The 57,353-nt window shown below is 72.1% G+C and carries 53 protein-coding genes and 1 pseudogene (2 of these 54 running past the window's edge); 43 read left to right on the top strand and 11 right to left on the bottom strand.

All coding sequences use genetic code 11. From position 1 onward, the window contains the following. From ACFWTC_RS03695 to ACFWTC_RS03630, 14 genes are all read left to right on the top strand, one after another. Positions 1-1,802: the 3' portion of a peptidoglycan D,D-transpeptidase FtsI family protein gene (locus ACFWTC_RS03695; protein ID WP_384025712.1), read on the top strand. It extends 214 nt beyond the left edge of the window; only the last 1,802 of its 2,016 coding nucleotides appear in the window; the start codon falls outside the window, past its left edge; its stop codon occupies positions 1,800-1,802. Positions 1,803-1,846: 44 nt separating this feature from the next. Next, complete coding sequence (locus ACFWTC_RS03690) at positions 1,847-3,556, top strand: UDP-N-acetylmuramoyl-L-alanyl-D-glutamate--2,6-diaminopimelate ligase (protein WP_383924082.1); 1,710 nt, start codon at positions 1,847-1,849, stop codon at positions 3,554-3,556. Continuing rightward, on the top strand, positions 3,553-4,977 hold the full coding sequence (gene murF / locus ACFWTC_RS03685) for a UDP-N-acetylmuramoyl-tripeptide--D-alanyl-D-alanine ligase (RefSeq protein WP_384025709.1): 1,425 nt from the start codon (positions 3,553-3,555) through the stop codon (positions 4,975-4,977). The genes ACFWTC_RS03690 and murF overlap by 4 nt, the downstream gene beginning before the upstream one ends. Next, complete coding sequence (mraY, locus tag ACFWTC_RS03680) at positions 4,974-6,044, top strand: phospho-N-acetylmuramoyl-pentapeptide-transferase (RefSeq protein WP_383924076.1); 1,071 nt, start codon at positions 4,974-4,976, stop codon at positions 6,042-6,044. The genes murF and mraY overlap by 4 nt, the downstream gene beginning before the upstream one ends. Continuing rightward, positions 6,026-7,453, top strand: a complete 1,428-nt coding sequence (gene murD / locus ACFWTC_RS03675; RefSeq protein WP_383924073.1) for a UDP-N-acetylmuramoyl-L-alanine--D-glutamate ligase — start codon at positions 6,026-6,028, stop codon at positions 7,451-7,453. Before mraY ends, murD begins: the two co-directional genes overlap by 19 nt. Before the next feature lie 71 nt (positions 7,454-7,524). Then, entirely contained in the window at positions 7,525-8,886 is a 1,362-nt protein-coding gene (gene ftsW / locus ACFWTC_RS03670) for a putative lipid II flippase FtsW (protein ID WP_384025706.1), read from the top strand. Between the two features lie 6 nt (positions 8,887-8,892). After that, a complete protein-coding gene (gene murG / locus ACFWTC_RS03665) occupies positions 8,893-9,987 on the top strand; it encodes an undecaprenyldiphospho-muramoylpentapeptide beta-N-acetylglucosaminyltransferase (RefSeq protein WP_383924068.1) in 1,095 nt (364 codons plus the stop codon). Positions 9,988-10,019: 32 nt separating this feature from the next. Beyond that, the gene (locus ACFWTC_RS03660; RefSeq protein WP_384025703.1) at positions 10,020-10,865 is read left to right on the top strand and encodes a cell division protein FtsQ/DivIB; all 846 of its coding nucleotides are present in this window, start codon (positions 10,020-10,022) and stop codon (positions 10,863-10,865) included. 279 nt (positions 10,866-11,144) lie between these two features. Next, positions 11,145-12,350, top strand: a complete 1,206-nt coding sequence (gene ftsZ, locus ACFWTC_RS03655; RefSeq protein ID WP_383924062.1) for a cell division protein FtsZ — start codon at positions 11,145-11,147, stop codon at positions 12,348-12,350. 17 nt (positions 12,351-12,367) lie between these two features. Continuing rightward, the gene (pgeF, locus tag ACFWTC_RS03650) at positions 12,368-13,081 is read left to right on the top strand and encodes a peptidoglycan editing factor PgeF (RefSeq protein WP_383924060.1); all 714 of its coding nucleotides are present in this window, start codon (positions 12,368-12,370) and stop codon (positions 13,079-13,081) included. Then, positions 13,082-13,801, top strand: a complete 720-nt coding sequence (locus ACFWTC_RS03645; protein WP_383924057.1) for a YggS family pyridoxal phosphate-dependent enzyme — start codon at positions 13,082-13,084, stop codon at positions 13,799-13,801. A 149-nt stretch (positions 13,802-13,950) separates the two neighbouring features. Further along, positions 13,951-14,568, top strand: a complete 618-nt coding sequence (locus ACFWTC_RS03640) for a cell division protein SepF (RefSeq protein ID WP_351275889.1) — start codon at positions 13,951-13,953, stop codon at positions 14,566-14,568. Positions 14,569-14,628: 60 nt separating this feature from the next. Beyond that, positions 14,629-14,925 carry a YggT family protein gene (locus ACFWTC_RS03635; protein WP_030155988.1) on the top strand — a complete coding sequence of 99 codons (297 nt, stop codon included), beginning with the start codon at positions 14,629-14,631 and terminating at the stop codon, positions 14,923-14,925. A gap of 82 nt (positions 14,926-15,007) precedes the next feature. After that, on the top strand, positions 15,008-16,225 hold the full coding sequence (locus tag ACFWTC_RS03630; RefSeq protein ID WP_384025700.1) for a DivIVA domain-containing protein: 1,218 nt from the start codon (positions 15,008-15,010) through the stop codon (positions 16,223-16,225). 274 nt (positions 16,226-16,499) lie between these two features. Here the strand turns inward: ACFWTC_RS03630 and ileS are convergent, their stop codons facing one another. Beyond that, complete coding sequence (gene ileS, locus ACFWTC_RS03625; RefSeq protein WP_384025697.1) at positions 16,500-19,679, bottom strand: isoleucine--tRNA ligase; 3,180 nt, start codon at positions 19,677-19,679, stop codon at positions 16,500-16,502. Between the two features lie 595 nt (positions 19,680-20,274). On the opposite strand from ileS, the gene ACFWTC_RS03620 reads away from it, so the two are divergent. From ACFWTC_RS03620 to ACFWTC_RS03600, 5 genes are all read left to right on the top strand, one after another. Continuing rightward, a complete protein-coding gene (locus ACFWTC_RS03620; protein WP_383924049.1) occupies positions 20,275-21,087 on the top strand; it encodes a TraR/DksA family transcriptional regulator in 813 nt (270 codons plus the stop codon). 170 nt (positions 21,088-21,257) lie between these two features. Next, complete coding sequence (lspA, locus tag ACFWTC_RS03615) at positions 21,258-21,818, top strand: signal peptidase II (protein ID WP_383924046.1); 561 nt, start codon at positions 21,258-21,260, stop codon at positions 21,816-21,818. Positions 21,819-21,871: 53 nt separating this feature from the next. After that, complete coding sequence (locus ACFWTC_RS03610) at positions 21,872-22,813, top strand: RluA family pseudouridine synthase (RefSeq protein ID WP_267720927.1); 942 nt, start codon at positions 21,872-21,874, stop codon at positions 22,811-22,813. Positions 22,814-22,869: 56 nt separating this feature from the next. Beyond that, positions 22,870-23,298 (top strand): GNAT family N-acetyltransferase, encoded by a 429-nt coding sequence (locus ACFWTC_RS03605; protein ID WP_383924094.1) that lies wholly within the window; start codon positions 22,870-22,872, stop codon positions 23,296-23,298. Positions 23,299-23,477: 179 nt separating this feature from the next. After that, entirely contained in the window at positions 23,478-25,070 is a 1,593-nt protein-coding gene (locus ACFWTC_RS03600; RefSeq protein ID WP_383924044.1) for a Na+/H+ antiporter, read from the top strand. Between the two features lie 72 nt (positions 25,071-25,142). On the opposite strand, the gene ACFWTC_RS03595 is transcribed toward ACFWTC_RS03600, so the two are convergent. Further along, positions 25,143-26,225, bottom strand: coding sequence for a mechanosensitive ion channel family protein (locus ACFWTC_RS03595; RefSeq protein ID WP_383924091.1), 1,083 nt, complete (start codon positions 26,223-26,225; stop codon positions 25,143-25,145). 55 nt (positions 26,226-26,280) lie between these two features. Here ACFWTC_RS03595 and ACFWTC_RS03590 point away from each other — a divergent pair, with 55 nt between their 5' ends. Continuing rightward, a complete protein-coding gene (locus tag ACFWTC_RS03590) occupies positions 26,281-26,850 on the top strand; it encodes a dienelactone hydrolase family protein (RefSeq protein WP_383924041.1) in 570 nt (189 codons plus the stop codon). A gap of 91 nt (positions 26,851-26,941) precedes the next feature. Here the strand turns inward: ACFWTC_RS03590 and ACFWTC_RS03585 are convergent, their stop codons facing one another. From ACFWTC_RS03585 to ACFWTC_RS03570, 4 genes are all read right to left on the bottom strand, one after another. Then, positions 26,942-28,615 carry an alkaline phosphatase D family protein gene (locus ACFWTC_RS03585; protein WP_384025694.1) on the bottom strand — a complete coding sequence of 558 codons (1,674 nt, stop codon included), beginning with the start codon at positions 28,613-28,615 and terminating at the stop codon, positions 26,942-26,944. A gap of 96 nt (positions 28,616-28,711) precedes the next feature. Continuing rightward, the gene (locus ACFWTC_RS03580) at positions 28,712-29,506 is read right to left on the bottom strand and encodes a DsbA family protein (protein WP_384025691.1); all 795 of its coding nucleotides are present in this window, start codon (positions 29,504-29,506) and stop codon (positions 28,712-28,714) included. A gap of 45 nt (positions 29,507-29,551) precedes the next feature. After that, the gene (locus ACFWTC_RS03575; protein ID WP_384025688.1) at positions 29,552-30,241 is read right to left on the bottom strand and encodes a hypothetical protein; all 690 of its coding nucleotides are present in this window, start codon (positions 30,239-30,241) and stop codon (positions 29,552-29,554) included. Positions 30,242-30,300: 59 nt separating this feature from the next. Beyond that, on the bottom strand, positions 30,301-31,626 hold the full coding sequence (locus tag ACFWTC_RS03570) for a DUF2252 domain-containing protein (protein WP_383924088.1): 1,326 nt from the start codon (positions 31,624-31,626) through the stop codon (positions 30,301-30,303). A 182-nt stretch (positions 31,627-31,808) separates the two neighbouring features. Here ACFWTC_RS03570 and dnaE point away from each other — a divergent pair, with 182 nt between their 5' ends. Continuing rightward, a complete protein-coding gene (dnaE, locus tag ACFWTC_RS03565) occupies positions 31,809-35,351 on the top strand; it encodes a DNA polymerase III subunit alpha (protein WP_384025685.1) in 3,543 nt (1,180 codons plus the stop codon). An 85-nt stretch (positions 35,352-35,436) separates the two neighbouring features. Here the strand turns inward: dnaE and ACFWTC_RS03560 are convergent, their stop codons facing one another. Next, complete coding sequence (locus ACFWTC_RS03560; protein ID WP_383924027.1) at positions 35,437-35,601, bottom strand: hypothetical protein; 165 nt, start codon at positions 35,599-35,601, stop codon at positions 35,437-35,439. 222 nt (positions 35,602-35,823) lie between these two features. On the opposite strand from ACFWTC_RS03560, the gene ACFWTC_RS03555 reads away from it, so the two are divergent. The 4 genes from ACFWTC_RS03555 to ACFWTC_RS03540 are packed head-to-tail and all read left to right on the top strand — an operon-like array spanning position 35,824 to position 39,715. Further along, positions 35,824-37,143 (top strand): NYN domain-containing protein, encoded by a 1,320-nt coding sequence (locus tag ACFWTC_RS03555; protein WP_384025682.1) that lies wholly within the window; start codon positions 35,824-35,826, stop codon positions 37,141-37,143. Positions 37,144-37,171: 28 nt separating this feature from the next. Continuing rightward, a complete protein-coding gene (locus ACFWTC_RS03550) occupies positions 37,172-38,221 on the top strand; it encodes an ABC transporter ATP-binding protein (RefSeq protein ID WP_383924023.1) in 1,050 nt (349 codons plus the stop codon). Further along, positions 38,218-39,027 carry an ABC transporter permease gene (locus ACFWTC_RS03545; protein ID WP_383924020.1) on the top strand — a complete coding sequence of 270 codons (810 nt, stop codon included), beginning with the start codon at positions 38,218-38,220 and terminating at the stop codon, positions 39,025-39,027. Before ACFWTC_RS03550 ends, ACFWTC_RS03545 begins: the two co-directional genes overlap by 4 nt. Positions 39,028-39,061: 34 nt before the next feature. Beyond that, the gene (locus ACFWTC_RS03540; protein WP_383924017.1) at positions 39,062-39,715 is read left to right on the top strand and encodes a hypothetical protein; all 654 of its coding nucleotides are present in this window, start codon (positions 39,062-39,064) and stop codon (positions 39,713-39,715) included. Between the two features lie 81 nt (positions 39,716-39,796). Here ACFWTC_RS03540 and ybaK read toward each other — a convergent pair whose 3' ends face one another. The 3 genes from ybaK to ACFWTC_RS03525 are packed head-to-tail and all read right to left on the bottom strand — an operon-like array spanning position 39,797 to position 42,658. After that, positions 39,797-40,291, bottom strand: a complete 495-nt coding sequence (gene ybaK, locus ACFWTC_RS03535; RefSeq protein ID WP_383924014.1) for a Cys-tRNA(Pro) deacylase — start codon at positions 40,289-40,291, stop codon at positions 39,797-39,799. Further along, entirely contained in the window at positions 40,291-41,028 is a 738-nt protein-coding gene (locus tag ACFWTC_RS03530) for an LON peptidase substrate-binding domain-containing protein (RefSeq protein ID WP_383924011.1), read from the bottom strand. The genes ybaK and ACFWTC_RS03530 overlap by 1 nt, the downstream gene beginning before the upstream one ends. Before the next feature lie 34 nt (positions 41,029-41,062). Then, positions 41,063-42,658, bottom strand: a complete 1,596-nt coding sequence (locus tag ACFWTC_RS03525) for an oxidoreductase (protein WP_384025679.1) — start codon at positions 42,656-42,658, stop codon at positions 41,063-41,065. Between the two features lie 123 nt (positions 42,659-42,781). Here ACFWTC_RS03525 and hisD point away from each other — a divergent pair, with 123 nt between their 5' ends. The 8 genes from hisD to hisF are packed head-to-tail and all read left to right on the top strand — an operon-like array spanning position 42,782 to position 48,576. After that, entirely contained in the window at positions 42,782-44,149 is a 1,368-nt protein-coding gene (hisD, locus tag ACFWTC_RS03520) for a histidinol dehydrogenase (protein WP_383924006.1), read from the top strand. Beyond that, positions 44,146-45,261, top strand: coding sequence for a histidinol-phosphate transaminase (locus tag ACFWTC_RS03515; RefSeq protein WP_383924003.1), 1,116 nt, complete (start codon positions 44,146-44,148; stop codon positions 45,259-45,261). The genes hisD and ACFWTC_RS03515 overlap by 4 nt, the downstream gene beginning before the upstream one ends. After that, positions 45,258-45,851, top strand: coding sequence for an imidazoleglycerol-phosphate dehydratase HisB (gene hisB / locus ACFWTC_RS03510; RefSeq protein WP_053682211.1), 594 nt, complete (start codon positions 45,258-45,260; stop codon positions 45,849-45,851). The genes ACFWTC_RS03515 and hisB overlap by 4 nt, the downstream gene beginning before the upstream one ends. 2 nt (positions 45,852-45,853) lie before the next feature. Continuing rightward, positions 45,854-46,021, top strand: a complete 168-nt coding sequence (locus ACFWTC_RS03505; protein WP_383923999.1) for a hypothetical protein — start codon at positions 45,854-45,856, stop codon at positions 46,019-46,021. Then, positions 46,018-46,668 carry an imidazole glycerol phosphate synthase subunit HisH gene (gene hisH / locus ACFWTC_RS03500; RefSeq protein ID WP_383923996.1) on the top strand — a complete coding sequence of 217 codons (651 nt, stop codon included), beginning with the start codon at positions 46,018-46,020 and terminating at the stop codon, positions 46,666-46,668. Before ACFWTC_RS03505 ends, hisH begins: the two co-directional genes overlap by 4 nt. Continuing rightward, entirely contained in the window at positions 46,668-47,405 is a 738-nt protein-coding gene (gene priA / locus ACFWTC_RS03495; RefSeq protein ID WP_383923993.1) for a bifunctional 1-(5-phosphoribosyl)-5-((5-phosphoribosylamino)methylideneamino)imidazole-4-carboxamide isomerase/phosphoribosylanthranilate isomerase PriA, read from the top strand. The genes hisH and priA overlap by 1 nt, the downstream gene beginning before the upstream one ends. Continuing rightward, entirely contained in the window at positions 47,402-47,824 is a 423-nt protein-coding gene (locus ACFWTC_RS03490; RefSeq protein WP_383923990.1) for a RidA family protein, read from the top strand. Before priA ends, ACFWTC_RS03490 begins: the two co-directional genes overlap by 4 nt. Continuing rightward, positions 47,821-48,576, top strand: coding sequence for an imidazole glycerol phosphate synthase subunit HisF (gene hisF / locus ACFWTC_RS03485; RefSeq protein WP_383923988.1), 756 nt, complete (start codon positions 47,821-47,823; stop codon positions 48,574-48,576). Before ACFWTC_RS03490 ends, hisF begins: the two co-directional genes overlap by 4 nt. A 58-nt stretch (positions 48,577-48,634) precedes the next feature. On the opposite strand, the gene ACFWTC_RS03480 is transcribed toward hisF, so the two are convergent. After that, on the bottom strand, positions 48,635-49,267 hold the full coding sequence (locus ACFWTC_RS03480; protein ID WP_383923985.1) for a TIGR03085 family metal-binding protein: 633 nt from the start codon (positions 49,265-49,267) through the stop codon (positions 48,635-48,637). A 92-nt stretch (positions 49,268-49,359) separates the two neighbouring features. Here ACFWTC_RS03480 and hisI point away from each other — a divergent pair, with 92 nt between their 5' ends. From hisI to ACFWTC_RS03430, 10 genes and pseudogenes are all read left to right on the top strand, one after another. Then, a complete protein-coding gene (gene hisI, locus ACFWTC_RS03475; RefSeq protein ID WP_383923983.1) occupies positions 49,360-49,737 on the top strand; it encodes a phosphoribosyl-AMP cyclohydrolase in 378 nt (125 codons plus the stop codon). A 12-nt stretch (positions 49,738-49,749) separates the two neighbouring features. Beyond that, on the top strand, positions 49,750-51,240 hold the full coding sequence (locus ACFWTC_RS03470; protein WP_267720957.1) for an anthranilate synthase component I: 1,491 nt from the start codon (positions 49,750-49,752) through the stop codon (positions 51,238-51,240). A 23-nt stretch (positions 51,241-51,263) separates the two neighbouring features. After that, positions 51,264-51,980 carry a TIGR02234 family membrane protein gene (locus tag ACFWTC_RS03465; protein ID WP_384025676.1) on the top strand — a complete coding sequence of 239 codons (717 nt, stop codon included), beginning with the start codon at positions 51,264-51,266 and terminating at the stop codon, positions 51,978-51,980. A gap of 79 nt (positions 51,981-52,059) precedes the next feature. Continuing rightward, positions 52,060-52,311 carry an HGxxPAAW family protein gene (locus tag ACFWTC_RS03460; RefSeq protein ID WP_383923975.1) on the top strand — a complete coding sequence of 84 codons (252 nt, stop codon included), beginning with the start codon at positions 52,060-52,062 and terminating at the stop codon, positions 52,309-52,311. A gap of 238 nt (positions 52,312-52,549) precedes the next feature. Continuing rightward, positions 52,550-52,966: a DUF2752 domain-containing protein gene (locus ACFWTC_RS03455; RefSeq protein WP_383923972.1), complete on the top strand. Its 417-nt coding sequence runs from the start codon at positions 52,550-52,552 to the stop codon at positions 52,964-52,966. A gap of 172 nt (positions 52,967-53,138) precedes the next feature. Next, the gene (gene trpC, locus ACFWTC_RS03450) at positions 53,139-53,948 is read left to right on the top strand and encodes an indole-3-glycerol phosphate synthase TrpC (RefSeq protein WP_267720961.1); all 810 of its coding nucleotides are present in this window, start codon (positions 53,139-53,141) and stop codon (positions 53,946-53,948) included. An 8-nt stretch (positions 53,949-53,956) separates the two neighbouring features. Further along, positions 53,957-54,169, top strand: coding sequence for a tryptophan biosynthesis modulator TrpM (trpM, locus tag ACFWTC_RS03445; RefSeq protein WP_383923969.1), 213 nt, complete (start codon positions 53,957-53,959; stop codon positions 54,167-54,169). Between the two features lie 193 nt (positions 54,170-54,362). Beyond that, positions 54,363-55,634: a tryptophan synthase subunit beta gene (gene trpB / locus ACFWTC_RS03440; protein WP_383923967.1), complete on the top strand. Its 1,272-nt coding sequence runs from the start codon at positions 54,363-54,365 to the stop codon at positions 55,632-55,634. Then, positions 55,631-56,470 carry a tryptophan synthase subunit alpha gene (gene trpA / locus ACFWTC_RS03435; RefSeq protein WP_383923965.1) on the top strand — a complete coding sequence of 280 codons (840 nt, stop codon included), beginning with the start codon at positions 55,631-55,633 and terminating at the stop codon, positions 56,468-56,470. Before trpB ends, trpA begins: the two co-directional genes overlap by 4 nt. A gap of 94 nt (positions 56,471-56,564) precedes the next feature. Next, a pseudogene (locus ACFWTC_RS03430) lies at positions 56,565-57,353 on the top strand (DsbA family protein); its annotated part runs 3 nt beyond the window's last position; the annotation flags it as partial.

The following is a 57,353-nucleotide window of genomic DNA, read 5'->3' as shown; positions in this document are numbered from 1 at the left end:
CCTTCGTGGTCCGGCTGCTCCAGGTCCAGGCCGTGGACGCCTCGGCCTTCTCCGCCGAGGCGTCCAAGAACCGCTACACCAGCGTCAGACTGGCCGCCGAGCGCGGTGAGATCACCGACCGCAAGGGCGTGGCCCTGGCCACCAGCGTCGACGCGTATGACATCACCGCCGACCCGAAGATGTTCACCCCGCAGGACAGCAAGGCCCCGGACGCCCCCGAGCAGGCCGCGGCCCTCCTCGCGCCCATCCTCGGCAAGGACGCCAAGGAGCTCGCCGCGCGGCTGAAGACCCCGAACACCCGCTACGTCGTGATCGCCTACCGCCAGACCCCCCAGGTCTGGAACCAGATCAAGGACCTCAAGCGGGTCTTCGCGGACAAGGCGGCCGCCGACAAGCGCAACAACGGTCCCGGCGCCAACGTCCTGGCCGGCGTGTTCAACGAGAACAGCAGCAAGCGCGTGTACCCGGGCGGCGACCTCGCCGCCGGGATACTGGGCTACGTCAACGCCGACGGCAAGGGCGGCGGCGGCCTGGAGTCCTCCCTCGACGAGAAGCTGTCCGGCAAGGACGGCGAGGTCACCTACGCCCAGTCCGGCGGCCGCCGGGTGCCCACCGCCGGATCCAGCGAGAAGCCCGCCGTACCCGGCGAGGACATCGAGCTGACCATCGACCGCGACATCCAGTGGGCGGCCCAGAGCGCCATCGCCGAGCAGGTCCAGAAGTCCGGGGCCGACCGCGGCTACGTCATCGTCCAGGACACCGGCACCGGCGAGATCCTCGCCATGGCCAACGCCCCCGGCTTCGACCCCAACGACCTGACCCGCGCCCGCTCCGCCGCCATGGGCAACGCGGCGCTCCAGGACGTGTACGAGCCCGGCTCCACCGCCAAGGTGATGTCGATGGCCGCCGTACTGGAGGAGAAGAAGGCCACCCCCGCCACCCACGTGGAGGTCCCCAACCGGCTCCACCGCGGGGACCGGCTCTTCAAGGACGACATCGACCACCCGACCTGGTACCTGACCCTCAACGGCGTCCTGGCCAAGTCCTCCAACATCGGAACCATCCTGGCCACCGGGCAGCTCGGCCCCACCCAGCCCCAGGCCAACAAGGTGCTGCACTCCTACCTCACCAAGTTCGGCATGGGACAGCCCACCGGCCTGAACTACCCCGGCGAGTCCCGCGGCATCCTCGCCGCTCCGGAGGCATGGTCCACTTCGCAGCAGTACACGATCCCCTTCGGCCAGGGCATGTCCCTCAACGCCATGCAGGCGGCCTCCGTGTACTCGACCATCGCCAACGGCGGGGTCCGGATCGAGCCGACCCTCGTGCGCGGCACCAAGGGCCCCGACGGCCGCTTCACCCCGGCCCCGGCCCCCGAGCGGAGCCAGGTGGTCAGCAAGGAGACCGCCAGGACCCTCGCCGAGATGCTCGAATCCGTGGTCGACGACCAGGACGGCACCGGAACCAAGGCCCGCATCCCCGGCTACCGGGTCGGCGGCAAGACCGGCACCTCCAACCGGGTGGATCCGGCCACCGGCCGCTACAAGGGCTACACCGCCTCCTTCGCCGGGTTCGCACCCGCCGACAACCCCCGCGTCACCGTCTACTGCGCCATCCAGAACCCCACCAAGGGCAGCTACTTCGGCGGCCAGATCTGCGGCCCCATCTACAAGAAGGTCATGGAGTTCGCCCTCAAGACCCTCCAGGTCGCCCCCACCGGAACCGCCCCCGCCGGACTCCCGGTCACCTTCGAACCCGGCCCGCAGCCCGGCCCGCAGCCCAGTCCGCAGCCCGGTCGGTGACCCCCAGCCCGGCCGGCCCGCCAGAAATGCGTGAGGCACCACCAGTGACAACGATCACCCCGAAACCCGGGAACCAGCCGACCGCCGGCACCGGGGCCGGGCCCTCGCTTCGCGAGCGGCCCGCCGCGCCCGGTACGCTCACCGCCGTGTCCCACGCTGATCAGCCCAGAACCACCCAGAAGGACGCCCCGGCAGTGCCGCCGGGAGCGCCCCGGCCCGAGTCCGCCAGCCCGACGCCACTGGGCGCACTGGCAGCGCTGCTGGGTCTGCCGGAACCGGCCGCCACACAGATCACCGGCATCACCCACGACTCCCGTGCGGTGCGCCCCGGAGACCTGTACGCGGCCCTGGCGGGCGCCCGCACCCACGGCGCCGACTTCGCCGCCCAGGCGGCCGGCCTCGGCGCCGCCGCCGTGCTGACCGACCCCGCGGGGGCGGAGCGCGCCGCCGCGACCGGACTGCCCGTCCTGACCGCACCGGACCCGCGCGGCCGGATGGGCGAGCTGGCCGCGGCGATCTACGGGCGGCCCGGCGAGGGCCTGCTCCAGATCGGCATCACCGGCACCTCCGGCAAGACCACCACGGCGTACCTCGTCGAGGGCGGCCTCCGGGCCGCCGGCCGCAGCACCGGGCTCGTCGGCACCGTCGAGATGCGCATCGGCGACGAGCGCATCAAGTCGGAGCGGACCACCCCCGAGGCCACCGACCTCCAGGCCCTGTTCGCCGTCATGCGCGAACGCGGGGTCGAGGCCGTCGCCATGGAGGTCTCCAGCCACGCCCTGGTGCTCGGGCGCGTGGACGGCTGCGTCTTCGACGTCGCCGTCTTCAACAACCTGAGCCCGGAGCACATGGAGTTCCACTCCGACATGGAGGACTACTTCCAGGCGAAGGCGGGGCTGTTCACCGCGCGCCGCGCCCGCCTCGGCGTGGTCAACCTCGACGACGAGTACGGCCGCCGCCTCGCCAAGGAGGCCGCGATCCCGGTCACCACCTTCTCCGCCACCGGGGACCCGGCCGCCGACTGGCGTGCCGAGGACGTGGTGTTCGGCCCGGCGAGCTCCACCCTGACCCTGACCGGCCCCGACGGACAGCGCGTCCGGGCCACCGCGCCGCTGCCCGGCCCGTTCAACGTCGCCAACACCGTCGCCGCGATCGTCACCCTCGCCGCCGCCGGCCTCGACCCGCAGACCGCCGCCGACGGCGTCGCCGCGGTCCCCGGGGTCCCCGGCCGGCTGGAGCGGGTGGACGCGGGGCAGCCGTACCTCGCCGTCGTCGACTACGCGCACAAGACGGACGCAGTCGAATCCGTCCTGCGCGCCCTGCGCGAGGTCACCGAGGGCCGGCTGCACATCGTGCTCGGCTGCGGAGGCGACCGCGACACCACCAAGCGCGGCCCCATGGGCGCCGCGGCCGCCCGGTACGCCGACACCGCCGTCCTCACCTCCGACAACCCGCGCTCCGAGGACCCCCTCGTGATCCTCGCCGCGATGCTCGAAGGCGCCGTCTCCGTACCGCCCGCCGAGCGCGGCACCGTCCTGGTCGACGCCGACCGGGCCGCGGCCATCGCCGCCGCCGTGGCGCGCGCCGAGCCCGGGGACACCGTCCTGGTGGCGGGCAAGGGCCACGAGCAGGGCCAGGACACCGCGGGCACCGTCCGCCCCTTCGACGACCGCACGGTGCTCCGCGCCGCGATCGAACGCCAGGCTGCGCAGAGCAGAGCAACGAACGCCCCACAGGCCGAGGTGAACCAGTGATCGCCCTCTCCCTCGCCGAGATCGCCGACATCACCGGCGGACGGCCCCACGACATACCGGATCCTTCGGTGCGGATCAGCGGGCCCGTCGTCATCGACTCCCGCCAGGTGGAGGCCGGCAGCCTCTTCGCCGCCTTCGACGGCGAGCACGTCGACGGCCACGACTACGCGGAGCGCGCGGTCGCCGCGGGCGCGGCGGCCGTCCTGGCGGCCCGGCCCGTCGGCGTGCCCGCCGTCGTCGTGCCCGACGTGGAGAAGGCGCTCGGCGCCCTCGCCCGGGCCGTCGTCGAACGCCTCGGCACCGACGTGGTGGCCCTGACGGGCTCCGCCGGCAAGACGTCCACCAAGGACCTCATCGCCCAGGTGCTCCAGACCCACGCCCCCACCGTGTGGACGCCCGGCTCCCTCAACAACGAGATCGGCCTGCCGCTCACCGCGCTGAAGGCCACCGCGCAGACCCGCCACCTGGTGCTGGAGATGGGGGCCCGGGGGATCGGCCACATCGCGTACCTCACCGGCCTGACCCCGCCGCGCATCGGGCTCGTGCTGAACGTCGGCACCGCCCACATCGGCGAGTTCGGCGGCCGCGAGCAGATCGCGCTGGCCAAGGGCGAGCTGGTCGAGGCGCTGCCGTCCGAGGCCGAGGGCGGCGTCGCCGTCCTCAACGCCGACGACCCGCTCGTACGCCCCATGTCCGCCCGCACCAAGGCCCGTACGGTGCTCTTCGGCGAGGCCGAGGACGCCGACGTACGGGCCACCGACGTCCGCATGACGGACGCGGGACAGCCCTCCTTCACACTCCACACACCCACCGGGTGCAGCGAAGTGACCTTGCGGCTGTACGGTGAGCACCACGTGTCGAACGCGCTCGCCGCGGCCGCCGTCGCCCATGTACTGGGCATGTCCGTCGAGGAGATCGCCACCGCGCTCTCCGGGGCGGGCACCTTGTCCCGGTGGCGGATGGAGGTCACCGAGCGGGCGGACGGCGTGACGATCGTCAACGACGCCTACAACGCGAACCCGGAGTCCATGCGGGCCGCTCTGCGCGCACTTGCCGCGATGGGGGGCTCCGCGCGGGCCAACGGGGGACGCACGTGGGCGGTGCTCGGCCCCATGGCCGAGCTCGGTGACGCATCGCTCGCCGAACACGACGCGGTGGGACGGCTTGCCGTCCGGCTCAACGTGAGCAAGCTCGTCGCAGTCGGGGGCAGGGAAGCGTCCTGGTTGCAACTGGGCGCATATAACGAGGGTTCGTGGGGTGAGGAGTCGGTGGTCGTGTCCGACGCGCAGGCGGCGGTCGACCTGTTGCGCAGTGAGCTGCGCCCGGGTGACGTCGTGCTGGTGAAGGCTTCGAGGTCGATCGGTCTGGAGCGGGTCGCGCTGGCATTGCTGGAGCGCGAGGGCGGGGTCGCCGACCGATGAGGCAGATCCTGTTCGCCGGAGTCATCGGCCTGTTCCTGACGCTCATCGGCACCCCGCTGCTGATCAAGCTGCTGGCCCGCAAGGGCTACGGCCAGTTCATCCGCGACGACGGCCCCCGCGGCCACGCCGGGAAGAAGGGCACGCCCACCATGGGCGGCATCTCCTTCATCCTGGCGACGCTCATCGCGTACGCCCTGACGAAGGTCATCACCGGGGAGCCGGTGAGCCTCTCGGGCCTGCTCGTGCTGTTCCTCATGGCGGGCATGGGCGTCGTCGGCTACCTCGACGACTACATCAAGATCGTCAAGCGCCGGTCGCTCGGCCTGCGGGCCAAGGCGAAGATGTCCGGACAGCTGATCGTCGGCATCGCGTTCGCGGTGCTCGCGCTCCAGTTCAAGGACTCGCGCGGGCTCACCCCGGCCTCCACCAGGCTGTCGTTCGTCACGGACTTCGGCTGGTCGATCGGCCCGGTGCTGTTCGTGGTCTGGGCCCTGTTCATGATCCTGGCGATGTCCAACGGCGTGAACCTGACCGACGGTCTGGACGGCCTGGCCACCGGCGCCGCCGTGATGGTCTTCGGCGCCTACACCTTCATCGGCGTCTGGCAGTACCAGGAGTCCTGCGCCAACGCGCAGACCCTGCCGTACCCGAACGCCTGCTTCGAGGTACGAGATCCACTCGACCTGGCCGTCGTCGCCTCCGCCCTGATGGGCGCCTGCTTCGGCTTCCTGTGGTGGAACACCTCGCCCGCGAAGATCTTCATGGGCGACACCGGCTCGCTGGCCCTCGGCGGCGCGCTCGCCGGCCTCGCGATCTGCTCCCGCACCGAGTTCCTGATGGCGCTCCTCGGCGGCCTCTTCGTCCTCATCACCATGTCGGTCGTCATCCAGGTCGGCTCCTTCAAGCTGACCGGCAAGCGCGTCTTCCGGATGGCACCGCTGCAGCACCACTTCGAACTCAAGGGGTGGTCCGAAGTCCTTGTGGTGGTCCGCTTCTGGATCATCCAGGGCATGTGCGTGATCGTGGGTCTCGGTCTCTTCTACGCGGGATGGGCAGCGGACAAGTGACGTCCTGGCAGGGCAAGAACATCACCGTCGCCGGTCTCGGCGTGAGCGGCATCAGTGCCGCCCGCGCCCTGGCCGGCTTCGGCGCATCCGTGACCGTCGTCGACGGCGGCGACAGCGAGGGCCACCGCGCCCGCGCCGCGGAGCTTCAGGCGGCCGGGATCGCGGTGCGCCTCGCGGACGCGGAGACCCTGCCCGAGGGGACCGACCTCATCGTCACCTCGCCCGGCTGGAAGCCCGACAGCCCGCTCTTCGCGGCGGCCGCGAAGGCCGGCGTCGACGTGGTCGGCGACGTGGAGATCGCCTGGCAGCTGCGCGGCGAGAACGCCGCCCCCTGGCTCGCCATCACCGGGACCAACGGCAAGACCACCACCACCCAGATGCTGGCGTCGATCCTCAAGGCCGCCGGCCTGCGGACCGCGGCCGTCGGCAACATCGGGACCCCGATCATCGACGTGGTGCTCGAAGAGGGCGCGTACGACGTGCTCGCCGTCGAGCTCTCCAGCTACCAGCTGCACTGGGCGCCGTCCCTGCGCGCCCACTCCGCGGCCGTGCTCAACCTGGCCCCCGACCACCTCGACTGGCACGGCTCGATGGAGGCCTACGCCGCCGACAAGGGCCGCATCTACGAGGGCAACACCGTCGCCTGCGTCTACAACGCCGCCGACCGGGCCACCGAGGACCTCGTGGTGGAGGCCGACGTCGAAGAGGGCTGCCGGGCGATCGGCTTCACCCTGGGAGCCCCCGGCCCCTCCATGCTCGGCGTGGTCGACGGCATCCTCATCGACCGCGCCTTCGTCGCCGACCGGCACAAGAACGCCCAGGAGCTGGCGCAGGTCGAGGACGTCAACCCGCCCGCCCCGCACAACATCGCCAACGCCCTCGCTGCGGCCGCCCTGGCCCGCGCCTTCGGCGTGGAACCGCGCGCGGTCCGCGACGGGCTGCGCAACTTCCGCCCGGACGCCCACCGCGTCGCGTACGTGGACGAGGTCGCCTCCGTCACGTACATCGACGACTCCAAGGCCACCAACACGCACGCCGCGGAGGCCTCCCTCGCGGCCTTCGAGCCGGTCGTGTGGATCGCCGGGGGCCTCGCCAAGGGCGCGACCTTCGACGAGCTCGTACGGAAGTCCGCGAAGCGGCTGCGCGCCGTCGTGCTGATCGGCGCCGACCGGGCGCTGATCGCCGAGGCGCTGGCGCGACACGCGCCCGAGGTCCCGGTCACCGACCTCGACCGGACCGACACTGGGGCGATGCTCGCGGCGGTGCGGGAGGCGGCCCGGCTCGCCGAGCCCGGCGACACGGTCCTGCTGGCGCCCGCCTGCGCATCCATGGACATGTTCGCGAACTACAACAAGCGCGGGGACGCGTTCGCCGACGCGGTGCGCGAACTGGCCGCCGAGAGCGCCTAGGCCGAAGGCTCCGGCAGCGGGTTCCCTCCGGCCGGCTGCTCGCCTCGTACGAGTGGAGGGGAAGATCACAGATGCCGGCCAAGCAGATGCTTCCGGGGCGGCGGCCGTCCGCCGCGAGGGCGCAGGGCCGCAAGCGCCCGGCGGCGGGTGTCCAGCGCCCCGCCGGGCGCGGGCCGCTGGCCCGGTTCCGGCGCACGCAGGAGCAGGTGCGCAAGGCGTGGGACCGTCCCCTCACCGCGTATTACCTGATTTTCGGCAGCTCGCTGCTCATCACCGTGCTCGGCCTTGTGATGGTCTACTCCGCCTCCATGATCAAGGCGCTACAGCTCGGGCTCGGTGACGCGTACTTCTTCAAGAAGCAGTTCCTGGCCGCCCTGATCGGCGGCTGCCTGCTGTTCGCCGCCTCCCGGATGCCGGTCAAACTCCACCGGGCGCTGTCCTATCCGGTGCTCGCCGGCACGCTCTTCCTGATGGCGCTGGTACAGGTTCCCGGGATAGGGGTGTCGATCAACGGCAACCAGAACTGGATCTCCCTTGGCGGTCCGTTCATGTTGCAGCCCAGTGAGTTCGGCAAGCTGGCACTGATCCTGTGGGGCGCCGACCTGCTCGCGCGCAAGGGCGACAAGGGCCTGCTGAGCCAGTGGAAGCACCTGCTGGTGCCGCTGGTCCCGGTGGCGTTCCTGCTGCTCGGACTGATCATGCTCGGCGGCGACATGGGCACCGCGATGATCCTCGGCGCCATCCTGTTCGGCCTGCTGTGGCTCGCGGGCGCCCCGACGCGGCTGTTCGTGGGGGTGCTGGCGTTCGCGGGTGTGATCGTCGCACTCCTGATCAAGACGAGCCCGCACCGGATGGACCGGCTGTCGTGCCTCGGCGCGACAGAACCGGGCAAGAACGACCTTTGCTGGCAGGCCGTGCACGGGATCTACGCCCTCGCCTCGGGCGGCTGGTTCGGTTCCGGCCTCGGGGCCAGTGTGGAAAAATGGGGACAACTACCCGAAGCCCACACCGACTTCATCTTCGCCATCACCGGGGAGGAACTGGGTCTGGCGGGGACGCTGTCGGTACTCGCCCTGTTCGCGGCCCTAGGCTATGCGGGTATCCGCGTGGCCGGACGCACGGAGGACTCCTTCGTACGGTTTGCCGCGGGAGGCGTGACCACCTGGATCACGGCGCAAGCCGTGATCAACATCGGTGCGGTGCTCGGCCTGCTGCCGATCGCCGGAGTCCCGCTCCCGCTGTTCTCCTACGGGGGGTCGGCCCTGCTGCCGACGATGTTCGCGGTCGGACTGCTCATCGCGTTCGCGCGGGAGGAGCCGGCGGCGCGCGCGGCCCTCGCGATGCGACAGCCGAAGACCGGCTGGCGGCGGACCGGGGTGAGATGGAAATCGATGAGACGGCGCGTCAAGAAGCGTCCGTCCGGAGAGCGGTGAATTTCGGTGCATGTCGTACTCGCCGGTGGGGGGACCGCCGGCCACATCGAGCCGGCGCTCGCCCTCGCGGACGCCCTGCGCAGGCAGGACCCTTCAGTGGGCATCACCGCCCTCGGCACGGAGCGCGGACTGGAAACCCGCCTGGTGCCGGAACGCGGCTACGAGCTGGGCCTGATCCCCGCCGTACCGCTGCCCCGCAAACCCACCCCGGAGCTGATCACGGTCCCCGGGAGGCTGCGCGGCACCATCAAGGCCGCGGAGGAGATCCTCCTGCGCACCAAGGCCGACTGCGTCGTCGGCTTCGGCGGCTACGTGGCGCTGCCCGGCTACCTCGCTGCCAAGCGGCTCGGGGTGCCGATCATCGTCCACGAGGCCAACGCCCGGCCCGGACTGGCCAACAAGATCGGCTCCCGGTACGCCCACGCCGTCGCGGTCTCCACCCCCGACAGCAAGCTGCGCGGCGCCCGCTACGTCGGCATCCCGCTGCGCCGCACGATCTCCACCCTCGACCGGGCCGCCGTACGCCCCGAGGCGCGCGCAGCGTTCGGCCTGGACCCCAACCTGCCGACGCTGCTCGTCTCCGGTGGCTCGCAGGGCGCCCGCCGCCTCAACGAGGTGATCCAGGCGGTCGCTCCGACCCTCCAGCGCTCCGGGATCCAGATCCTGCACGCGGTGGGCCCGAAGAACGAACTGCCGCGTGTCGACAACATGCCCGGGATGCCGCCTTATGTGCCGGTACCGTACGTGGACCGGATGGACCTCGCGTACGCCGCCGCCGACATGATGCTGTGCCGCGCGGGAGCGATGACCGTCGCCGAACTGTCCGCCGTCGGGCTCCCGGCCGCCTACGTCCCGTTGCCGATCGGCAACGGCGAACAGCGGCTCAACGCCCAGCCGGTGGTCAAGGCCGGCGGCGGCCTGCTCGTGGACGACGCGGAGCTGACGCCCGAGTGGGTGCTCGGCCAGGTCCTCCCGGTGCTGTCCGACCCGCACCGCCTGTACGAGATGTCCCGCGCCGCCGGCGAGTTCGGCCGCCGGGACGCCGACGAGCTGCTGGTCGGCATGGTGTACGAGGCGATCGCGGCACACCGGGCCCGCTGAGGCGGGAACGCACAGACGCAGGAGGCACAGGAGTGGCCGGAGCGACGACCGCACAGCGCGGCACACCGGGTTCTGGCGGGCCCTCCCGCAAGGGCCCCGGCTCTCCCGGGCGCCCCGGGCCCCGGGAGCCCGCCGCGTCGTCGAAGAGGTCCGGCCCGCGGGGCCCCGGCGGACGCCTGCGCGGGGGCCCCGTACTGGCCTCCCTGGTGGCCGCGGTGCTCCTGGCCGGGGGCGGCACCTGGGTGCTCTACGGCTCCTCCTGGCTCCGCGTCGAGAAGGTCACCGCCGCCGGCACGGACGTGCTCACGCCCGAGCAGGTCCTGGCCGCCGCGGCGGTGCCGGTCGGCGCGCCCCTGGTGAGCGTGGACACCGACGAGATCGAAAACCGCGTCAGGGGCCGCCTGCCCCGTATCGATTCGGTCGATGTCGTACGGGCCTGGCCGCACGGAATCGGGCTGAAAGTGACGGAACGCAAACCTGTCCTGCTCATCAAAAAGGGCGCCGACTTCGTGGAAGTGGACGCTTCGGGTGTGCGATTCGACACGGTTCCGAAAGCACCGGGGGGCGTTCCGGTGCTGGAATTGAACGCGGCGGGCTCGCCGAGCGCCCGCCGCTTCGACGAGGAGCGGCTGCTCCACGAGGCCGTGCTCGTCGCCGGATCGCTCCCCGGGCCGGTCGCCAAGGAGACCCTGCAGGTCAAGGTGGGTTCCTACGACTCGGTCCTGCTGGAGCTGACCCGGGGGCGCACCGTGGCCTGGGGGAGCGGCGAACAGAGTGACACGAAGGGGCGTGCGTTGACCGCTTTGCTGAAAGCCGCGCCCAAGGCCGATCACTTCGACGTGAGCGTCCCCACCGCCCCTGCGGTGTCCGGGAGTTGACGTCGGGTCCAACACCGACGCACCCTGGTTGGCCAGCGATACGGGTGATCACATAGGGTGAAAAGAAAAACGGGAGGTTCGGCGTGTTCGTTGAACACGCGCTACTTGTCGACTTAGTGTCCTGTTCGGAAGAGTCCAAGGAACAGACACACCCCTAACCCTAAACTTCAGGGTGAGGGTTCGGGTCGGCGCGTTCGAACCGTCCCTATTTCGGCATCAGTCGTCGCAACGCAGGCCCGCGAGGCGGCGACACGTAACTCGAGGCGAGAGGCCTTCGACGTGGCAGCACCGCAGAACTACCTCGCAGTCATCAAGGTCATCGGTGTCGGCGGCGGTGGTGTCAATGCCATCAACCGAATGATCGAGGTCGGTCTCAAGGGCGTCGAGTTCATCGCCATCAACACGGACGCCCAGGCGCTGTTGATGAGCGACGCCGACGTCAAGCTCGACGTCGGCCGCGAACTCACCCGGGGCCTCGGCGCCGGCGCCAATCCGGCCGTCGGTCGCAAGGCGGCAGAGGACCACCGCGAGGAGATCGAGGAGGTCCTCAAGGGGGCCGACATGGTCTTCGTCACCGCCGGTGAGGGCGGCGGCACCGGCACCGGCGGCGCACCCGTCGTCGCCAACATCGCGCGCTCGCTCGGCGCCCTGACGATCGGTGTGGTCACCCGGCCGTTCACCTTCGAGGGCAGGCGCCGGGCGAACCAGGCGGAGGACGGCATCGCCGAGCTCCGCGAAGAGGTCGACACCCTCATCGTCATCCCCAACGACCGGCTGCTGTCCATCTCGGACCGCCAGGTCAGCGTGCTGGACGCCTTCAAGTCGGCCGACCAGGTCCTGCTGTCGGGCGTCCAGGGCATCACCGACCTCATCACCACCCCGGGTCTGATCAACCTCGACTTCGCCGACGTCAAGTCCGTGATGTCCGAGGCGGGATCGGCCCTGATGGGCATCGGCTCGGCCCGCGGCGACGACCGCGCGGTGGCCGCGGCCGAGATGGCGATCTCCTCGCCGCTGCTGGAGGCGTCCATCGACGGCGCCCGCGGCGTGCTGCTCTCCATCTCCGGCGGCTCGGACCTCGGTCTCTTCGAGATCAACGAGGCCGCGCAGCTGGTGAGCGAGGCCGCGCACCCCGAGGCGAACATCATCTTCGGTGCCGTCATCGACGACGCGCTCGGCGACGAGGTGCGGGTCACCGTCATCGCGGCCGGGTTCGACGGCGGACAGCCCCCGGCCCGCCGGGACAACGTCATCGGCGCCGCGTCCACGAAGCGCGAGGAGCCGGCCCCCGCGCCGGTCCGCTCGGCGGAGCCGGCCCGTCCGGCCTTCGGCGGCCTCGGCTCGGTCACCCCGCGCGAAGAGCCCCCGGCCCCGGTCGAGCCGGCCCCGGTCGAGGTCCAGGCCCCCGCGCCGCAGGTCCCGACGGCCCGGCCGTACCAGGACAGCCCGGCCGAGGAACTGGATGTCCCGGACTTCTTGAAGTGACACCGGAGCAGCATCACGTGGGCGGCGCCCACTTCGCCTTCACCGACAGGTGGGGCGGAGTGAGCGCCGTTCCGTACGAAGAGCTCAACCTCGGCGGCGCGGTCGGAGACGACCCCGCCGCCGTTCTGGCGAACCGGGCCCGGGCGGCGGAGTCCCTGGGCATCGCGCCGGACCGGGTGGTCTGGATGAACCAGGTGCACGGACGGGACGTCGCGGTGGTCGACGGACCGTGGGGGGCCGGTACGGACACCCCCTGCGTGGACGCCGTGGTGACCGCCCGTCGGGGGCTCGCCCTCGCCGTGCTCACCGCCGACTGCACGCCGGTCCTGCTGGCCGACCCCGTCGCCGGGGTCGTGGGGGCCGCGCACGCCGGACGGCCGGGGCTGGTCGCCGGGGTGGTGCCCGCCGCCGTCGAGGCGATGGTGGCCCTCGGGGCCGAGCCGGGGCGGATCACCGCCCGTACCGGACCCGCGGTCTGCGGCCGTTGCTACGAGGTGCCGGCCGGGATGCGGGACACCGTCGCCGCGGTGGTGCCGGCCGCCCGGGCCGAGACGAGCTGGGGTACACCGGCCGTCGACGTGGTCGCCGGAGTCCACGCCCAGCTCGCGGAGGCGGGGGTGATGGAGAGTCGCCGATCCCCGGTCTGCACACTGGAGTCGCGGGATCACTTCTCGTACCGCCGCGACCGGGTGACCGGGCGGCTTGCCGGATATGTCTGGTTGGACCAATAAATGACGGACCGTGAGTCGGAGCTCGCCGAGAACCTGGCGCGGGTGCAGGAACGCATCGCGTCCGCCTGCGCGGCGGCGGGGCGCGGACGGGACGAGGTGACCCTCGTCGTGGTCACCAAGACCTACCCCGCGAGTGACGTACGGCTGCTGGCGGACCTGGGCGTCCGTCATGTGGCGGAGAATCGCGACCAGGACGCGGCCCCCAAGGCCGAGGCCTGCGCGGACCTGCCGCTCACCTGGCACTTCGTCGGCCAGTTGCAGACCAACAAAGTCCGTTCCGTGGCGGGATACGCGCACCTGGTGCAGTCGGTCGACCGGCCGAAGCTCGTGACGGCCCTGTCCGCGGCCGCCGCGAACGCGGGCCGGGAGATCGGCTGCCTCGTGCAGGTCGCCCTCGACGCCGAGTCGGGCGGACGGGGGGCCCGCGGGGGCGCCGCACCGGAGCAGCTCGCGGAGTTGGCGGACCTCGTGGCCGGCTCGCCGGGACTGCGGATCGACGGGCTGATGACCGTCGCCCCGCTGACCGGTCCGTACGCGGGGCGCGAACAGGCGGCTTTCGGGCGGCTGGTGGAATTGTCATCCCGGCTGCGCGCGGACCATCCGACTGCCACGATGGTCTCGGCGGGGATGAGCGCGGACCTGGAACAGGCCGTTGCGGCCGGTGCGACACATGTACGCGTCGGCACTGCGGTACTCGGCGCGAGACCCCGGCTCGGGTAACGTCGCGAAGAAAGTCGGACCACAGCAGAAAATATGGTCATTCCCGCTGATGGGCGGGCAGACCACGTGGATCGCGGGCAGTTGGTGACATTCGTGACACGGCGGCACCTGCGACAGGGCGATCCACCACAGAGCGGAGGACTCAGAGAATGGCCGGCGCGATGCGCAAGATGGCGGTCTACCTCGGCCTCGTGGAGGACGACCGGTACGACAACCCGGGGTACGACCCCGACGACGAGTTCGAGCCCGAGCCGGAACCCGAGCGAGCCCGGGACCGGGACCGCCGACAGCAGCCAGTTCACCAAGCGCCCGTATCGGACGAACCGGTACGAGTCGCACAGCCACCGGCGCAGCGGGAGCCCATCCCAATTCCGGTTGAAAACGGACGTCCTGCGCGAATCGCCCCCGTGGCATCCATCACACCCGATCGCTCGAACCTGGAGAAGAACGCCCCCGTGATCATGCCCAAGGTCGTCTCCGAGCGGGAGCCGTACCGCATCACGACGCTGCACCCCCGGACCTACAACGAGGCCCGTACCATCGGGGAACACTTCCGTGAGGGCACTCCGGTGATCATGAATCTCACGGAGATGGACGACACGGATGCGAAGCGTCTCGTGGACTTCGCCGCCGGTCTGGTCTTCGGTCTGCACGGCAGCATTGAACGGGTGACACAGAAGGTGTTCCTGCTGTCGCCTGCTAACGTCGATGTCACGGCGGAGGACAAGGCCCGCATCGCGGAGGGCGGGTTCTTCAACCAAAGCTAGACCGATCCGTCAGATACGTGACCGGGAACAGAGCGGAAGCAGGGGAGAGGGAAGCGCGGGATGGGTGTCGCACTACAGGTCGTCTACATCGCGCTGATGTGCTTCCTCATCGTGCTGATCTTCCGGCTGGTCATGGACTACGTGTTCCAGTTCGCACGTTCATGGACACCCGGCAAGGCGATGGTGGTCGTTTTGGAGGCCACCTACACTGTCACCGATCCACCGCTCAAGCTTCTTCGGCGTTTCATCCCGCCGTTGCGTCTCGGGGGCGTGGCACTCGACCTGTCCTTCTTCGTTCTGATGATCATCGTTTACATCCTCATCAGTTTCGTGAGCACCGCTGCGAGAAGCGTGTGAACGATGTGCTCCCCCGCAGGCGCGGGGACAGTCCCGATACGGTCTTGCCGACTGCCGACGACTACGTAGAGGTGAAGAAGACATGCCGCTGACCCCCGAGGACGTGCGGAACAAGCAGTTCACGACCGTCCGCCTCCGAGAAGGCTATGACGAGGACGAGGTCGATGCCTTCCTCGACGAGGTCGAGTCCGAACTGACGCGCCTGCTGCGCGAGAACGAGGACCTGCGCGCCAAGCTGGCCGCCGCCACGCGTGCCGCCGCGCAGAACCAGCAGCAGCAGGGCATGCGCAAGCCGGAACCCCAGGACCAGCGAGGGCCGGGCGCCCCCGTGCCCGCGGCCATATCCGGCCCGCCGCAGCAGCAGCAGCCCCAGATGGGCCCGCCCCAGCTGCCGGGCGGCCAGCCGCAGCTGCCGCCGGGCCCCGGCGGGAACGGACCGCAGGGTCCGGGCCCGATGGGCGGCCCCATGCAGCAGCACCCCATGGGTGGACCGCAGGGCATGGGCCAGCAGTCCATGCAGCAGCAGCAGCAGCAACAGCAGCAGCAGTCGATGGGCGGCCAGAACCCGCTCGGCCAGCCGATGGGCCAGCAGATGCAGCCCATGGGGCAGCAGATGCAGCCGATGGGGCAGCAGATGCAGCCCATGGGCCAGCCGATGCACCAGCAGCACCAGCAGCAGAGCCCCGGTGGCGACAGCGCCGCCCGCGTCCTGTCGCTGGCGCAGCAGACCGCCGACCAGGCGATCGCGGAGGCCCGTTCCGAGGCCAACAAGATCGTCGGTGAGGCCCGGTCGCGCGCCGAGGGCCTGGAGCGGGACGCCCGCGCCAAGGCCGACGCGCTGGAGCGGGACGCGCAGGAGAAGCACCGCGTCGCGATGGGCTCCCTGGAGTCCGCCCGCGCCACGCTGGAGCGCAAGGTCGAGGACCTGCGGGGCTTCGAGCGCGAGTACCGCACGCGTCTGAAGTCCTACCTGGAGTCCCAGCTGCGTCAGCTGGAGACCCAGGCCGACGACTCGCTGGCCCCGCCGCGCAACCCGGGTGCCCCCTCGCTGCCGCCGTCGCCGTCGCCCTCGATGGCTCCGGCCGGTGCGATGGGCCACTCCATGGGAGGCCCGTCGATGGGTGGCCCGTCCCCCATGGGCGGTCCCTCCCCGATGGGTGCCCCGTCCTACGGCGGCAACCAGCAGCAGATGTCCCCGGCGATGACCCAGCCGATGGCTCCGGTGCGGCCGGCCGCGCCGCAGCCGATGCAGGCGCCGTCTCCCATGCGGGGCTTCCTGATCGACGAGGACGACAACTAGGCGCCGCGTTCGGCGTCGGCAGTCGCTTCACGGGCCGGGCCCGGTTCCCCTTCGGGGGCACCGGGCCCGGCCCGTTTCGCGTGTCCTGCCGCTGCCGCTGCCGGTGTGGGGCCGCCGCCGTCGGGCGGTGCGGGTCACCGCCCTGGGGCTCCGCCCCGGACCCCGCGCCTCAGACCCCGGCGGGGCTGGGGGTGGCCGCCCCGGGGAACCCGGGAAACGCGAGCGGCCCGTATCCCCCGGGGAGGGGATACGGGCCGCTGGGGTGGGGGAGGGGTTACGCCTTGCGGAGGCGGAACGTCAGGGACAGGGGCTCGTCCGTGAAGGGGTCGCCGTACGCGGCGTCCGCCTCGCCGGGGGCGAAGTCCACGGCCAGGACCTCGTCCGAGATCAGGGCCGCGTGATCGGTCAGCGCCGTCACGACCTCCGCGTCCGGCGAGGACCACCGCAGGGCGATCCGGTCCGACACGTCCAGACCGGAGTTCTTGCGGGCCTCCTGGATCAGGCGGATCGCGTCACGGGCCAGGCCCGCCAGCCGCAGCTCGGGGGTGATCTCCAGGTCCAGGGCGACCGTCGCCCCGGAGTCGGAGGCGACCGACCAGCCCTCGCGCGGGGTCTCGGTGATGATGACCTCCTCCGGGGTGAGGGCCACCGTCTCGCCGTTCACCTCGACCTCGGCGGAGCCGGAGCGCAGGGCCAGGGACAGCGCCGCCGCGTCGGCGGCGGCCACCGCCTTCGCCACGTCCTGCACGCCCTTGCCGAAGCGCTTGCCCAGGGCGCGGAAGTTGGCCTTCGCCGTCGTGTCCACCAGGGACCCGCCGACCTCCGAGAGGGAGGCCAGGGAGGAGACGTTCAGCTCCTCCGTGATCTGGGACCGCAGCTCGGGGGACAGGGCGTCGAAGCCCGTGACCCCGACCAGCGCGCGCGACAGCGGCTGGCGGGTCTTCACGCCCGACTCCGCGCGGGTGGCGCGGCCCAGCTCGACAAGGCGGCGCACCAGCTGCATGTGCCGGGAGAGTTCGGGGTCGACCTGCGCGGCGTCCGGCTCCGGCCAGGAGCTGAGGTGCACGGACTCCGGCGCCTCCGGGGTGACCGGGACGATCATGTCCTGCCAGACCCGCTCCGTGATGAAGGGGGTCAGCGGGGCCATCAGGCGGGTCACCGTCTCCACCACGTCGTGGAGCGTGCGCAGCGCGGCCGCGTCACCCTGCCAGAAGCGGCGGCGCGAGCGGCGGACGTACCAGTTGGAGAGATCGTCGACGAACGCGGACAGCAGCTTGCCGGCGCGCTGGGTGTCGTACGACTCCATCGCCTCCGTCACCTCGGCGACGAGGGTGTGGAGTTCGGACAGCAGCCACCGGTCGAGCACCGTGCGGTCGGCCGGCGCCGGGTCGGCCGCGGACGGGGCCCAGTTCGACGTACGGGCGTACAGCGCCTGGAAGGCCACCGTGTTCCAGTACGTGAGGAGGGTCTTGCGCACGACCTCCTGGATCGTGCCGTGGCCGACGCGGCGCGCCGCCCACGGGGAGCCGCCCGCCGCCATGAACCAGCGGACGGCGTCCGCGCCGTGCTGGTCCATCAGCGGGATGGGCTGCAGGATGTTGCCCAGGTGCTTGGACATCTTGCGGCCGTCCTCGGCGAGGATGTGGCCGAGGCAGACCACGTTCTCGTACGCGGACTTGTCGAAGACGAGGGTGCCGACCGCCATGAGGGTGTAGAACCACCCGCGGGTCTGGTCGATGGCCTCCGAGATGAACTGCGCCGGGTAGCGCTTCTCGAAGACCTCCTTGTTCTTGTACGGGTAGCCCCACTGCGCGAACGGCATCGAACCCGAGTCGTACCAGGCGTCGATGACCTCCGGGACGCGGACGGCCTCCAGGGCGCAGCCCTCGTGGGTGCAGGTGAACGTGACGTCGTCGATGTACGGCCGGTGCGGGTCCAGCGCCGACTGGTCGGTGCCCGTCAGCTCGGTCAGCTCGGCGCGGGAGCCGACGCAGGTGAGGTGGTTCTCCTCGCAGCGCCAGATCGGCAGCGGGGTGCCCCAGTAGCGGTTGCGGGACAGCGCCCAGTCGATGTTGTTGTTGAGCCAGTCGCCGAAGCGGCCCTGCTTGACGGAGTCCGGGAACCAGTTGGTCTTCTCGTTCTCCCGCAGCATCGCGTCCTTGACGGCGGTGGTGCGGACGTACCAGGACGGCTGGGCGTAGTACAGCAGCGCCGTGTGGCAGCGCCAGCAGTGCGGGTAGCTGTGCTCGTAGGCGATGTGCTTGAAGAGCAGGCCGCGCGCGTCGAGGTCGGCGGTCAGCTTCTCGTCGGCCTTCTTGAAGAAGACGCCGCCGACGAGCGGGACGTCCTCCTCGAAGGTGCCGTCGGGGCGGACCGGGTTCACGACGGGCAGGCCGTACGCGCGGCAGACCGCGAGGTCGTCGGCGCCGAAGGCGGGGGACTGGTGGACGAGACCGGTGCCGTCCTCGGTCGTGACGTACTCGGCGTTGACGACGTAGTGCGCCGGCTCCGGGCTTCCCCCATCGGTTCCCTCGCCGGTGCTCGGGAACTCGACCAGCTCGAAGGGGCGCTGGTAGGTCCAGCGCTCCATCTCCTTGCCGGTGAAGGACTCGCCGGTGGCCGTCCAGCCCTCGCCGAGGGACTTCTCCAGCAGCGGCTCGGCGACGACCACCTTCTCGGTCCCGTCGGTGGCCACGACGTACCGGACCTCCGGGTGCGCCGCGACCGCGGTGTTGGACACCAGGGTCCAGGGGGTCGTCGTCCAGACGAGGAGGGCCGCCTCGCCCGCGAGCGGGCCGGAGGTCAGGGGGAAGCGGACGTAGACCGAGGGGTCGACGACCGTCTCGTAGCCCTGGGCCAGCTCGTGGTCCGAGAGGCCGGTGCCGCAGCGGGGGCACCAGGGGGCGACGCGGTGGTCCTGGGTGAGCAGGCCCTTGTTGAAGATCTCCTTCAGCGACCACCACACGGACTCGACGTACTCGGGGTCCATGGTCCGGTAGGCGTCGTCCAGGTCGACCCAGTAGCCCATGCGGGTCGTGAGTTCGGTGAACGCGTCGGTGTGGCGGGTCACGGACTCGCGGCACTTGGCGTTGAACTCGGCGATGCCGTACGCCTCGATGTCCTGCTTGCCGTTGAAGCCGAGCTCCTTCTCGACGGCGAGCTCGACGGGCAGGCCGTGACAGTCCCAGCCGGCCTTGCGGGCCACGTGGTAGCCGCGCATCGTGCGGAACCGGGGGAAGACGTCCTTGAAGACGCGGGCCTCGATGTGGTGCGCGCCGGGCATGCCGTTGGCGGTGGGCGGGCCCTCGTAGAAGACCCACTCGGGGCGGCCCTCGGACTGCTCCAGGGTCTTGGCGAAGGTCTTGCTCTCGCGCCAGAAGTCGAGGACGGCGTGTTCGAGGGCGGGCAGGTCGACCTGGGCGGGTACCGGGCGGTACTGCGGCGGTGTGGTCATGAGGCTGAACTCTTCCTCCGGCGGGATGTCACTTCCGTCCGGAGGGACGAGAGCCGTCACGACTCCCGCGGTACCACCCTCCTTGGCCACCGGACACGTCCGACGGCCCCCTCATTGGGGTGCGAAGCCGGTTCTACTCGCCTGTACGCGGCCTCGGGGGGCTGCGTACGGGCTTTCTTCCGGCGGCTCCGGGGTGATCCTTCACGTCGCGCTCGCCCCCGGGCTCTCACCGTCCCCGGGTCGCTCCTGGCTGCGTCCGACGCTACTCGTCCCCATCCATGCCTCTCGCTGGGGCCAGTGTACGGGCCGGGGGCGAGGTCGGCCGACCGGTTTGCGGGGGCGCGCGCGGCGGCCGCCCGGGCCGACGCGGCGGGGGCCGCGGGAGGGGTGCCGCGCCGGGGCGGTGCGGCGGGCCCGGTCGGGCGGCCGCTCGACCCGGACGGGCCGACGCGCCGGTACGGGATCCAGTGGGGCGCGGGGGGCGGATTACCCGGCTTCCGGGTGGGCACAACGGTTTCAGGTCGGCCACGAAGGAGCCCGCTCCCGTTGCCGCGGGGCCGGAGTCGATTTATCGTTCCGGCACGATTCGCGAGCAATGATCACAGTATGTGAAGGGGCCGCGGGCATGGTGGCGAAGAAGACCGCCGGGAGTACAGCCAAGAGGGCCGCCGGGAAGGCTGCGGCGGTCGAGGACGCGGCTCCGGCCGGGAAGAAGACCGCCGCCCGGAAGACCGCTGCCCGGAAGACCGCCGCCGCCACGAAGGCGACCGCGGGGAAGACGTCCGCGCCCCCGGCCCCGGCCGGGGGCGCGGACGCCGCCGAGGAGACGGGTGCCGTCGAGAAGCGGAAGGTCACGGCCAAGGCGGCCGTGACCGAGGGGGCGGCGCATGCCGCGAAGAAGACGGGAGTCCGCAAAGTGGTTGCCAAGAAGAGCACCGGTACGGCGAGGAAGTCGGCGGAGGCCGCCACCAGCGGGCTGCCGAAGACCCGCGTCACCGAGGTCACCGCGCCGGGCGAGCTCGCCGTGCGGCCCGGCGAGGACCCGTGGACGCGAGGCGAGGTCGACGAGGCCCGCACCGAGCTGATGAGCGAGGTGCTGCGGCTGCGCGCGGAGCTGGACGCCTCCGAGGCGGCCATCTCCGGGCTGATGCGGGACTCCGGCGACGGCGCGGGCGACGACCAGGCCGATACGGGCACCAAGAACATCACCCGGGAGTCCGAACTGGCCCTCGCGGCGAACGCCACCTCGATGCTGGAGCAGTCCGAGCGGGCCCTGGAGCGGCTGGAGGCGGGCACCTACGGCCTCTGCGAGAACTGCGGGCAGCCCATCGGCAAGGCCAGGATGCAGGCCTTCCCCCGGGCCACCCTGTGCGTGGACTGCAAGCAGAAGCAGGAGCGGCGGCACTAGGGCCGTCCCGGCCCCGTCCCGGAGCCGTCCGCGCGGCGGGGCGGGCGCAGGTCGAGGGGCGCCGGAAGGGCGCAGGGAGGGCGCCCTGACGTACTCTCGTGTTCGGTCAGGGTCCAGGAACCTGGCGGAGCTGTGTCGCAACCTGGTTCGAGCTAGTTCGAGGGACTCACGTGGCAGAGGCGGAGCGCATCATCGGTACGCCGGAGGTCGGGGACGACTCCCAGCCGGAGTCCGCCGCGCCCAGGGGGCATCGGCGGATCGTGGCACTGCTCGTCGTGGCGGTGCTCGCCTACGTGCTGGACCTCGGCAGCAAGCTGCTCGTCGTGGCGAAGCTGGAGCACCAGCCGCCGATCGAGATCATCGGCGACCTGCTGAAGTTCGAGGCGGTCCGCAACCCGGGCGCCGCCTTCGGCTTCGGCGAGGCCTTCACGATCATCTTCACCTGCATCGCGGCCAGCGTGATCGTCGTGATCGTGCGGCTGGCCCGCAAGCTCTACAGCCTGCCGTGGGCGATCGCGCTGGGCCTGCTGCTGGGCGGCGCCCTGGGCAACCTGACCGACCGGATCTTCCGCTCGCCGGGCGTGTTCCGCGGGGCGGTCGTCGACTTCATCGCGCCCGCGCACTTCGCGGTCTTCAACCTCGCCGACTCGGCGATCGTGTGCGGAGGCATCCTGATCGTGCTGCTGTCGTTCCGGGGCCTTGACCCGGACGGCACCGTCCACAAGGACTGATCGCGGGGCCGCTCGCGGGACGGCCCGACTGTCGAGTCCTGCATACTCGACAGGTGAGTACGATTCCCGAGATCCGAACCCTGCCCGTTCCCGATGGCCTCGAGGGCGAGCGTGTCGACGCCGCCATCGCCCGTATGTTCGGTTTCTCCCGGACGAAGGCGGCCGAACTCGCGGCCGCGGGAAAGGTGTCGGTCGACGGCAGTGTCGTCGGGAAGTCCGAGCGTGTGCACGGTGGCGCCTGGCTCGAAGTCGAGATGCCCGCCCCGCCGCGGCCCGTCGAGGTGATCGCCGAGCCCGTCCCGGGCATGGAGATCGTCCATGACGACGACGACATCGTCGTCATCATGAAGCCGGTGGGCGTCGCCGCCCACCCGAGCCCCGGCTGGACCGGCACCACCGTCATCGGCGGCCTCGCCGCCGCCGGCTACCGCATCTCCACCTCCGGCGCGGCCGAGCGCCAGGGCATCGTGCACCGGCTCGACGTAGGCACGTCCGGCCTGATGGCCGTCGCGAAGTCGGAGCGGGCCTACACCTCGCTCAAGAACCAGTTCCGCGAGCGCGTCGTCGACAAGCGCTACCACGCGCTGGTCCAGGGCCACCCCGACCCGATGAGCGGCACCATCGACGCGCCGATCGGCCGCCACCCGAGCGCCGACTACAAGTGGGCCGTGACCCAGGAGGGCAAGCCCTCCGTCACCCACTACGACCTGATCGAGGCCTTCCGGGCCGCCTCGCTGCTGGACATCAAGCTGGAGACGGGGCGCACGCACCAGATCCGCGTGCACATGGCCGCGCACCGCCACCCGTGCGTCGGCGACCTGACCTACGGCGCCGACCCGACCGTCGCCAAGCGCCTGGGGCTCACCCGGCAGTGGCTGCACGCGGTCCGGCTCGGCTTCGAGCACCCGTCGGACGGGCAGTGGGTCGAGTTCGAGAGCACCTACCCGGCCGACCTGCGCAACGCGCTGGACGTGATCCGGGCGGAGAGCGAGTGACGGGTGGCGGGCGGGTGACCGCCTTCGCCGTCCGCGTGGCCGAGGGGGAGGCCGACATGGCGGCCTGCTTCGCGGTGCGGACGGCGGTGTTCGTGGTCGAGCAGTCCGTGCCGCCGTCGATCGAGTACGACGCGTACGACGCGGACGCGGTGCACCTGCTGGCCTTGGGCGCCGACGGGGAACCGCTGGGCACGGGCCGGCTGCTGCACGGACCCGCCGCGCTGGCCAAGACCGGGTCCGAGGACGTCGGCTCGCTGGGCCGCCTCGCCGTGACCGCGTCCGCGCGCGGGCTGGGCGTGGGCGTGGCGCTGGTCCGCGCGATCGAGGCGGAGGCGGCCGGGCGGGGCCTGACGGCCGTCGACCTGGGCGCGCAGACGCACGCGCTGGGCTTCTACGAGCGGCTCGGGTACGCGGCGTACGGGCCGGAGTTCCTGGACGCGGGCATCGCGCACCGCTCGATGCGGCGTCCCCTCGCGGGGAGCTGACCCGACCTCCTCCGGGCCGCTGCCCTGGCCCCCGCCCGTCGTGCTGTGCCGCGCCGCTGCCGGGGGCTCCGCCCCCGGACCCCCGCGCCTCGAACGCCGGCGGGGCTGGACGGGCCGACACGGGTCGGTGGCGGTGGGCGCCGGGCGCGCCGGGCGCAGCGGACTGGCAGGGTGGGGGAGTGGATCAGCTAGCTCTGCTGTTCGTGCTGTTGCTCGGGGCCGTGGTCACCGTCCCGCTCGGAGACCGGCTCGGACTGCCCTCACCCGTTCTCATGACCATCGGCGGGGTGGCCCTCGCCCTGCTGCCGGCCGTGCCGAACGTCGACGTCCCGCCCGACTACATCCTGCCGCTGGTGCTGCCGCCGCTGCTGTACGCCTCCGTGCAGCGCACCTCCTGGCGCCAGTTCGCCGCCAACGTACGGCCCATCCTGCTGCTGGCCGTGGCCCTGGTGTTCGTCACGACGGCCGCAGTCGCCGCCGTCGCGCACGCCGTCGTCCCCGGGCTGCCGATCGCCGCCGCCGTCGCGCTCGGCGCGCTCGTCGCTCCGCCCGACCCGGTCGCCGCCACCGCCGTCGCCGGCTCGCTGGGGCTGCCCCGCCGCATGGTGTCGATCCTGGAGGGCGAGGGCCTCTTCAACGACGTCACCGCCATCGTGCTCTACCACGTGGCCATCGCCGCCGCCGTCAGCGGCAGCTTCTCGTGGCCCGACGCGCTCGGCGAGTTCGTGCTGTCCGCCGTCGTCGCCGTCGTCGTCGGCCTCGCCTTCGGCTGGATCACCAACCGCATGATGAGCAGGCTCGGCGACGCCACGCTGCAGATCGGCCTGACGCTGCTGGTGCCGTTCGTCTCGTACGTGGTCGCGGAGGAGCTCCAGGGGTCGGGGGTGCTGGCGGTCCTGACGACGGCGCTGTTCCTGGCCGAGTACGCGTCCGACGCCGACGACGTGCTGGGAAGGCTCGCGGGGCACACCTTCTGGGAAGTCGTCGACATGCTGGTCACCGGGGTGGCGTTCGGGCTGATCGGCCTGGAGCTCCACCACGTGTTCGGCACCGCGCAGGGGCGCGCCTGGGAGATGGCCGGCTGGGCGGGCGTCGTGATCGCCGTGGTGATCGGGGTACGGCTGGTGTGGCTGCTGCCGGCCGGCTGGGTCGCGCAGAAGCTGCACAAGCGGCGCGACTACGACGAGGAGATCCCGGTGAGCTGGCGGGAGAGCGTCGTGATGTGGTGGGCCGGGATGCGGGGCGTGGCCTCGGTGGCGCTGGCCCTCGCCATCCCGTTCGAAACCGACGCGGGCGAACCGTTCCCCGGGCGGGACGAGATCGTCTTCATCGCCTTCGCGGTGATCATGGCGACCCTCGTGGTGCAGGGGCTCACCCTGCCGTGGCTGGTGCGGCGCCTGGGGGTGGAGGCCGACTCCGACGCGGACCGCGACGCCGAGCGGGCGCTGGCGATCCGTGCTGCGAAGGCCGCCAAGCGGCGGCTGAAGGAGATCCAGGAGGTGGAGGAGCTCCCGGAGGACCTGGTGGAGACGCTGTACCGGCGGGCGTACGACGTGGGGGCCCGCATCAGCCCCGACATGGTGGACGAGGAGCGCCGGGAGGCGTACGCGCAGCGGGTCGAGCGGATCAGGGACGTCCAGCGGATCCAGCGCGAGATGATGTCCGCGGCCCGGCACGAGGTGCTGGCCGCGCGCAGCGAGGCCGGGTCCGACCCGGAGGTCGTGGACCGGGTGCTGCGGCACCTGGACGTACGCAGCCTGCGGAACCCGTAGGACGGAGCCGGGACCCGGCGGCGGGGCGGGCGCGGGGAAGCAGCGCCCCGTGCCCGGCGCCGCCCCCGCGCCTCACGCGCCGGCGGCCCCCGGGGTTTCGGCGGGCACGGCCGTGGCGCCCGGGGCGGCGGCGGCCTCGGAGGTCGTGACGCGGGGCAGGGCGTACGGGTGGTGGGCGACGAGCCAGGCGATCATCTGCTCGCGGACCGCGCACCGCACGGTCCAGACATCGTCGGCGTTCTTCGCCGTGACCACCGCGCGGACCTGCACGGTGTTCGGGGTGGTGTCGGTCACCGCGAGGCCGCCGCCTCGGCCGTCCCACTCGGGGATCTCCTTCAGGAGGTCCTCGAACCGCTCGCGCATGAGGTCGACCGGCGCCCTGTGGTCGAGGTGCCAGAAGACGGTGCCGGTCATCTCGGCGCCGCCGCGCGACCAGTTCTCGTACGGCTTGCTCGTGAAGTACGAGACCGGCATCGTGATCCGGCGCTCGTCCCAGGTGCGGACGGTGAGGAAGGTCAGGGTGATCTCCTCGACCGTGCCCCACTCCTTGTCGACGACCACCGTGTCGCCGATGCGGACGGTGTCGCCGAAGGCGATCTGCAGACCGGCGAAGAGGTTGCCCAGGGAGGACTGGGCGGCGATGCCCGCCACGATGCCGAGGACGCCGGCGGACGCCAGCATCGAGGTGCCGACGGCCTTCATCGGCGGGAAGGTCAGCAGCATGGCCGCGAGGGCGACCACGACCACCACCGCCGTGACCACCCGCTGGATCAGGGTCACCTGGGTGCGCACGCGGCGGACCCGGGCGTCGTCCTGGGCCACCGACGCGTAGCGGGCGTACGTGGAGTCGACCGCGGCCGTCGCGATGCGCACGGCCAGCCAGGCAGCGGAGGCGATCGTCACCAGGGTGAGGATCCGCCCGATGTAGAACGCGTACTCGGGAAGGAGCCCCGCCGACTGGTAGGAGCCCCGGAGCAGCGCGGTGCACAGCACGACCTGGAACGGCACCCGGCAACGGCGCAGCAGCCCCCACAGGGGGGTCTCCGGATGCCGCCGGTCGATGCGCCGCAGCAGCCGGTCGAGCAGCCACCCCGCGAGCAGGGTGATCAGCAGCGAGCCGCCGATGACGATCAGGGGGCGTATCAAGGTCTCCATCTCCATGACGTGAACGTAACCGGAAGCCGCCCTCGGAAACTGGCACGATGGAGTCATGAACATCATGCTCTTCCATTCGACGTACGGGCTGCGGCCGGCGGTCCACGAGGCGGCCGACCGGCTGCGCGCGGCCGGGCACGAGGTCGAGGTGCCGGACCTCTTCGAGGGGCGCACCTTCGGAACCGTCGAGGAGGGCATGGCACACCAGGACGAGATCGGCCGCGACGAGCTGCTCAAGCGCGCGGTGCTGGCCTCCGCCCCCTTCTCCGACCGGGGCCTGGTCTACGCGGGGTTCTCCTTCGGCGGCTCGGTCGCCCAGCACCTGGCCCTGGCCGACGAGAAGGCGCGCGGGCTGCTGCTCCTGCACGGCACGGCGGACCTGGAGGCGGACGCCTCGGTCGACGAGCTGCCGGTACAGCTGCACATCGCCGACCCGGACCCCTTCGAGCCGCACGACTGGCTGACGGCCTGGTACCTGCGGATGCGGCGGGCCGGGGCGGACGTGGAGGTCCACAGCTACCCGGGCGCCGGGCACCTGTTCACCGACGGGGGCCTGGACGACTACGACGCCGAGGCCGCCGAGCAGGCCTGGAAGGTCGCGATCGGCTTCCTCGACACCCTGTAGGAGCGCGCGACGCCTCGCGGGACGGGGAGGCGGCGGGGTGCCCGGCCCGCACCGGGCAGGGCCCCCGCCGCTGCGCACGTCCGACGGCCGGTCAGCGCACCGGCTGGTGCACCCGCTCCACCGTCTGGGTCCCGTTCAGGGTCCGGTACGAGCGCGACCACGCGGCCGAGGCGTCCGGCCGCCGCTTGTCGGAGACCACGTAGTAGTCCATCTGCGACCGCTCGGCCGTCACGTCGAGCACGCCGTAGCCGTGCGCGTCCATGTCGAGCCACTTCACGTGCCAGTTGGCGGCCTTGACCGCCGACTCGGCGACCAGCGAAGCGGTGTCCGCCGGGACGTGCAGGATGTCGTCCAGGTTGTCCGAGGTCACCGAGGTCACCACGAACTCGGTCGCGGCCGTCCCCGAGCCCGGGTAGTTCGCCATGTTCACCGGGACCTCGTTCGCCCACGCCATGTGGATGTCGCCGGTCAGGAACACGGTGTTCCTGATGTTCCGGTCCTTCAGGTGGCCCAGCAGCTCCTTGCGGTCGTCCGTGTAGCCGTCCCACTGGTCCACGTTGACGGCGAGGCCGCCCTCGGGCAGGCCCAGCAGCTTGGCCAGCGGCTTCAGCAGGTGCGCGGGCAGCGAGCCGAAGGCCACCGGGGAGATCATCACGGAGGTGCCGACCAGCTTCCAGGTCGCGTCCGAGCCGGCGAGGCCCGCCTTGAGCCAGTCCAGCTGGGCCCGTCCCGTGAGGGTGCGCTCCGGGTCGTCCACCGAGCCGCTGCCGACCTTGACCTGCTGGGAGCGGAAGGAGCGCAGGTCGAGGAGGTGCAGGTCGGCGAGGGTGCCGAAGCGCAGCCGCCGGTAGACGGTGCCGGCGATGGAGGCGCGTACGGGCATCCACTCGAAGTACGCCTGCTTGGCGGCGGCCGCGCGGGCCGCCCACTCGCCCTCGGCGCCCGGGGTGTGGTTCCCGGCACCCCCGGACCAGGTGTCGTCGGCGAACTCGTGGTCGTCCCAGATCGCGACGACCGGGTGCGCCTGGTGCAGCGCCTGGAGGTCGAGGTCGGTCTTGTACTTCCCGTGCCGGGTGCGGTAGTCGGCGAGCGAGACGATCTCGTGCCGCGGCTCGTGCGGGCGGACGGTGTACCTGGCCTCCGGGTAGCCCCCCGTGGCGTACTCGTAGATGTAGTCGCCCAGGTGCAGGACCGCGTCCAGGTCGGCGCGGGCGGCCAGGTGGCGGTAGGCGGAGAAGTAGCCGGACTCCCAGTTCGCGCAGGAGACCACGCCGAAGCGGACCCCGGCGGTCGTCGTCCCGGCGGCCGGGGTGGTCAGGGTCCGGCCGGCCGGGGAGACGGCGGAGCCGGCGGAGAACCGGTACCAGTACGGGGTCTGAGGGCTCAGGCCGCGCACGTCCACCTTGACGGTGTGGTCGGAGGCGGCGCTCGCGGCGACGGTGCCGGAGGCGACGATCCGGGAGAAGGCCTTGTCCGCGGCCACCTCCCAGCCCACCTGCACGGCGGGGCCGAGGCCGGAGCCGGGTACGGCCTCGGCGGTGGGGGTGACGCGGGTCCACAGCAGGACCCCGTCGGGCAGCGGGTCGCCGGAGGCGACGCCGTGGAGGAACGCGGGCGCGCTCTGCGCGGCATGGGCCGCGGAGGCGCCCAGCGAGGCGATCGGGGCGAGCGCGGCCGTGGCGGCCGCGGCCAGCACGACCGTGCGGCGGCGCGGAGCGGGTACGCCCGTGGAAGAGGGCGCGGGGGAAGGGAGATGACTGGTCACGGATGATCATGTTACTGGCGGGTATGACCCTCCGTACATCCCTCGGAACGCAAAGAGCGGGCGAACTCCCGGAGTCCGCCCGCCCGTTGGCCGAAATCAGCCTGCGAGGGCCTTGTCGATCGCCGCGGTGAACGCGTCGCCCGTGGCCGGGGTCTCGATCTTCTTGCCGTCCATCTTCAGCGTCGGGGTCCCCGTCACACCGGACTTGCCGAACGCCTCGGACATCTTCAGCGCCCACCGGTCGTAGGTGCCGTCCTCGACGGCCTTCTTGAACTCGGCGTTGCCCTCGAGCGCCGGAACCGTGTCCGCGACCTTCAGCAGGTAGTCGTCCTTGGCGAAGCTGTCGACGGTCTCCTCGGGGTGCAGTTCCTTGGAGTAGAGCGCCGCCTTGTAGTCGAGGAAGGCCTCCGGGCTGACGTTCAGCGCCGCGCCCAGGGCGCTCAGCGCGTTCTTCGAGCCCTCGCCCTTGACCGCGTTGTCGATGAACGTGGCGCCGAAGTACCGGAGCTTGTACTTGCCGGCGTCGACGTCCTTCTTGACCTGCTCGCCGACGGCCTGCTCGAACGAGGCGCAGGCCGGGCAGCGGGAGTCCTCGTACAGCTCCAGGGTCTTCTTCGCCTCGGGCTTGCCGACGACGACCGTGGTGCCGTCCTCGCCCTCGGTGTTCTTCGGCTTGATCAGGTCGGCCTTCGCGGCCTTCTCCCAGTAGCCGGGCTTGCTGGACTGCACGACCGCGTAGCCGATGCCGCCGGCTATGGCGAGGACGGCGATGACGGCGCCGCCCACGACCAGCTGGCGGCGCACCTTGTCCTTCTTCGCCTGGGCCTCGCGCTCGGCGCGGAGCCGCTCGCGGGCCGCCGCCTTGTTCGCCTGGCTGTTGCGTGAACTCATGGTGATCTCCGTGGAATGCGACGTGACGGGGGTGTCGTACGTGCGTCAGGCGCGCGCGAGCGCACCGGGCACGGGCGGCCCCCGCCGTCCCACGGAGTGGGCGGGGAACCGGGTACGGGCCCCCGCGCCCGGAAGCACCGACCGCAGCACCCGCCGCGCCGGACCCGGGGCCGGCGCCACCGAGGCCACCGCCAGCAGCAGCGGCCGGAACGCGCCGACGGCGACCGCCCGCAGCAGCTGGGCCAGTGCCCGCTCGCCGCAGTGCAGCCACCCGGCGGCCGCCAGCCCGACCGACACGTGCGCCCCGAGCAGCAACCAGGGCGTCCACGGCCCGGGCGAGGCCAGCAGCGCCGCCGGATCGGCGACGGGCCCGGCCACCTCGGTCAGCGGCCCGCCCACCGGGGAGCCGCCGCACAGCGCGTCCAGGCCCATCGCGCGCAGCGGACCTGAGACCGGCCCGCCCGCCGGGCCGTAGCAGAGGTGCTGCCCGGCGGTGAAGACGGTGTCGGCGGCCAGCTCCAGCGGTACGAGCAGCCCGGCGATCGGCCCGAAGGCCCGCCGCCGGCCCGCCAGCGCGTACGCGATCACGAAGACGGCGCCGAAGGCCCCCACCAGCAGCGGGGCCGGAAGCGGCACCCGGGACATCAGGACGTGCGAGCCCGCGGAGAGCAGCACGACGAACGCGCTGAACAGCGCGGCCCGCACCCCTCGGAGTCCTGCCCCTGATATGTCCATCGTCGCGAGTGTGCCACGAGACCCTGTGGAGCCGGGCCCCAGGGCCCGGCTCCCGCGGCTCACGGCATCAGGCGGCCGTTGCGGAAGAGGTCCACGAATATCTGGTGGTCGGCGCGGGCCCGGGCGCCGTACTCGTGGGCGAACTCCACGAGCAGCTCCGCGAAGCCCTCCTCGTCGGCCGCGATCGCCGCGTCGATGGCCCGCTCGGTCGAGAACGGGACCAGGGAGTGGCCGCTCTCCGCCTCGTCGGCCGCCCCGTGCATGGTCGCCGTGGCCCGGCCCAGGTCGGCGACGACGGCGGCGATCTCCTCCGGGTCGTCCAGCTCCGCCCAGTCCAGGTCCACCGCGTAGGGGGAGACCTCCGCCACCAGCTGACCGGAGCCGTCCAGCTCCGTCCAGCCCAGCCACGGGTCGGAGTGCGCCTGCAGGGCCCGCTGGGAGATCACCGTGCGGTGGCCCTCGTGGTGGAAGTAGTCGCGGACGGCCCGGTCGGTGATGTGACGGGAGACCGCCGGGGTCTGCGCCTGCTTGAGGTAGATCACGACGTCGTTCTCCAGGGCGTCGCTGTGCCCCTCCAGCAGGATGTTGTACGAGGGCAGCCCGGCCGATCCGATGCCGACGCCCCGGCGGCCCACCACGTCCTTGACCCGGTAGGAGTCGGGCCGGACCAGGGACTCGTCGGGCAGGGTCTCCAGGTAGCCGTCGAAGGCGTCCAGGACCTTGTAGCGCGTCGCCGCGTCGAGCTCGATGGTGCCCGGGCCGGGCGCGAAGCGCCGCTCGAAGTCCCGGATCTCCGTCATCGAGTCCAGCAGCGAGAAGCGGGTGCGCGCGCGGGCCGCGCGCAGGGCGCCCAGCAGCGGGCCGTCGGCGCTGTCCAGGGTGAAGGAGGGCACCTCCTCGTACTTGGCCCCGGCGGCCAGTCGGTGGATGCGCTCCCGGTAGGCGCCGGCGTAGGTCCGCACCAGCTCGCTGATCTGCTCGTCGCTGAGCGCCTTGGTGTAGCCGATCAGCGCCACGGAGGCCGCGAACCGCTTCAGGTCCCAGGTGAAGGGGCCGACGTACGCCTCGTCGAAGTCGTTGACGTTGAAGACCAGCCGGCCGTTGGAGTCCATGTACGTGCCGAAGTTCTCGGCGTGCAGGTCGCCGTGGATCCACACCCGGCCGGTGCGCTCGTCCACGTACGGGCCGCCGTGCCGGTGGCGCTCCAGGTCCGCGTAGAAGAGGCAGGCCGTGCCGCGGTAGAAGGCGAAGGCCGAGGCCGCCATCTTCCGGAATTTGACCTGGAAGGCAGCCGGGTCGGCTGTGAGGAGCTCGCCGAACGCGGTGTCGAACACATCGAGTATCTGCTCGGCACGCTGTTCGTCGGTCGTCTCGGGAACCGCCATGGCGGATGCCTCCTGGTGGCGCGGGGTGGAGCGCGGGTGGAGCGCTGTGCTGACCATGCTGGCAGGACCGGGGTCCTCGGTTCTGCAACGGATGACCGTACCCGTCGGTGCCCGTGATCTGTCACCCGGGAGACGTAGGATTCGTAGCTGCCGCCCTCTCTCCCCGCCGGAGGATCCCCACCGTGACCAAACCGCCGTTCACGCACCTGCACGTCCACACCCAGTACTCCCTGCTGGACGGTGCCGCGCGGCTGAAGGACATGTTCAACGCGTGCAACGAGATGGGCATGTCCCACATCGCGATGTCCGACCACGGCAACCTGCACGGGGCCTACGACTTCTTCCACACCGCGAAGAAGGCCGGGATCACCCCGATCATCGGCATCGAGGCGTACGTCGCCCCCGAGTCCCGGCGCAACAAGCGCCGCATCCAGTGGGGCCAGCCGCACCAGAAGCGCGACGACGTCTCCGGCTCCGGCGGCTACACCCACAAGACGATCTGGGCGGCGAACGCCACCGGTCTGAACAACCTCTTCCGGCTGTCCTCCGACGCGTACGCCGAGGGCTGGCTCACCAAGTGGCCGCGCATGGACAAGGAGACCATCAGCCAGTGGTCCGAGGGGCTCATCGCCTCCACCGGCTGCCCCTCCGGCGAGCTCCAGACCCGGCTGCGCCTCGGCCAGTTCGACGAGGCCCTCAAGGCCGCCTCCGAGTACCAGGACATCTTCGGCAAGGAGCGGTACTTCCTGGAGCTGATGGACCACGGCATCGAGATCGAGCGCCGGGTCCGCGACGGGCTCCTGGAGATCGGCAAGAAGCTCGACATCCCGCCGCTGGTCACGAACGACTCGCACTACACGTACGCCAGCGAGGCGGGCGCCCACGACGCCCTGCTCTGCATCCAGACCGGCAAGAACCTCTCCGACCCGGACCGCTTCCGCTTCGACGGCACCGGCTACTACCTGAAGTCCACGGAGGAGATGTACGCCATCGACTCCTCGGACGCCTGGCAGCAGGGCTGCGCCAACACCCGCCTGGTCGCGGAGCAGGTCGACACCGAGGGCATGTTCCAGTTCCGGAACCTGATGCCGAAGTTCGACATCCCGGACGGCTACACCGAGGTCACCTGGTTCCGCGAGGAGACCATGCGCGGCATGGAGCGCCGCTACCCGGGGGGCATCCCGGACGACCGGATGAAGCAGGCCGAGTACGAGATGGACACGATCATCTCGATGGGCTTCCCCGGCTACTTCCTCGTGGTCGCCGACTTCATCATGTGGGCGAAGAAGCAGGGGATCGCGGTGGGCCCGGGCCGCGGCTCCGCGGCCGGCTCGATCGTCGCGTACGCCATGGGCATCACCGACCTCGACCCGATCACCCACGGCCTGATCTTCGAGCGCTTCCTGAACCCCGAGCGCGTCTCCATGCCCGATGTCGACATCGACTTCGACGAGCGCAGGCGCGTGGAGGTGATCCGGTACGTGACCGAGAAGTACGGCGCCGACAAGGTCGCCATGATCGGCACCTACGGCACCATCAAGGCCAAGAACGCGATCAAGGACTCCGCCCGCGTCCTCGGCTACCCCTACGCCATGGGCGACCGGCTGACCAAGGCCATGCCCGCCGACGTCCTCGGCAAGGGCATCCCGCTCTCCGGCATCCTCGACCCGACGCACCCCCGCTACAGCGAGGCCGGCGAGATCCGCGGGATGTACGAGAACGAGCCGGACGTGAAGAAGGTCATCGACACCGCCCGCGGTGTGGAGGGACTGGTCCGGCAGATGGGCGTGCACGCCGCCGGCGTGATCATGTCCAGCGAGACGATCACCGACCACGTGCCCGTCTGGGTGCGGCACTCCGACGGCGTCACCATCACCCAGTGGGACTACCCGAGCTGCGAGTCGCTCGGCCTGCTGAAGATGGACTTCCTCGGCCTGCGCAACCTCACGATCATGGACGACGCCGTCAAGATGGTGAAGGCCAACAAGGGGATCGACATCGATCTCCTCGGCCTCCCGCTCGACGACCCCAAGACCTTCGAACTGCTCGGTCGCGGCGACACCCTCGGCGTCTTCCAGTTCGACGGCGGGCCCATGCGCTCCCTGCTGCGCCTGATGAAGCCCGACAACTTCGAGGACATCTCCGCCGTCTCGGCCCTGTACCGGCCGGGCCCGATGGGCATGAACTCGCACACGAACTACGCCCTGCGCAAGAACAAGCAGCAGGAGATCACCCCGATCCACCCGGAGCTGGAGGGCCCGCTCGAAGAGGTCCTCGCCGTCACCTACGGCCTGATCGTCTACCAGGAGCAGGTCCAGAAGGCCGCCCAGATCATCGCCGGCTACTCGCTCGGCGAGGCCGACATCCTGCGCCGCGTGATGGGCAAGAAGAAGCCCGAGGAGCTGGCGAAGAACTTCGTCATCTTCGAGGAGGGGGCCAAGAAGAAGGGCTTCAGCGACCAGGCGATCAAGGCCCTCTGGGACGTCCTGGTCCCCTTCGCCGGCTACGCCTTCAACAAGGCCCACTCGGCCGCCTACGGACTCGTCTCCTACTGGACCGCCTACCTGAAGGCGAACTTCCCGGCCGAGTACATGGCCGGTCTGCTCACCTCGGTCAAGGACGACAAGGACAAGTCCGCGATCTACCTCAACGAGTGCCGGCGCATGGGCATCAAGGTCCTGCCGCCGAACGTGAACGAGTCGGAGCCGAACTTCGCCGCCCAGGGCGACGACGTGATCCTCTTCGGCCTCACCGCCGTCCGCAACGTCGGCACCAACGTCGTGGAATCGATCATCAGGAGCAGGAAGGCGAAGGGGAAGTACTCCTCCTTCCCCGACTTCCTGGACAAGGTCGAGGCCGTGGTCTGCAACAAGCGGACCGTCGAGTCGCTGATCAAGGCCGGCGCCTTCGACGAGATGGGCCACACCCGCAAGGGCCTCGTCGCCCACCACGAGCCGATGATCGACAACGTGGTGGCGGTCAAGCGCAAGGAGGCCGAGGGGCAGTTCGACCTCTTCGGTGCGATGGGCGACGAGAGCGCGGGCGACGAGCCGGGCTTCGGCCTCGACGTGGTCTTCTCCGACGTCGAGTGGGAGAAGTCCTACCTGCTCGCCCAGGAGCGCGAGATGCTCGGCCTCTACGTCTCCGACCACCCGCTCTTCGGCCTGGAGCACGTGCTGTCCGACAAGACGGACGCCGGCATCTCCCAGCTGACCGGCGGCGAGCACTCCGACGGCGCGGTCGTCACCATCGGCGGCATCATCTCGGGCCTCCAGCGCAAGATGACCAAGCAGGGCAACGCCTGGGCCATCGCCACCGTCGAGGACCTGGCCGGTTCCATCGAGTGCATGTTCTTCCCCGCGACCTACCAGCTCGTCTCCACCCAGCTGGTCGAGGACACCGTCGTCTTCGTCAAGGGCCGCCTCGACAAGCGCGAGGACGTCCCCCGCCTGGTCGCGATGGAGATGATGGTCCCCGACGTCTCCTCGGCCGGCACCAACGCGCCCGTCGTCCTCACCATCCCCACCGTCAAGGTCACGCCGCCGATGGTGACCCGGCTGGGCGAGATCCTGCGCCACCACCACGGCAACACCGAGGTGCGGATCAAGCTCCAGGGCCCCCGGTCGACCACCGTCCTGCGGCTCGACAAGCACCGGGTCAAGCCCGACCCGGCGCTGTTCGGCGACCTCAAGGTGCTGCTCGGACCGTCCTGCCTGGCCGGATAGGGACGGTCGCCCGCGTACGGAAGGGCCCGCCCGGCGATGGGCGGGCCCTTCCGTCACTGGACGCGCGGGCGCGGGCCCGCGGGCGTCAGTTGTGGCCGAACTTCTTCTGCTTGCTCTTGTGGGCCATGTCCATCGGACTCGGCGCCTGCGACATCGACTCCGACGACTCCGCCGAGCTCTTCGCCTGGTCCGGCGCGGACGAGCGGGCCTGCTGCTTCGACGGCTGCTTCTGGTTCTTGTTCTTGGCCATGGTGGAGCCTCCGTGAGGGTCTAGGGGCCAGGACGCCTTCACACTCACACAACGCCAGAAACCGCGCATTTTGGATCATTACTACGCGTAGCCGGTGGCTCCTTCCGACCCCCCTTCCCCGCCCCGCGTGAGATCCGCCACGCCGATGATCGAGTTCCGGCCGTCAACACCCTTGCGGTCGGGCAGACTCGGGGAATATCCAGAGGACCCCCACGGAAGAGGGTGGAACGCGTGGACCGCTGCGTCGTCCTGGTGGACGCCGGCTATCTGCTGGGCGCCGCCGCCAGCCTTCTCGCAGGGGAGCCCTCGCGCTCCCGCATCACCGTCGACCATGCCGCCCTCATCCAGGGCCTGCGCGAGCGGGCCGAGGCCGACACCGAGCAGCCCCTGCTGCGCATCTACTGGTTCGACGGCGCACCCGACCGGGTGCCGCAGCCCGAGCACCGGCGGCTGCGCGTCATGCCCCGCGTCACCGTCCGGCTGGGCGCCCTGACCCGCAGCGACGGACGCTGGGCCCAGAAGGGCGTCGACGCCGCCATGCACGCCGAGCTCACCGAGCTGGCCCGCAACCGCGCCTGCTCCGACGTCGTACTGGTGACCGGCGACGGCGACCTGCTGCCCGGGCTGATGTCCGCCAAGGAGCACGGGGTCGCCGTCCACCTGTGGGCCGTCCAGGCCGCCGACGGCGACTACAACCAGTCCGAGGACCTCGTCGCCGAGGCCGACGAGCGCCGCGTGCTGGACCGCGCCTGGATCACCCGCGCCGTACGGGCCAAGGACCTGACCGGGCTGTGTTCACCACCGCCCGCCCCGCGCCCCGACATCGCCGCCATCCTCTCCGCCCCGCTGCCCGAGGCCGCGCTCGCCGAGGCAGCCCGCAACGGCACCGCCGCCGGCGAGGAGCGGCAGCAGGGTGGTGTACCGGTCCCCGCGCCCGCCGCCTCCGGGGGCAAGACCGTACCCACCCCCAAGGACCTCGCCGGCTCGCTGCGGGCCCCCGCCCCGCAGAGCGCCGGGCCGGCCGGGGGCAACGGCGGTCAGCCCCCGGCCGGCAGCGCCCTGCGCTGGTCCTCCGACAAGGGCTGGATCGACCGGGCCGGCCCGCTCGGGGAACCCGCCGAGACCGCCTCCCTGCCCACCCTCGCCCAGCTCACCAGCGCCGAGCAGCGCTGGGCGGACCGCGAGGAGGACATCACCACGGTCGGCGGTGACCCCTTCGAGGTCGGGCAGGTGTTCGCCCGGCGCTGGATGGAACGGCTCCCGGAGGCCGTGCACCTCCAGAAACTGGCCACGATGTACCCCCGGATCCCGCACCGCATCGACGGGGAGCTGCTGCGCTACGCCGCCCGGTTCGGGCTCCTCGCGCACAAGGACGACCAGATCGACGAACACGACCGGTACGCCATCCGGGCCGGTTTCTGGCGGGAGATCGACGTCCGCGCGGCCGCCGAGCACGTGGCCGCGGTACCGGCCGCCCCGCCCGGCGCGGGCCCCTCCGACCCCGGAGTCGCGGCGACCCCCTCGGCCCCGGCGGCCGAGTAGGGGCGGGAACCCCGTAGGCTGCTCCCTCGTGAGCACGGGCACAGCACAGGCGGAACCACGCGGGAAGCACGGCACGGCAGCAGCCGCGGAAACGGCCTCCGACGTGGTCTGCGCGGTGCGTGACCTGGTCAAGACGTATCCGGCGGTGCGCGGTCGGCGCGGGGCTCCGGCCCTGCCCGAGACCCGCGCCACGGACGGCGTCTGCCTCGACGTGCGGCGCGGCGAGATCTTCGGCCTCCTCGGCCCCAACGGCGCCGGCAAGTCCACCCTGGTCCGCCAGCTCACCGGCCTGATGCGGCCGGACGCGGGCACCGTGACCCTGCTCGGACACGACCTCGTACGCCACCCCGGGCGGGCGGCCCGGCTGCTCGCCTACCTGGGGCAGGAGTCCACCGCCCTGGACGAGCTGACCGTGTCCCTGGCCGCCGAGACCACCGGCCGGCTGCGGGGGCTCGACGCCCGGGCGGCGCGGGCGGCGCGTGACTGCGTACTGGAGGAGCTCGGGCTGACCGAGATCGCCGGGCGGCCCCTGAAGAAGCTCTCCGGCGGCCAGCGGCGCCTGGCCTGCTTCGCCGCCACGCTGGTGGGCGAGCGGCCCTTCCTGGTCCTCGACGAGCCCACCACCGGCATGGACCCGCTCGCCCGGCGGGCCGTCTGGTCGGCCGTGGACCGGCGGCGCGAGCGGCACGGCGCGACCGTCCTGCTCGTCACGCACAACGTCATCGAGGCGGAGACCGTCCTCGACCGGGTCGCCGTCATCGACCAGGGCAAGGTCATCGCCTGCGACACCCCGTCCGGGCTGAGGGCCAAGGTCTCCGGCGAGGTCCGGCTGGAGCTGGTGTGGCGCTCCGCCGCGCCGCTGGAGGTGCCGGAGGTCGCGGCGCTCGCCCCGCTGGCCGCCGAGTCCGGCCGCCGCTGGGTGCTGCGGCTGCCGCCGGAGGAGGCGCGGGCCGCGGTGGCCGCCGTCACCGGGGGGCCGGCGTTCGCCGCCCTCGACGATTTCACGTTGGCGACGCCGAGCCTGGAGGACGTCTACCTGGCGCTGGGCGGGCGGATGAAGGGTCTGGTCAAGTCGTGACTACCGCTGCCGCGGACGCCGTGGGCGTCCACGCCGGCTCCGTGTGCGCCCCCGCCGAGCTGGCGCCGAAGGCGCGGTTCTTCCCCGCGCTGGCCGCCGTGTACAGGGCGCAGCTGTCCCGGGCGCGGGTCGCGCGGATCCCGCTGCTGTTCGTGGCCACGTTCCAGTCCGTCGGCATCATGATCCTGATGCGGGGCGTGGTGGACGGCGGTTCGGAGGCGCGGGCCGTCGTGGCAGGCTCCTCCGTGCTCGTGGTCGCCTTCGTCGCGCTGAACCTGCTCGCGCAGTACTTCGGGCAGCTGCGGGCCGGCGGCGGGCTCGACCACTACGCCACCCTGCCGGTGCCGCCCGCGTCGGTGGTGCTGGGCGCGGCCGCCGCGTACGCCTCGTTCACCCTGCCGGGCACCCTGGTCACCGCGGTGTTCGGGTGCGTGCTCTTCGGGCTGCCGATGGGCGGGCTGTGGATCCTGGCCGCCGTGGTTCCGCTGGCCGGGGCCGCGCTGGCCGGGCTCGGGGCGGCCCTGGGGCTGCTCGCGCCGCGACAGGAGCTGGCCACGCTGGCCGGGCAGCTCGGCATGTCCGCCGCGCTGCTGCTGGGGGTGCTGCCGCCGGAGCGGATGCCGGAGGTGATCGTGTGGGCGCGGGACCTGCTGCCGTCCACGTACGGGGTGGAGGCGTTCGCCCGTACCTTCGCGGCGGACCCCGACTGGGCCGTGGTCCTCTTCGACCTGGGCGTGTGCGCCGCCGTCGGCGTGCTGTCGCTGGCCCTCGCCACCTGGGCGTACCGCCGGGCGGCGGTCCGCTGAAGCCGGTGCCGGGCTCACCTGGCACGATGTGGGGGTGACCGAAGCCGTGACCCCGCCCTCCCCGTTCGACCCGCCGTCGCTCCCGCCCCGCAAGGCCGGCGGGGGCGACGCCGCCGTCACCCCGGCGGACGTCCGGGACGGCGCCGCCGTCGCCCTCGCGGTCGGTGTGGCCGGCGTGCTCCTGGGACTGCTGTGGGCGTGGCTGGCGCCGCGGGCGCAGTACGTCTCCAACGGGGAGGCCGTGTTCCTGCGCAACACCGAGAGCGAGGCCCGGATCGGGGCGGACGGCACCTTCTTCCTGCTGGCCGCCGGTCTGGGCGTGCTGAGCGCCGTCGGCGTCTTCCTGTGGCGCCGGGCCGGCGGCGTGACGCTGGTGATCGGCCTGGCGGTCGGTTCCTGCTTCGCCGCGCTGGTGGGCTGGCGGCTCGGCCTGTGGCTGGGCCCCTCCGCGGACCTGGTCACCGCCGCGCGGCAGGCCGGCAAGGGGGTCCCGTTCGACGCGCCGCTCCAGCTGCTGGCGCACGGGGTGCTGCTCGCGTGGCCGATGGCCGCGGTGCTCGTGCACCTCGGGCTGACGGCCCTGTGGTCCCCGCACGACCCGGAGCCGGTGCCGGAGTGGGCCGCCGCCCAGTACCCGCCGCCGCACGTCCACGCCGATCCGGCCGCGCCGGAGCCCCCGCGGGGCTGAAACGCCCGGGGCCCTGCGGTCGGGGGACCGGTGGTCGGCGGGCCCGGTGGTCCGCGGGCTCTGCGGCCGCGGGCCCCGCGGTCAGGTGCGGGCGATGGGGGCCAGGACGGCACCCGTCAGAGCGGCCAGGTCCGCGGGGGACAGCTCGACCTCCAGGCCCCGGCGGCCCGCCGACACGCAGATCGTGGCGCGGTCCGAGGCCGAGGCGTCCAGCACCGTGCGCAGCCGCTTGCGCTGCCCCAGCGGTGAGATGCCACCTCGGACGTACCCCGTCGTGCGCTCCGCCAGCACCGGGTCGGCCATCGCCGCCCGCTTGCCGCCGACCGCCGTCGCCAGGGCCTTGAGGTCCAGGGAGCCCGACACCGGCACCACGGCCACCGTCAGGACCCCGTCCACGTCCGTGACCAGCGTCTTGAACACCTGGGCCGGCGAGACTCCCATGGCCTCGGCGGCCTCCTCGCCGTACGAGGGGTGCGCCGGGTCGTGCTCGTACGCGTGGGTGGCGAAGGAGACCCCCGCCGCCGTCAGGGCCACGATCGCCGGGGTGCCCGTCGGCTGCGCCTTCTTCTTCGCCATCAGTTCGGGCTCGTGGGGGAGCGGGTCAGGTCCACCGCCGGCAGCGACGGCAGGTGCCGGATCACCGCGGTCTCCGCGCGCAGCAGCTTCAGTTCCTCCGCCAGCCGCGTCGCCGTGTCCGGGGCTTGGAGCAGCCGCTGCTTCGCCGGGATGTCCAGCACCGCCGCCGCCGCCACCAGGTACGACACCACCGACGGCTCGTCGGGGAGCTCCGCGCCCGTCAGGGACCGCTCGCGGGCCCCGGCCAGGCGCTTCTGGTAGGCGCGGAAGGCCCGCAGGACCCCCTCGGCCAGGGCGCCGGCGCCCTCGCCCGTGTCCTCGGGCAGCTCTTCCAGCTCCGCCGTCAGGTAGGGGCCCGAGGAGTCCACGGACACCAGGCGGACCCGCGTCGTGCCGGTCGCCAGGACCTCGAAGCTGCCGTCCTCCCGCTCCCGGATCGTCGCCGCGTCCGCGATGCAGCCCACCCGGTGGAAGGCCTGGATCGGGTCCGCGCCGAAACCGGCGGCCGGTCCCCGCTCGGGGAGGGCCGTCTGGTCCGGGAGGCCGGGCGCGGTCGGCGCGACCTCCCGGCCGTCGCGGATCGCGACGACCGCGAACCGGCGCGGCTCGTCCTCGCCCGTCTTCAGGAGCTCGCTCATCATGGCGCGATAGCGCTCCTCGAAGATGTTCAGCGGGAGGACGAGTCCCGGGAACAGCACCGAGTTCAGCGGGAAGAGGGGCAGGCGAACGGTGGTCACGAGGCACAGGGTAATGGCCGCGGGCCCGGACCCGTCACCCCCGCCTCAGCAGGCGGGACGCGCCCGCGGCCACCGTGGTGGCCAGGATCCAGCCCAGGATGACGAGGGCCGCCGCGCCCCACTGCCAGCCGCCCTCCACCTTCCAGTGCCCCTGCTGGCCGAGGTCGATCACCGGCAGCAGGAGGTCGAGCGCGTACAGGGTCGCGTTCCACTGCGGGTGCTCGTCCGCCTTGATCGGCGGGGGGTCGTGCTGGGAGAACAGCAGCGTGCCCGCCGCCCAGAGGACCACCATCCACAGCGCCGCCCGCCCCGGCCGGTAGCCGTAGACCACCGTCCAGTCCTGGAGGTACCCCCAGGCCCGCGCCGCCGGAGGCAGGGTGGTCCGGCGGCGGCGCTGCTTGGCCAGCAGCACCCGGCGGGCGTCCGAGTCCTCGCCGCCGCCCCGCAGGACGGCGGCGAGCCGCTCGTACGGATCCGGCGAGTACTCGGGGGTGGCCGCCTCCACCCAGGCCAGGCGCCGGGCGAGGGGGAAGTGGCCGCGGGGCGCGAGGGTCTCGTACACGAAGCCCTCGATGGCGAGCCCGCCCGGACCCGGCCAGCTGGTGGAGCTGTCGACCAGCTTGACCACCTTGGCCCCCGACACCACCACCCGCCCGCGCTCCGGCCGCTCGCCGACGAAGCGGAACTCGGGGGTCTGGATCCGGCGCAGGGATATCTCCTGCTCCTCGGTGAGGAGGAAGCGGGCGCCGTAGAAGTCGATCGCGTCGCCGAAGCGCCCGTCGTCCAGCCGCAGCCCGCCCCGGCACTCGAAGCGCTGCTGCCGCCGCCCGTTCGGCGGCATCAGGCCCAGACCGTACGGGGGAGTGGAGGAGTTCGAGCCGGGGACGTGGTCCAGCGCGATCGAGGTCAGGTACAGGGTCCGCTCGACGGTCAGCTGCGGGGCGTTGAGCGCGAAGCGCCCGTACGGATTGCGCAGACGGGCCCCGCGCAGGTTCATCGACACGCCGACCTTCGCGCCCCGCAGGCTCACCTCGCCGTACGTCTCCAGCATCTCGCCCTGGAAGTCCTGCGCGACCGACATGCCGTCGGCGACGACGGCCCGGCCCTTGTTGTCCCGCTGCACCACCGCCTGGCTGATCAGCAGGTCGGTGCCGATCTGCGCGTCGGTCAGCCGGATGCCCCGGGCCACCCGGCAGCGCGGCAGGTGCAGGTCGCCCTCGGTGTGCAGCCGCGCCGCCTCCAGCCGCGGGACCGCGCAGTTGACCAGGCGCAGCGTGCCGAAGCGGGCCTCCGAGAGCTGGATCTCGCCGTCGAACCGGCAGGACTGGAGCTCCACGTACGGGGCCACGGCGCCGCCGGACAGGTCGAGCCGCCCGGTGATCCGTACGCCGCGCAGCTTGAGCGAGGCCACCCTGCCCGGCACCGGGGGCGGCCCGTGGAGCAGCAGCAGCGCCACCACGTCGGCCCGGACGGCCCGCTCCGGCCCCCAGACCCGCTCGGCGTGCGGATCGTCCCGGTCGGCGGCCCGCGCGCTCAGGTCGCAGACGGCGCCCGTACGGAACGCCTCCCACATGCGGCGCTCGGGACCGGTGAGGTCCGCCGGCGCCTCGCCCGGGCGTGCCTCGGTCATGCGGTCCCCCTCCGCCGTACCTGCGTGTAGGGGAACGCTAACGGGCGGCTGTGACACCCGGGGCGTGTATCAGCCAGTGATACAGGCGAACGGTGCCGCTGGGCGGTCTGAGAGAATTGGGGGGTGATCTCTCGTATCGACCTGCGCGGCGACTCCCTCCCCGAGGGGGGCGCCCTGCGCGATCTGCTGCCCCGTGCCGAGTTCGACGTTGAAGCCGCCCTGGAGAAGGTGCGGCCCATCTGCGAGGACGTCCACCATCGCGGCACGGCGGCGCTCATCGAGTACGCGCAGAAGTTCGACGGGGTCGAGCTCGCGCAGGTCCGGGTACCCGCGGAGGCCCTCGACGCCGCCCTGGAACAGCTGGACCCGGCCGTCCGCGCCGCCCTGGAGGAGTCGATCCGGCGCGCCCGGATCGTGCACCGCGCACAGCGCCGCACCGAGCACACCACCCAGGTGGTCCCCGGCGGAACCGTGACCGAGAAGTGGATTCCGGTGGAGCGCGTGGGGCTGTACGCCCCGGGCGGCCGCTCGGTCTACCCCTCCTCCGTCGTCATGAACGTCGTCCCGGCGCAGGAGGCGGGCGTCGCGTCGATCGCGCTCGCGTCCCCGCCCCAGAGGCCCGCCTTCGACGGGGACCCCTTCGGGGGCCTGCCGCACCCGACGATCCTCGCCGCGTGCGCCCTGCTCGGCGTGGACGAGGTGTACGCCGTGGGCGGCGCCGTGGCCGTCGCGATGTTCGCGTACGGCACGGAGGACTGCCCGCCGGTCAACATGGTGACCGGCCCCGGCAACATCTGGGTCGCCGCCGCCAAGCGCTACTTCACCGGCCGCATCGGCATCGACACCGAGGCCGGACCGACCGAGATCGCCGTCCTCGCCGACTCCACGGCCGACCCCGTGCACGTCGCCGCCGACCTGATCAGCCAGGCCGAGCACGACCCGCTGGCCGCCGCCGTCCTGGTCACCGACTCCGAGGACCTCGCGGCCGCGGTCGAGAAGGAGCTGGAGCCGCAGGTCGCCGCGTCCAAGCACGTCGAGGACCGGATCAAGCCGGCGCTCGCCGGGCGCCAGTCCGCGATCGTGCTGGTCGACAGCCTGGAGGACGGCCTCAAGGTCGTCGACGCGTACGGCGCCGAGCACCTGGAGATCCAGACCGCCGACGCCGCCGCCTGGGCCGCCCGCGTCCGCAACGCCGGTGCGATCTTCGTCGGCGCCTGGTCCCCGGTCTCCCTCGGCGACTACTGCGCCGGATCGAACCACGTGCTGCCCACCGCGGGCTGCGCCTGCCACTCCTCCGGCCTGTCCGTGCAGTCCTTCCTGCGCGGCGTCCACATCGTCGACTACACGCGCGACGCCCTCGCCGAGGTCACCCACCACGTGGTGGCACTGGCCGAGGCCGAGGACCTGCCCGCGCACGGCGCCGCCCTGAAGGCGCGTTTTGGCGGAGCCGTACCAAACCAGCACAGCGGATGGAAGGTCCCCCAGCAGTGACCGCCGACCTCGGCATCGACGACCTCCCCGTCCGCGACGAGCTGCGCGGCAAGACCCCGTACGGCGCCCCGCAGCTCGACGTGCCCGTCCAGCTGAACACCAACGAGAACCCGTACGGGCTCCCCGAGGAGCTCGTCGCGCGGATCGCCGAGCGCGTGGCCGACGCCGCCCGCACCCTCAACCGCTACCCCGACCGGGACGCCGTCGAGCTGCGCACCGAGCTGGCCGCCTACCTCACGCGCACCGGCAAGCACCCGGTCGCCCGGGAGAACGTGTGGGCCGCCAACGGCTCCAACGAGGTCCTCCAGCAGCTGCTGCAGACCTTCGGCGGGCCCGGCCGCACCGCGATCGGCTTCGAGCCCTCGTACTCGATGCACGCGCTGATCGCCCGCGGCACCGGCACCGGCTGGATCTCCGGCCCGCGCCGGGAGGACTTCACCATCGACGTGGAGGCCGCGGAGCGGGCCGTCGCCGAGCACGCCCCCGACGTCGTCTTCATCACCTCGCCCAACAACCCCACGGGCACCGCGGTGGGGGCGGAGACGGTCCTGGCCCTCTACGAGGCCGCCCAGGCCGCCAAGCCCTCGATCGTGATCGTGGACGAGGCGTACGTGGAGTTCAGCCACCGGGACTCGCTGCTGCCCCTCATCGAGGGCCGGCCGAACCTCGTGGTCTCCCGGACCATGTCCAAGGCCTTCGGAGCCGCCGGACTGCGCCTGGGCTACCTGGCCGCGCACCCCGCCGTCGTGGACGCCGTCCAGCTGGTGCGCCTGCCGTACCACCTGTCGGCCGTCACCCAGGCGACCGCACTGGCCGCCCTGGAGCACACCGACACCCTGCTCGGCTACGTCGAGCAGCTCAAGGCCGAACGCGACCGGCTCGTCACCGAGCTGCGGGGCCTCGGCTTCGAGGTCACCGAGTCCGACGCGAACTTCATCCAGTTCGGCAGGTTCCCGGACTCCCACACCGCATGGCAGAAGATCCTCGACCGGGGCGTCCTGGTCCGGGACAACGGCGTACCGGGCTGGCTGCGGGTCACCGCCGGCACCCCGGCCGAGAACGACGCGTTCCTGGAAGCGGTTCGCGCACTGAAGAAGGAGCAGCAGGCATGAGCCGCATCGGACGGGTCGAGCGCACCACGAAGGAGACCTCGGTCGTCGTCGAGATAAACCTCGACGGAACCGGCAAGGTCGACGTCTCGACGGGCGTGGGCTTCTACGACCACATGCTCGACCAGCTCGGCCGCCACGGCCTCTTCGACCTCACGGTCAAGACCGAGGGCGACCTGCACATCGACAGCCACCACACCATCGAGGACAGCGCCCTCGCCCTCGGCGCCGCCTTCAAGCAGGCCCTCGGCGACAAGGTCGGCATCTACCGCTTCGGCAACTGCACCGTGCCGCTCGACGAGTCCCTCGCCCAGGTGACCGTCGACCTGTCCGGCCGCCCGTACCTCGTGCACACCGAGCCCGAGAACATGGCGCCGATGATCGGCACGTACGACACGACGATGACCCGGCACATCTTCGAGTCCTTCGTCGCGCAGGCCCAGATCGCCCTGCACATCCACGTCCCGTACGGCCGCAACGCCCACCACATCGTGGAGTGCCAGTTCAAGGCCCTCGCCCGCGCCCTGCGCTACGCCGCGGAGTTCGACCCGCGCGCGGCCGGCATCCTGCCCTCCACGAAGGGCGCCCTCTAGCCGTGAACGGCCTCAACACCATCCTGATCGTCCTCGGCCTCTTCCTGGCCGGCGGCGTCTACTCCTTCCAGAAGCAGAAGATGCCCAAGTCGGTCGTCATCCTGCTCGCCATCAGCTCCGCGATGTGTCTCGCCGCCGGAGTCCTGCGCATCCAAGGGGTCTGGGAATGAGCACTGCCGGACCGACCAAGAAGGTCGTCGTCTTCGACTACGGCTTCGGCAACGTCCGCTCCGCCGAACGCGCCCTCGCGCGCGTCGGCGCGGACGTGGAGATCACCCGCGACTACGACCGGGCGATGGACGCCGACGGGCTCCTCGTCCCCGGCGTCGGCGCCTTCTCCGCCTGCATGAAGGGCCTCAAGGACGCCCGAGGCGACTGGATCATCGGCCGCCGGCTCTCCGGCGGCCGCCCGGTCATGGGCATCTGCGTCGGCATGCAGATCCTCTTCGAGCGCGGCATCGAGCACGGTGTCGAGACCGAGGGCCTCGACGAGTGGCCCGGCACGGTCGGTCCGCTCAGGGCCCCGATCGTCCCCCACATGGGCTGGAACACCGTCGAGGCCCCGGCCGACAGCCAGGCCTTCGCCGGCCTGGACACCGACGCCCGCTTCTACTTCGTGCACTCCTACGCGGCGCGCGAGTGGAGCCTGGAGGTCACCAACCCCGCCATCCGCGCCCCCCGCGTCACCTGGGCCACCCACGGCGAGCCCTTCGTCGCGGCGGTGGAGAACGGGGCCCTGTGGGCCACCCAGTTCCACCCCGAGAAGTCCGGCGACGCCGGAGCCCAGCTCCTCACCAACTGGATCGAGACCCTCTGATGCCCGTGTCCTCAGCGAAGCTGGAACTCCTCCCCGCGGTCGACGTCCGCGACGGACAGGCCGTCCGCCTCGTGCACGGCGTCTCCGGCAGCGAGACCTCCTACGGCTCTCCGCTGGAGGCAGCCCTCGCCTGGCAGGCCTCCGGCGCCGAATGGCTCCACCTGGTCGACCTCGACGCGGCCTTCGGCACCGGCGACAACCGCGCCCTGGTCGCCGAGATCACCGGCGCGATGGACATCAAGGTCGAGCTGTCCGGCGGCATCCGCGACGACGCCTCGCTCGCCGCGGCGCTCGCCACCGGCTGCACCCGCGTCAACCTCGGCACCGCGGCCCTGGAGACCCCCGAGTGGGCCGCCGAGGCCATCGCCGACCACGGCGACCGCATCGCCGTCGGCCTCGACGTCCGCGGCACCACCCTCAAGGGCCGCGGCTGGACCAGCGAGGGCGGCGACCTGTACGAGACCCTCGCCCGCCTGGACTCCGAGGGCTGCGCCCGCTACGTCGTCACCGACATCGGCAAGGACGGCACGCTCACCGGCCCCAACCTGGAGCTGCTGAAGAACGTCTGCGCCGCCACGGACCGGCCCGTCGTGGCCTCCGGCGGCATCTCCTCCCTGGACGACCTGCGGGCGCTCTCCGAGCTGGTCCCGCTGGGCGTCGAGGGCGCGATCGTCGGCAAGGCCCTGTACGCCAAGGCCTTCACCCTGGAAGAAGCCCTGAAGGTGGTCTCCGCATGAGCTCCGACTCCGTACGCCGCATCTCCTCCGGCGGCGCCTACGAGGACGTCATCGGCTACTCCCGCGCCGTCCAGCTCCCGAACGGCCTGGTGCTGGTCTCCGGCTGCACCGCGGCCGACGCCGGCGGCCCGTACGACCAGACGGTCGGCGCCTTCGGCGTCGCCTTCAAGGCGCTCACCCAGGCCGGACTAGGCCCCGAGCACGTGGTGCGCACCCGCCTGTACCTCACCCACGCCCGCGACGTGGAGGAGGTCGGCCGCGCCCACAAGGAGCTGTTCGACTCCGTCAGGCCCGCCGCCTCCATGATCATCGTCTCCGGTTTCGTCGACCCGGGCATGGTCGTCGAGGTGGAGGTCGAGGCCTTCGGCCCGGCCCTCACCGGCGCCGACGCCGCGACCCCCGGGGAGGCGTCCGCATGACCCTCGCCGTACGCGTGATCCCCTGCCTGGACGTGGACAACGGCCGGGTCGTCAAGGGCGTCAACTTCCAGAACCTGCGGGACGCCGGCGACCCGGTGGAGATGGCCAAGCTGTACGACGCCGAGGGCGCCGACGAGCTGACCTTCCTCGACATCAGCGCGTCCTCCGGCAATCGCGAGACCACCTACGACGTGGTGCGCCGCACCGCCGAGCAGGTCTTCATCCCGCTGACCGTGGGCGGCGGCGTCCGGACCGCGGACGACGTCGACAAGCTGCTGCGGGCCGGCGCGGACAAGGTCGGTGTGAACACCGCCGCCATCGCCCGCCCCGAACTCATCCAGGAGATCGCGGAGCGCTTCGGCCGGCAGGTCCTCGTCCTGTCCGTCGACGCCCGCCGCACCGCCTCGGGCTCCTTCGAGGTCACCACCCACGGCGGCCGCAAGGGCACCGGCATCGACGCCGTCGAGTGGGCCCACCGGGCCGCCGAGCTGGGCGCCGGGGAGATCCTGCTGAACTCGATGGACGCGGACGGCACCAAGGACGGCTACGACACCGAGATGATCGCGGCCGTACGCCGGCACGTGACCGTCCCGGTGATCGCCTCGGGCGGCGCGGGCCGCCTCGCGCACTTCGCGCCGGCGATCGGGGCGGGCGCGGACGCGGTGCTCGCCGCGTCGGTGTTCCATTTCGGCGACCTGCGGATCTCCGAGGTCAAGACGGCCCTGCGCGAAGCGGGCCACCCGGTCCGCTGACCGTCCCGCGACACGCCCGGCCCCGGTGGCCCCGCCCGACCGGCGGGGCCACCGGGCGTCACAGGCCCAGTTCCGCCACCGTCAGCTCCGCGACAGCCGTCTTGTCGCCGTCCAGGGTCACCGCGGCGGAGTCCTGGCGGCCGAAGCAGAACAGCGTCAGCTCGCCCGGCTCGCCCGTCACCGTCACCACCGGCACGCCCTTGCGCGCCACCGCCGTCCGGCCGTCGGGCCGCCGCAGGACCAGGCCCACCGGCGAGCGCCGCCCCGCCAGGCGGGCCAGCTTCTCCAGCCGGGACCACAGGGAGTCCGAGAACACCGGGTCCAGCTCCCGCGGCGACCAGTCGGGCTGCGCCCGCCGGACGTCCTCCGCGTGTACGTAGAACTCCACCGCGTTCGCCGCCTCGTCGATCTGCTTCAGCGCGTACACGGAGAACTTCGGCGGCCCGGTCCGGATCAGCTGGACGAGCTCCTCGTACGGCTTGGCCCGGTACTCGTCCATCGCCTTGTCCAGCCGGGCCTTCAGCACGTTCAGCAGCAGCCCGCCCGCCGCGTCCGGCCGCCGCTCGCGGACCACCACGTGCGCCGCGAGGTCCCGGCACGTCCAGCCTTCGCACAGGGTCGGCGCCTGCGGCCCGGCCGCCTCCAACAGGTCCGCCAGCAAGAGGCGTTCGCGCTTCGCATGGGTAGACATGCGGGCCAGCCTACGGCCGGAACCCGCCTTGTGCCCGCCCATCAGGCGGACGGTGATCCGTACCGCGGCCCGCCGCCCGGCACAATGGCCGCATGGTTACGTCCCCCCGCCCCGGCAACCTCGACCCCGCCATCGCCGCGCGCCTCAAGCGCTCCGCCGACGGCCTGGTACCGGCCATCGCCCAGCAGTACGACACCGGTGAGGTGCTCATGCTCGGCTGGATGGACGACGAGGCCCTGCACCGCACCCTGACCACCGGCCGCTGCACGTACTGGTCCCGCAGCCGCCAGGAGTACTGGGTCAAGGGGGATACTTCCGGCCACTTCCAGCACGTGAAATCCGTCGCCCTCGACTGCGACGCCGACACCGTGCTCGTCAAGGTCGACCAGGTCGGAGCCGCCTGCCACACCGGTACCCGCACCTGCTTCGACGCCGACGTCCTTCCGATCGCCGCAGCCGAGAACAGGTAGGTTCGCACCGCCATGGATCTTGAGACGTTCCGCAAGCTCGCGGCCGACCGCCGCGTCATCCCCGTGAGCCGCAAGCTGCTGGCCGACGGGGACACCCCCGTCGGGCTCTACCGCAAGCTCGCCGCCGAACGCCCGGGGACCTTCCTGCTGGAGTCCGCCGAGAACGGCCGCTCCTGGTCCCGCTACTCCTTCGTCGGCGTCCGCAGCGACGCGACCCTGACCGTCCGCGACGGCCAGGCGCACTGGATCGGCACCCCGCCCGTCGGCGTGCCCACCGACGGAGACCCGCTCGACGCCCTGCGCGCCACGGTCGAGGCCCTGCACACCCCCCGCGACCTCGCCGGCGGCACGCCGCCCTTCACCGGCGGCATGGTCGGCTACCTCGGCTACGACATCGTGCGCCGCCTGGAGCGCATCGGCGAGCACACCCGGGACGACCTGGAACTGCCCGAGCTGACGATGCTGCTCACCTCCGACCTGGCGGTCCTGGACCACTGGGACGGCACCGTCCAGCTCATCGCGAACGCCATCAACCACAACGCCCTCGACTCGGGAGTGGACGAGGCGTACGCCGACGCCGTGGCCCGCCTCGACGCGATGGAGGCCGACCTCTCCCGCCCGGCCCCCTACACCCCCGCCCCGCTGCCCGCCTCCGAGCTGCCCGAGTACTCGGCGCTGTGGGGCGGCGAGAAGTACCAGGCCGCCGTCGAGGACATCAAGGAGCGCATCCGCTCCGGCGAGGCCTTCCAGGTGGTGCCCTCGCAGCGGTTCGAGACCCCCTGCCACGCCTCCGCGCTGGACGTCTACCGGGTGCTGCGGGCCACCAACCCGTCCCCGTACATGTACCTCTTCCGCTTCGAGAACGGCTTCGACGTCGTCGGCTCCAGCCCCGAGGCCCTGGTCAAGGTCGAGGACGGCCGGGCCATGGTCCACCCCATCGCCGGCACCCGCCACCGCGGGGCCACCCCGCAGGAGGACCACGACCTCGCCGAGGAGCTGATGGCCGACCCCAAGGAGCGCGCGGAGCACCTCATGCTCGTCGACCTCGGCCGCAACGACCTCGGCCGGGTCTGCGAGCCGGGATCCGTGGAGGTCGTCGACTTCATGTCCGTCGAGCGGTACTCGCACGTCATGCACATCGTGTCCACCGTCACCGGTCGCGTCGCCGAGGGTAAGACGGCCTTCGACGTGCTCACCGCCTGCTTCCCGGCAGGCACCCTCTCGGGCGCGCCGAAGCCCCGGGCCATGCAGATCATCGAGGAGCTGGAGCCCTCCCGGCGCGGCCTCTACGGCGGCTGCGTCGGCTACCTCGACTTCGCCGGAGACTCCGACACGGCCATCGCCATCCGCACCGCGCTGCTGCGCGACGGGACGGCGTACGTCCAGGCGGGCGCCGGGGTCGTCGCCGACTCGGTGCCCGAGCTGGAGGACGCGGAATGCCGCAACAAGGCGGCCGCCGTGCTCCGTGCGGTGGGAGCGGCGAACCGCCTCCACGGCTCCTGAGGGCGTAGGGGATAGTGGGGCACGTGAGTGCCGTACCCCCGTCCCGAGACGATTCCGCCGCCGAGAGCGCCGACGGCCCCGAAGCCGGCGGCGCCTCCGTCGACCACGCCCCCGCCGCCGACCACGCCCCCGCCGCCGACCACGCCCCCGCCGACGGCCGGGGCGGCCGCCGCAGCGTGGCCGTCGCCCTGCTGCTCGGCGCCCTCGGTGCCACCGTCGTCCTGCTGGCCTCCGGCCGGACCTGGGCCCGGGGCACCGCGGCGGTCGGCGCCGACGCGCTGCCGCTGACGGCCGACGGGCGGGCCGTCACCGGCCTGCCCGCCGCCCTGGCCATCGTGGGCCTCGCGGCCCTGGTCGCCGTGTTCGCGGTACGCGGCCGCAGCCGGCTCCTGGTCTCCGGCCTGCTCGCGCTCAGCGGCCTGGGCGCGGCCCTGGCGGCCGTCCTCGGCGCCGACGGCCGCCGGGCCCTGGACGCACAGGCGGCCCGTACGACCGCGGACACCGCCGCGCACGTGGCGGGCCTGACCCACACGGTATGGCCGTACGTCACGGCCGCCGGGGCGGTGCTGATCCTGGCCGCCGGCCTGCTGGCGCTGCGCTACGGCCGGAGCTGGCCCTCGATGGGGGGCCGCTACGAGCGTGACGGCAGCCCCCGAACCCGCAAGGTCGCGGCGATTGACCCCGACCGGCCCGAGGATCTGTGGAAGGCTCTGGACCGCGGCGAGGACCCGACCCGCTGAACGATCCCCGCGCGCGGTACGGGACAATGACACCGAGCGTTCGACACAGCACGTGCGACAGAGCAACGAGGAGCAACTCATGGCGGGCACTAGCCACGGACACACCCCGGCCGCCTGGACCGGTGTAATGATCGCCTTCATCGGTTTCTGCATCTCCGGTGCCTTCATGGTGCTGGCGAACCCGCTCGGCTTCTGGGCCGGCCTCGTCGTCGTCGTCCTCGGCGGTGTCGTGGGCATGGGGATGAAGGCCGCGGGCATGGGCGCGCCGAAGGCCACCCACCGCGACCTCGCCGCGGTCATCGCCGCGTCCAAGGCCCCGGCCAAGGTCTGAGTTCCGGCACATCCGAAAGGCGCGGCCCCGTCGGGCTGCGCCTTTTGTCGTGAGCGGAGAGAATCAGCGGGTGGACGCCTCTCGCACCCCCGAAGCCGGGCCGCCGCCGGTGGCGCGCGTACCCCCCGTGCCCCCGCCGTCCGCCCCGCCCGCCGAGGGGCCGGGGCCCGCGGACCCGGTTCCCCGGTGTCCCGCGCCCACGGAGCCTGCTCCCGCGGCTTCCGCGCCCACGGCGCCCGTGCCCGGCGTACGGGCCTCGGCGGCCCGGCGGTCGGCCGTCCCGGCGCTCACCCTGGCCGCGGCCGTCGGCGCCTTCGCCTACGTGGGCGCCGTGGACCCGAACGAGCCCGGGCACTATCCGGTCTGCCCGCTCTTCCGGCTGACCGGCGTGCTGTGCCCCGGCTGCGGGGGCCTGCGCAGCGCGCACGCGTTCGCCCACGGCGATCTGATCACAGCTTTCGGGGCAAATGCCCTCGCCGTCGTCGGCTACTTCGCGTTCGCGGGATTCCTGGCCCTGTGGCTGGTTCGCGCCGTCCGCGGCGGGCCCGTCCCGACTCCGGTGCTGACGCCGCTGCACTGGTGGGGTCTGGGTACCGCGGCACTGGTTTTCGCCGTCGTCCGGAACCTTTCCTTCGGTTCCGCCCTGGCCCCCTGAGGGCCCGTACGCAGGGCAAATGAAGCCGGCATTCCGAATGTCCAGTAATTGGGACGGCGTCAACCGGGTGCCGAGCCGAGGCGTCCTGCGGATACCATTTGAGTGTCGACCTTGCTGTTGAACGTGTCTGCAAGGCGGCCGACCGTCATCGACCCGGAAGGGGGCCGCTCGCGTGAGTGTGCTCGACGAGATCATCGAAGGGGTCCGCGAAGACCTTGCCGAACGGCAGTCCCGCGTCAGCCTCGACGAGCTCAAGGAGCGTGCCGCCAAGGCGCCCCAGGCCAAGGACGGCGTCGCCGCACTGCGCGGTGACAGCGTCAAGGTGATCTGCGAGGTCAAGCGTTCCAGTCCGTCCAAGGGCGCGCTGGCCGCGATCGCCGATCCGGCAGGGCTCGCCGCCGACTACGAGGCGGGCGGTGCGGCGGTCATCTCCGTCCTCACCGAGCAGCGCCGCTTCGGTGGCTCCCTCGCCGACCTGGAGGCCGTCCGCGCCCGCGTGGACATCCCGATCCTGCGCAAGGACTTCATCGTCACGGCGTACCAGCTCTGGGAGGCCCGCGCCTACGGCGCCGACCTCGCGCTGCTGATCGTCGCGGCCCTGGAGCAGGAGGCCCTCGTCTCCCTCATCGAGCGGGCCGAGTCCATCGGCCTGACCCCGCTCGTCGAGGTCCACGACGAGGAGGAAGTGGAGCGCGCGGTCGCCGCCGGTGCCAAGATCATCGGTGTCAACGCCCGCAACCTCAAGGACCTCAAGATCGACCGCTCCGTCTTCGAGCGCGTCGTCCAGGAGATCCCGGCCCACATCGTCAAGATCGCCGAATCCGGCATCCGCGGGCCGCACGACCTGATCGCCTACGCCAACGAAGGCGCCGACGCCGTTCTGGTCGGGGAGTCCCTGGTCACCGGCCGCGACCCGAAGTCTGCCGTGGCCGACCTCGTCGCCGCCGGCGCCCACCCCGCCCTGCGCCACGGACGGAGCTGACCCGTCCCGTGACCCACGACCGCCCCTCCGTCCGCACCCGACCCGGCCTCCGCGGCCGGGCCGGAGTGCCGACGGTGCACGCGCCGCTGGCGCGCGGCTGCCGCCCCCGCGGCTGCCGTGCCCCGGCGCGACGGGTGCACGGGCGCCGGGTCCGGTACGTGATCGGCTCCGAGCCCGGTCAGGTCAACGGCATGCGATGGCGGCGCCCCAGCGCGCCGTAGACGAGGAACGCCGCGCGGCGAGTGCCGCGCGGAGTCCCCGTACGGCCCTGTGCCCCCGAGCCGCCGGCTCCGGGCACGGGCCGCTCCGGACCGTACGCACGCCACGCCCCAGCGGGGTTTGAGCGTCACGGGCGGGCGGCGCAATACGGTGAACAGCACCCCGCCGCATCTCGCACCCGTAGGAGCACTGGACATGTCCAGCGAGTTCTTCATTCCGGACCCGGACGGTCACGTCCCCAACGCCGAGGGTTACTTCGGTGCTTTCGGCGGCAAGTTCATCCCGGAGGCGCTCGTCGCCGCCGTGGACGAGGTCGCCGTCGAGTACGAGAAGGCCAAGGGGGACCCGGCCTTCGCCGCCGAGCTCAACGAGCTCATGGTCCACTACACCGGCCGGCCCAGCGCCCTCACCGAGGTGCCCCGCTTCGCGGAGCACGCGGGCAACGCGCGCATCTTCCTCAAGCGCGAGGACCTCAACCACACCGGCTCGCACAAGATCAACAACGTGCTGGGCCAGGCGCTGCTCACCAAGCGCATGGGCAAGACGCGGGTCATCGCCGAGACCGGTGCCGGCCAGCACGGCGTCGCCACCGCCACCGCCTGCGCACTCTTCGGCCTCGACTGCACCGTCTACATGGGCGAGATCGACACGCAGCGCCAGGCCCTGAACGTGGCCCGCATGCGGATGCTGGGCGCCGAGGTCATCGCGGTGAAGTCCGGCTCCCGGACCCTGAAGGACGCCATCAACGAGGCGTTCCGCGACTGGGTCGCCAACGTGGACCGGACCCACTACCTCTTCGGCACGGTCGCCGGCCCGCACCCCTTCCCGGCCATGGTGCGCGACTTCCACCGCGTCATCGGCGTCGAGGCCCGCCGCCAGATCCTGGAGCGCGCGGGACGGCTGCCCGACGCCGTCGCGGCCTGCGTCGGCGGCGGTTCCAACGCCATCGGCCTCTTCCACGCCTTCATCCCGGACGCGGACGTGCGCCTGGTCGGCTTCGAGCCCGCCGGACACGGCGTCGAGACCGGCGAGCACGCGGCCACGCTGACCGCGGGCGAGCCCGGGATCCTGCACGGCTCCCGCTCGTACGTCCTCCAGGACGAGGAGGGCCAGATCACCGAGCCGTACTCCATCTCGGCCGGCCTGGACTACCCGGGCATCGGCCCGGAGCACTCCTACCTCAAGGACTCCGGCCGCGGCGAGTACCGCGCGGTCACCGACGACGCCGCCATGCAGGCCCTGCGGCTGCTGTCCCGCACCGAGGGCATCATCCCGGCCATCGAGTCGGCGCACGCCCTGGCCGGAGCCCTGGAGCTGGGCAGGGAGCTGGGCGGGGACGGCCTGATCGTGGTCAACCTGTCCGGCCGCGGCGACAAGGACATGGACACCGCCGCCCGCTACTTCGGCCTGTACGACACCGACGGGGAAGTCGCCGAGAACGAGTTCTCCGAAGGGGACGACAAGTGAACGCCACCACCCCGGCCGGAACGGGAACCGGCACCATCGACCTGCTGAGCGCGACCCTCGCCAAGGCGAAGGCCGAGGACCGGGCCGCCCTGGTCGCCTACCTCCCGGCGGGCTTCCCCACGGTCGACGGCGGCATCGAGGCCGTCAAGGCCGTCATCGCGGGCGGCGCCGACATCGTCGAGATCGGGCTCCCGCACAGCGACCCGGTCCTGGACGGCCCGGTCATCCAGACCGCCGACGACATCGCCCTGCGCGGCGGCGTGAAGATCGCTGACGTGATGCGGACCGTACGGGAGGCCCACGCGGCCACCGGCGCCCCGGTCCTGGTGATGACGTACTGGAACCCCATCGACCGCTACGGCGTCGAGCGGTTCACGGCCGAGCTCGCCGCGGCGGGCGGCGCCGGCTGCATCCTGCCCGACCTGCCGGTCCAGGAGTCCGCCCTGTGGCGGGAGCACGCGGAGAAGCACGGTCTGGCGACCGTCTTCGTCGTGGCCCCCAGCAGCAAGGACGCGCGCCTGGCCACGATCACCGCGGCCGGTTCGGGCTTCGTCTACGCCGCTTCCCTCATGGGCGTCACCGGTACCCGCGAATCGGTCGGCAACCAGGCCGAGGAGCTGGTGACGCGCACCCGCGCCACCACCGACCTGCCGGTCTGCGTCGGGCTGGGCGTCTCCAACGCCGTCCAGGCCAAGCAGGTCGCCGCCTTCGCCGACGGCGTCATCGTCGGCTCGGCCTTCGTGAAGCTGCTGCTGGACGCCCCGGACCTGCCGGCCGGGCTGGCCGGGGTGCGCGCGCTTGCGGCCGAGCTTGCGGAAGGCGTACGCAGGAGCTGACGCGGAGCGGTTTCCGGACGGGTTCTGTAGCCCGATCGGGTGGAAGTGGGGGCAGGGAGGCACGCGAGTGCCTCCCTGCTTCGTTTGGCGGAACGTGAGCGAGAAGAACGACGGTGCGAACCGCGATGCGACGAAACGATCGGCCCGGGAGCGACTCCAGGAGGAGCGCCAGCGGGAAAAGGCCCGGGACAAGCGCCGGCGGACCCTCGTCGTGTCGGCGGCGGTGGTCGGCGTCCTCGGCCTGGCCGCTGTCGTCGGCCTGATCGCGGCCAACACCGGCAAGAGCGGCGCCGACAAGGCGGGCCCGGTGGTCGCCCCCTCGGGGGCCACCGGCAAGGACGCGCTCGCCATCCAGACGGGCAAGGGCGAGGCGAAGTCCACGCTCACCGTGTGGGAGGACTTCCGCTGCCCCGCCTGCAAGGGCTTCGAGGACCAGTACCGGGACACCGTCCACGACCTGGAGGCCAAGGGCCTGCTCAAGGTCGATTACCGCATCGTCACGCTCATCGACGGGAACATGGGCGGCAGCGGCTCGCTGAAGTCGGCCAACGCGGCGGCCTGCGCGCAGGACGCCGGCAAGTTCTCCGCGTACCACGACGTGCTCTTCCAGAACCAGCCGGAGGAGGTCGACGACGCCCTCGGCAAGAACGCCAGGCTGCTGGAGCTGGCGGGCAAGGTGGAGGGACTGGACACCCCCGCGTTCCGGGCCTGCGTCGAGGAGGGCACCCACAACAGCTGGGTGGCCAAGTCGCACGAGGCCTTCCGGGAGGGCAAGTTCCGGGGGACCCCGACCGTGCTCCTGGACGGCAAGGACATCTTCGCCGACCAGGCGAACCCGCTGACCCCGCAGAAGCTCAAGGAGAAGGTCGAGGCCTCGGCCACG

Source organism: Streptomyces sp. NPDC058619 (assembly GCF_042717785.1).
In the GTDB taxonomy this organism is placed as follows: domain Bacteria; phylum Actinomycetota; class Actinomycetes; order Streptomycetales; family Streptomycetaceae; genus Streptomyces.
This window is presented reverse-complemented; position numbering and strand designations above follow the sequence as displayed.

What these genes read in the sequence shown, in the direction of transcription:
- mraY (WP_383924076.1), top strand. Translation starts at nt 4,974, where the DNA reads ATGAGGCAGATCCTGTTCGCCGGAGTCATCGGCCTGTTCCTGACGCTC.
- murD (WP_383924073.1), top strand. Translation starts at nt 6,026, where the DNA reads ATGGGCAGCGGACAAGTGACGTCCTGGCAGGGCAAGAACATCACCGTC.
- ftsW (WP_384025706.1), top strand. Translation starts at nt 7,525, where the DNA reads ATGCCGGCCAAGCAGATGCTTCCGGGGCGGCGGCCGTCCGCCGCGAGG.
- ACFWTC_RS03645 (WP_383924057.1), top strand. Translation starts at nt 13,082, where the DNA reads ATGACGGACCGTGAGTCGGAGCTCGCCGAGAACCTGGCGCGGGTGCAG.
- ACFWTC_RS03640 (WP_351275889.1), top strand. Translation starts at nt 13,951, where the DNA reads ATGGCCGGCGCGATGCGCAAGATGGCGGTCTACCTCGGCCTCGTGGAG.
- ACFWTC_RS03635 (WP_030155988.1), top strand. Translation starts at nt 14,629, where the DNA reads ATGGGTGTCGCACTACAGGTCGTCTACATCGCGCTGATGTGCTTCCTC.
- ACFWTC_RS03630 (WP_384025700.1), top strand. Translation starts at nt 15,008, where the DNA reads ATGCCGCTGACCCCCGAGGACGTGCGGAACAAGCAGTTCACGACCGTC.
- ileS (WP_384025697.1), bottom strand. Translation starts at nt 19,679, where the DNA reads ATGACCACACCGCCGCAGTACCGCCCGGTACCCGCCCAGGTCGACCTG.
- ACFWTC_RS03620 (WP_383924049.1), top strand. Translation starts at nt 20,275, where the DNA reads ATGATCACAGTATGTGAAGGGGCCGCGGGCATGGTGGCGAAGAAGACC.
- ACFWTC_RS03605 (WP_383924094.1), top strand. Translation starts at nt 22,870, where the DNA reads ATGGCGGCCTGCTTCGCGGTGCGGACGGCGGTGTTCGTGGTCGAGCAG.
- ACFWTC_RS03595 (WP_383924091.1), bottom strand. Translation starts at nt 26,225, where the DNA reads ATGGAGACCTTGATACGCCCCCTGATCGTCATCGGCGGCTCGCTGCTG.
- ACFWTC_RS03590 (WP_383924041.1), top strand. Translation starts at nt 26,281, where the DNA reads ATGAACATCATGCTCTTCCATTCGACGTACGGGCTGCGGCCGGCGGTC.
- ACFWTC_RS03580 (WP_384025691.1), bottom strand. Translation starts at nt 29,506, where the DNA reads ATGAGTTCACGCAACAGCCAGGCGAACAAGGCGGCGGCCCGCGAGCGG.
- ACFWTC_RS03575 (WP_384025688.1), bottom strand. Translation starts at nt 30,241, where the DNA reads ATGGACATATCAGGGGCAGGACTCCGAGGGGTGCGGGCCGCGCTGTTC.
- ACFWTC_RS03570 (WP_383924088.1), bottom strand. Translation starts at nt 31,626, where the DNA reads ATGGCGGTTCCCGAGACGACCGACGAACAGCGTGCCGAGCAGATACTC.
- ACFWTC_RS03560 (WP_383924027.1), bottom strand. Translation starts at nt 35,601, where the DNA reads ATGGCCAAGAACAAGAACCAGAAGCAGCCGTCGAAGCAGCAGGCCCGC.
- ybaK (WP_383924014.1), bottom strand. Translation starts at nt 40,291, where the DNA reads ATGGCGAAGAAGAAGGCGCAGCCGACGGGCACCCCGGCGATCGTGGCC.
- ACFWTC_RS03525 (WP_384025679.1), bottom strand. Translation starts at nt 42,658, where the DNA reads ATGACCGAGGCACGCCCGGGCGAGGCGCCGGCGGACCTCACCGGTCCC.
- hisB (WP_053682211.1), top strand. Translation starts at nt 45,258, where the DNA reads ATGAGCCGCATCGGACGGGTCGAGCGCACCACGAAGGAGACCTCGGTC.
- hisH (WP_383923996.1), top strand. Translation starts at nt 46,018, where the DNA reads ATGAGCACTGCCGGACCGACCAAGAAGGTCGTCGTCTTCGACTACGGC.
- priA (WP_383923993.1), top strand. Translation starts at nt 46,668, where the DNA reads ATGCCCGTGTCCTCAGCGAAGCTGGAACTCCTCCCCGCGGTCGACGTC.
- ACFWTC_RS03490 (WP_383923990.1), top strand. Translation starts at nt 47,402, where the DNA reads ATGAGCTCCGACTCCGTACGCCGCATCTCCTCCGGCGGCGCCTACGAG.
- hisF (WP_383923988.1), top strand. Translation starts at nt 47,821, where the DNA reads ATGACCCTCGCCGTACGCGTGATCCCCTGCCTGGACGTGGACAACGGC.
- ACFWTC_RS03480 (WP_383923985.1), bottom strand. Translation starts at nt 49,267, where the DNA reads ATGTCTACCCATGCGAAGCGCGAACGCCTCTTGCTGGCGGACCTGTTG.
- hisI (WP_383923983.1), top strand. Translation starts at nt 49,360, where the DNA reads ATGGTTACGTCCCCCCGCCCCGGCAACCTCGACCCCGCCATCGCCGCG.
- ACFWTC_RS03470 (WP_267720957.1), top strand. Translation starts at nt 49,750, where the DNA reads ATGGATCTTGAGACGTTCCGCAAGCTCGCGGCCGACCGCCGCGTCATC.
- ACFWTC_RS03460 (WP_383923975.1), top strand. Translation starts at nt 52,060, where the DNA reads ATGGCGGGCACTAGCCACGGACACACCCCGGCCGCCTGGACCGGTGTA.
- trpB (WP_383923967.1), top strand. Translation starts at nt 54,363, where the DNA reads ATGTCCAGCGAGTTCTTCATTCCGGACCCGGACGGTCACGTCCCCAAC.